General features: G+C 72.6%; 45 protein-coding genes. 20 read left to right on the top strand and 25 right to left on the bottom strand.

The genetic code is table 11. From position 1 onward, the window contains the following. The 4 genes from AB0H81_RS09610 to AB0H81_RS09595 all read left to right on the top strand — a co-directional run. On the top strand, positions 1-308 hold a 308-nt coding region (locus AB0H81_RS09610; RefSeq protein WP_358371635.1), incomplete at its 5' end, for a winged helix-turn-helix domain-containing protein. Next, a complete protein-coding gene (locus AB0H81_RS09605; RefSeq protein ID WP_358371632.1) occupies positions 305-1,549 on the top strand; it encodes a HAMP domain-containing sensor histidine kinase in 1,245 nt (414 codons plus the stop codon). The genes AB0H81_RS09610 and AB0H81_RS09605, both read left to right, overlap by 4 nt. 124 nt (positions 1,550-1,673) lie before the next feature. Then, positions 1,674-1,919 (top strand): hypothetical protein, encoded by a 246-nt coding sequence (locus AB0H81_RS09600; protein ID WP_358371630.1) that lies wholly within the window; start codon positions 1,674-1,676, stop codon positions 1,917-1,919. A gap of 111 nt (positions 1,920-2,030) precedes the next feature. Continuing rightward, the gene (locus tag AB0H81_RS09595; protein ID WP_358371627.1) at positions 2,031-2,408 is read left to right on the top strand and encodes a PepSY domain-containing protein; all 378 of its coding nucleotides are present in this window, start codon (positions 2,031-2,033) and stop codon (positions 2,406-2,408) included. A gap of 166 nt (positions 2,409-2,574) precedes the next feature. On the opposite strand, the gene AB0H81_RS09590 is transcribed toward AB0H81_RS09595, so the two are convergent. The 11 genes from AB0H81_RS09590 to miaA all read right to left on the bottom strand — a co-directional run bounded on the left by AB0H81_RS09590 (position 2,575) and on the right by miaA (position 12,306). Then, complete coding sequence (locus AB0H81_RS09590; RefSeq protein WP_358371624.1) at positions 2,575-3,261, bottom strand: HNH endonuclease family protein; 687 nt, start codon at positions 3,259-3,261, stop codon at positions 2,575-2,577. 175 nt (positions 3,262-3,436) lie between these two features. Beyond that, complete coding sequence (locus AB0H81_RS09585) at positions 3,437-3,607, bottom strand: hypothetical protein (protein ID WP_358371640.1); 171 nt, start codon at positions 3,605-3,607, stop codon at positions 3,437-3,439. A gap of 6 nt (positions 3,608-3,613) precedes the next feature. After that, complete coding sequence (locus tag AB0H81_RS09580) at positions 3,614-4,144, bottom strand: hypothetical protein (protein ID WP_358371621.1); 531 nt, start codon at positions 4,142-4,144, stop codon at positions 3,614-3,616. A 42-nt stretch (positions 4,145-4,186) separates the two neighbouring features. Next, the gene (locus tag AB0H81_RS09575) at positions 4,187-4,543 is read right to left on the bottom strand and encodes a hypothetical protein (RefSeq protein WP_358371618.1); all 357 of its coding nucleotides are present in this window, start codon (positions 4,541-4,543) and stop codon (positions 4,187-4,189) included. 111 nt (positions 4,544-4,654) lie between these two features. After that, positions 4,655-5,017 carry a phosphomannose isomerase type II C-terminal cupin domain gene (locus AB0H81_RS09570; RefSeq protein ID WP_358371617.1) on the bottom strand — a complete coding sequence of 121 codons (363 nt, stop codon included), beginning with the start codon at positions 5,015-5,017 and terminating at the stop codon, positions 4,655-4,657. Positions 5,018-5,361: 344 nt separating this feature from the next. Further along, positions 5,362-7,638, bottom strand: a complete 2,277-nt coding sequence (locus AB0H81_RS09565) for a tetratricopeptide repeat protein (protein WP_358371614.1) — start codon at positions 7,636-7,638, stop codon at positions 5,362-5,364. A gap of 19 nt (positions 7,639-7,657) precedes the next feature. Next, positions 7,658-8,413 carry a hypothetical protein gene (locus AB0H81_RS09560; protein WP_358371611.1) on the bottom strand — a complete coding sequence of 252 codons (756 nt, stop codon included), beginning with the start codon at positions 8,411-8,413 and terminating at the stop codon, positions 7,658-7,660. A 50-nt stretch (positions 8,414-8,463) separates the two neighbouring features. After that, entirely contained in the window at positions 8,464-9,276 is an 813-nt protein-coding gene (gene dapF, locus AB0H81_RS09555; protein WP_358371609.1) for a diaminopimelate epimerase, read from the bottom strand. A 46-nt stretch (positions 9,277-9,322) separates the two neighbouring features. Then, positions 9,323-9,994: a response regulator transcription factor gene (locus AB0H81_RS09550; protein WP_358371607.1), complete on the bottom strand. Its 672-nt coding sequence runs from the start codon at positions 9,992-9,994 to the stop codon at positions 9,323-9,325. A 48-nt stretch (positions 9,995-10,042) separates the two neighbouring features. Then, complete coding sequence (locus AB0H81_RS09545; protein WP_358371605.1) at positions 10,043-11,200, bottom strand: histidine kinase; 1,158 nt, start codon at positions 11,198-11,200, stop codon at positions 10,043-10,045. Between the two features lie 197 nt (positions 11,201-11,397). Beyond that, complete coding sequence (gene miaA / locus AB0H81_RS09540; RefSeq protein ID WP_358371602.1) at positions 11,398-12,306, bottom strand: tRNA (adenosine(37)-N6)-dimethylallyltransferase MiaA; 909 nt, start codon at positions 12,304-12,306, stop codon at positions 11,398-11,400. Positions 12,307-12,393: 87 nt separating this feature from the next. On the opposite strand from miaA, the gene AB0H81_RS09535 reads away from it, so the two are divergent. Beyond that, on the top strand, positions 12,394-12,588 hold the full coding sequence (locus tag AB0H81_RS09535; RefSeq protein ID WP_358371600.1) for a hypothetical protein: 195 nt from the start codon (positions 12,394-12,396) through the stop codon (positions 12,586-12,588). 4 nt (positions 12,589-12,592) lie between these two features. On the opposite strand, the gene AB0H81_RS09530 is transcribed toward AB0H81_RS09535, so the two are convergent. Continuing rightward, positions 12,593-13,108: a methylated-DNA--[protein]-cysteine S-methyltransferase gene (locus AB0H81_RS09530; protein WP_358371598.1), complete on the bottom strand. Its 516-nt coding sequence runs from the start codon at positions 13,106-13,108 to the stop codon at positions 12,593-12,595. A gap of 160 nt (positions 13,109-13,268) precedes the next feature. Between AB0H81_RS09530 and AB0H81_RS09525 the strand changes: the two genes are divergently transcribed. Both AB0H81_RS09525 and AB0H81_RS09520 read left to right on the top strand, forming a co-directional pair. Further along, positions 13,269-13,682, top strand: coding sequence for an SgcJ/EcaC family oxidoreductase (locus AB0H81_RS09525; RefSeq protein ID WP_358371594.1), 414 nt, complete (start codon positions 13,269-13,271; stop codon positions 13,680-13,682). Positions 13,683-13,759: 77 nt separating this feature from the next. Next, on the top strand, positions 13,760-14,674 hold the full coding sequence (locus AB0H81_RS09520) for a ribonuclease Z (protein ID WP_358371592.1): 915 nt from the start codon (positions 13,760-13,762) through the stop codon (positions 14,672-14,674). A 19-nt stretch (positions 14,675-14,693) separates the two neighbouring features. Here the strand turns inward: AB0H81_RS09520 and AB0H81_RS09515 are convergent, their stop codons facing one another. The 4 genes from AB0H81_RS09515 to AB0H81_RS09500 all read right to left on the bottom strand — a co-directional run bounded on the left by AB0H81_RS09515 (position 14,694) and on the right by AB0H81_RS09500 (position 17,370). Beyond that, the gene (locus AB0H81_RS09515; RefSeq protein ID WP_358371589.1) at positions 14,694-15,044 is read right to left on the bottom strand and encodes a hypothetical protein; all 351 of its coding nucleotides are present in this window, start codon (positions 15,042-15,044) and stop codon (positions 14,694-14,696) included. Positions 15,045-15,091: 47 nt separating this feature from the next. After that, the gene (locus AB0H81_RS09510) at positions 15,092-15,772 is read right to left on the bottom strand and encodes a hypothetical protein (RefSeq protein WP_358371586.1); all 681 of its coding nucleotides are present in this window, start codon (positions 15,770-15,772) and stop codon (positions 15,092-15,094) included. Positions 15,773-15,820: 48 nt separating this feature from the next. Beyond that, positions 15,821-16,693, bottom strand: coding sequence for an isocitrate lyase/phosphoenolpyruvate mutase family protein (locus AB0H81_RS09505; protein WP_358371584.1), 873 nt, complete (start codon positions 16,691-16,693; stop codon positions 15,821-15,823). A gap of 77 nt (positions 16,694-16,770) precedes the next feature. Then, the gene (locus AB0H81_RS09500; protein WP_358371581.1) at positions 16,771-17,370 is read right to left on the bottom strand and encodes a hypothetical protein; all 600 of its coding nucleotides are present in this window, start codon (positions 17,368-17,370) and stop codon (positions 16,771-16,773) included. 510 nt (positions 17,371-17,880) lie between these two features. Between AB0H81_RS09500 and AB0H81_RS09495 the strand changes: the two genes are divergently transcribed. Beyond that, complete coding sequence (locus tag AB0H81_RS09495; protein ID WP_358371578.1) at positions 17,881-18,258, top strand: hypothetical protein; 378 nt, start codon at positions 17,881-17,883, stop codon at positions 18,256-18,258. A gap of 68 nt (positions 18,259-18,326) precedes the next feature. Here the strand turns inward: AB0H81_RS09495 and miaB are convergent, their stop codons facing one another. Next, positions 18,327-19,823 carry a tRNA (N6-isopentenyl adenosine(37)-C2)-methylthiotransferase MiaB gene (miaB, locus tag AB0H81_RS09490; protein WP_358371575.1) on the bottom strand — a complete coding sequence of 499 codons (1,497 nt, stop codon included), beginning with the start codon at positions 19,821-19,823 and terminating at the stop codon, positions 18,327-18,329. 136 nt (positions 19,824-19,959) lie between these two features. On the opposite strand from miaB, the gene AB0H81_RS09485 reads away from it, so the two are divergent. The 5 genes from AB0H81_RS09485 (at position 19,960) to AB0H81_RS09465 (ending at position 25,134) form a co-directional block, all read left to right on the top strand. After that, a complete protein-coding gene (locus AB0H81_RS09485) occupies positions 19,960-20,715 on the top strand; it encodes an amino acid ABC transporter ATP-binding protein (RefSeq protein WP_358371573.1) in 756 nt (251 codons plus the stop codon). Between the two features lie 18 nt (positions 20,716-20,733). After that, complete coding sequence (locus tag AB0H81_RS09480; protein WP_358371572.1) at positions 20,734-21,594, top strand: glutamate ABC transporter substrate-binding protein; 861 nt, start codon at positions 20,734-20,736, stop codon at positions 21,592-21,594. 60 nt (positions 21,595-21,654) lie between these two features. Further along, positions 21,655-22,323, top strand: coding sequence for an amino acid ABC transporter permease (locus AB0H81_RS09475; protein WP_358371569.1), 669 nt, complete (start codon positions 21,655-21,657; stop codon positions 22,321-22,323). After that, on the top strand, positions 22,320-23,219 hold the full coding sequence (locus AB0H81_RS09470) for an amino acid ABC transporter permease (protein ID WP_358371566.1): 900 nt from the start codon (positions 22,320-22,322) through the stop codon (positions 23,217-23,219). The genes AB0H81_RS09475 and AB0H81_RS09470 overlap by 4 nt, the downstream gene beginning before the upstream one ends. Positions 23,220-23,307: 88 nt before the next feature. Next, positions 23,308-25,134, top strand: coding sequence for a prolyl oligopeptidase family serine peptidase (locus AB0H81_RS09465; protein ID WP_358371564.1), 1,827 nt, complete (start codon positions 23,308-23,310; stop codon positions 25,132-25,134). 38 nt (positions 25,135-25,172) lie between these two features. Here the strand turns inward: AB0H81_RS09465 and AB0H81_RS09460 are convergent, their stop codons facing one another. Next, positions 25,173-25,973: an SDR family oxidoreductase gene (locus AB0H81_RS09460; RefSeq protein ID WP_358371561.1), complete on the bottom strand. Its 801-nt coding sequence runs from the start codon at positions 25,971-25,973 to the stop codon at positions 25,173-25,175. A 167-nt stretch (positions 25,974-26,140) separates the two neighbouring features. Between AB0H81_RS09460 and AB0H81_RS09455 the strand changes: the two genes are divergently transcribed. Genes AB0H81_RS09455 through AB0H81_RS09445 form a run of 3 tightly spaced genes read left to right on the top strand, consistent with a single transcriptional unit; the run spans position 26,141 to position 29,420 of the window. Further along, on the top strand, positions 26,141-27,052 hold the full coding sequence (locus AB0H81_RS09455; protein ID WP_358371559.1) for an ATP-binding cassette domain-containing protein: 912 nt from the start codon (positions 26,141-26,143) through the stop codon (positions 27,050-27,052). Continuing rightward, positions 27,049-27,810, top strand: a complete 762-nt coding sequence (locus AB0H81_RS09450; protein WP_358371557.1) for an ABC transporter permease — start codon at positions 27,049-27,051, stop codon at positions 27,808-27,810. Before AB0H81_RS09455 ends, AB0H81_RS09450 begins: the two co-directional genes overlap by 4 nt. Then, positions 27,807-29,420, top strand: coding sequence for a CocE/NonD family hydrolase (locus tag AB0H81_RS09445; RefSeq protein WP_358371555.1), 1,614 nt, complete (start codon positions 27,807-27,809; stop codon positions 29,418-29,420). The genes AB0H81_RS09450 and AB0H81_RS09445 overlap by 4 nt, the downstream gene beginning before the upstream one ends. Here AB0H81_RS09445 and AB0H81_RS09440 read toward each other — a convergent pair. The 3 genes from AB0H81_RS09440 to AB0H81_RS09430 all read right to left on the bottom strand — a co-directional run bounded on the left by AB0H81_RS09440 (position 29,393) and on the right by AB0H81_RS09430 (position 40,047). Next, positions 29,393-32,437, bottom strand: a complete 3,045-nt coding sequence (locus AB0H81_RS09440) for a BTAD domain-containing putative transcriptional regulator (RefSeq protein ID WP_358371552.1) — start codon at positions 32,435-32,437, stop codon at positions 29,393-29,395. The genes AB0H81_RS09445 and AB0H81_RS09440 overlap by 28 nt on opposite strands. A gap of 151 nt (positions 32,438-32,588) precedes the next feature. Then, positions 32,589-34,205, bottom strand: a complete 1,617-nt coding sequence (rny, locus tag AB0H81_RS09435; RefSeq protein WP_358371550.1) for a ribonuclease Y — start codon at positions 34,203-34,205, stop codon at positions 32,589-32,591. A 928-nt stretch (positions 34,206-35,133) separates the two neighbouring features. Continuing rightward, entirely contained in the window at positions 35,134-40,047 is a 4,914-nt protein-coding gene (locus tag AB0H81_RS09430) for a DEAD/DEAH box helicase (protein WP_358371547.1), read from the bottom strand. Between the two features lie 88 nt (positions 40,048-40,135). Between AB0H81_RS09430 and AB0H81_RS09425 the strand changes: the two genes are divergently transcribed. Beyond that, the gene (locus tag AB0H81_RS09425; RefSeq protein ID WP_358371544.1) at positions 40,136-40,624 is read left to right on the top strand and encodes a VOC family protein; all 489 of its coding nucleotides are present in this window, start codon (positions 40,136-40,138) and stop codon (positions 40,622-40,624) included. Positions 40,625-40,731: 107 nt separating this feature from the next. Here the strand turns inward: AB0H81_RS09425 and AB0H81_RS09420 are convergent, their stop codons facing one another. Further along, positions 40,732-40,926, bottom strand: a complete 195-nt coding sequence (locus AB0H81_RS09420; RefSeq protein WP_358371541.1) for a hypothetical protein — start codon at positions 40,924-40,926, stop codon at positions 40,732-40,734. Positions 40,927-40,969: 43 nt separating this feature from the next. On the opposite strand from AB0H81_RS09420, the gene AB0H81_RS09415 reads away from it, so the two are divergent. After that, a complete protein-coding gene (locus tag AB0H81_RS09415; RefSeq protein ID WP_358371539.1) occupies positions 40,970-41,164 on the top strand; it encodes a DUF3046 domain-containing protein in 195 nt (64 codons plus the stop codon). Positions 41,165-41,373: 209 nt separating this feature from the next. Here AB0H81_RS09415 and AB0H81_RS09410 read toward each other — a convergent pair whose 3' ends face one another. From AB0H81_RS09410 to AB0H81_RS09400, 3 genes are all read right to left on the bottom strand, one after another. Continuing rightward, positions 41,374-41,649, bottom strand: coding sequence for a hypothetical protein (locus AB0H81_RS09410; RefSeq protein ID WP_358371536.1), 276 nt, complete (start codon positions 41,647-41,649; stop codon positions 41,374-41,376). Positions 41,650-42,229: 580 nt separating this feature from the next. Then, positions 42,230-42,820: a DinB family protein gene (locus tag AB0H81_RS09405; protein WP_358371534.1), complete on the bottom strand. Its 591-nt coding sequence runs from the start codon at positions 42,818-42,820 to the stop codon at positions 42,230-42,232. A gap of 297 nt (positions 42,821-43,117) precedes the next feature. Next, the gene (locus AB0H81_RS09400) at positions 43,118-43,330 is read right to left on the bottom strand and encodes a hypothetical protein (protein ID WP_358371531.1); all 213 of its coding nucleotides are present in this window, start codon (positions 43,328-43,330) and stop codon (positions 43,118-43,120) included. 256 nt (positions 43,331-43,586) lie between these two features. On the opposite strand from AB0H81_RS09400, the gene recA reads away from it, so the two are divergent. Together recA and AB0H81_RS09390 are read left to right on the top strand one after the other, a co-directional pair. After that, positions 43,587-44,684 carry a recombinase RecA gene (gene recA, locus AB0H81_RS09395; protein WP_358371528.1) on the top strand — a complete coding sequence of 366 codons (1,098 nt, stop codon included), beginning with the start codon at positions 43,587-43,589 and terminating at the stop codon, positions 44,682-44,684. Positions 44,685-46,641: 1,957 nt separating this feature from the next. Next, positions 46,642-47,118 carry a regulatory protein RecX gene (locus tag AB0H81_RS09390; RefSeq protein ID WP_312888050.1) on the top strand — a complete coding sequence of 159 codons (477 nt, stop codon included), beginning with the start codon at positions 46,642-46,644 and terminating at the stop codon, positions 47,116-47,118. Positions 47,119-47,162: the final 44 nt, after the last annotated feature.

Genomic DNA, 47,162 nt, shown 5'->3' with positions numbered 1-47,162 from the left:
CCGCCGCGCTGCGGGTCGGCGGTCTCAGCGTGGACCCGCGGGGGCGCGCCGCCACGCTCGACGGCGCGACGCTGGACCTGACGCCGCGCGAGTTCGACGTGCTGCACTACCTCGCCTCCCGGCCGGGCGAGGTGGTGACCAAGCGGCAACTCCTGACGGAGGTGTGGCAGCTGCCGTACGGCGGCGCCGACAAGACCGTGGACGTCCACCTGTCGTGGTTGCGCAGGAAGCTCGGCGAGACCGCCTCCGAGCCCCGCTACCTGCACACGGTGCGCGGGGTCGGGGTGAAGCTGGTCGATCCGTCGTGAGGCGCTGGCTCGCGCTGCTGGTGGCCGCCACCACGTCGGTGGTGCTCATCGCGTTGCTGGTGCCGATGGCGCTGCTCATCCGCGCCGTGGCCGAGAACGGCGCGATGAGCCGCGCCACGGGCGCGGCCGCGTCGGTCGGCGTCGCGGCCGGCACGGGCGACCTGCCGCTGGCGGTGGAGCGGGTGGAGCTGCCGGTCACGGTCTTCCTGCCGGACGGGCGCACCCTGGGCGCCCCCGCCCCGCGCTCCGACGCGGTACGGCTGGCGGCGACGGGCCGCAGCGTGACGGCCGAGGCGCCGGGCGGCAGGGAGGTGCTGGCCGCGGCCCAGTCGCCGCAGGGCACGGTCGTGACCCGGGTGTTCGTGAGCGAGGCCGAGCTGACGCGCGGGGTCCGCGAGGCGTGGGGCGCGCTCGCCGGCCTCGGCCTGGCGCTGGTGGTGCTCGGCATCCTGCTCGCCGACCGGCTCGCGCTCGCGGTGACCCGGCCGGTGGACGGGCTGGCCCGCGTCTCGCACCGGCTGGCGGGCGGCGACCTGGAGGCGCGGGCCGAGCCCGGCGGGCCGCCGGAGGTTCGTTCGGTGGCGCTGGCGCTCAACCACCTGGCCGGGCGGATCGGCGACCTCCTCGCGGCCGAGCGCGAGGCGGTGGCGGACCTGTCGCACCGGCTGCGGACGCCGCTGACGGCACTGCGGCTGGACGCCGAGTCGCTGCGCGACCCCGAGGAGGCGGCCCGGGTGGGTGCGCGCGTGGACGCGCTGGAGCGGGCCGTGAGCGCCGTCATCACCGGCGCGCGGCGCCGCTCGGCCGGGCGGGAGACGTGCGACGCGGCCGCGGTGGTACTGGAACGGGTGCGCTTCTGGTCGGTGCTGGCCGAGGACCAGGGGCGCGAGGTCGAGGTGTCCGTGCCCGGGACTGCCCTGCCGGTGGCGGTGGGCGCGCAGGACCTCGCGGCGTGCGTGGACGCGTTGCTGGGCAACGTCTTCGCCCACACCCCCGAGGGCGCGGCCCTGTCCGTGCGGCTCGGGCCGCGCCCGGAGAGTGTGGTGCTGGTCGTGGCCGATCGCGGGCCGGGGTTCGAGCCGGCGCTGCTCAGGCGGGGCGACAGCGGGGGCGGTTCGACCGGGCTCGGGCTCGACATCGCCCGCCGCACGGCGGAGGCGTCGGGCGGCTCCCTCGCGGTCTCGCGCGGCCCGGGTGGCGGCGCGGTGGTCGAGGTGGTCCTGGGCGCGCCCACGGGGTGAGCCCTGGCCTCGCCGGGGCCCACGGGTTGAGGCCGGCGCGTGAAGGGGGCCGTGTGGGCGTCCCCATGCCGAGGCCGGCGGGTGAGGCTGGCCTCGAAGGGCGCCCGCGCGGTACACCGGGGAGATGGCGGCGTACCTGATCGGGCCGGACGGGCTCCGGGTGGAGCCCGTCGAGCTGCGCGTGGACACGGTCCACTGGCTGTTCGCCCGCATGATCGAGCCCGCGGCCCGGCCCGGCGAGATCTGGTACCGGGTCACCCGGCACGGCCACGCCCTCGACATGGGCTACTACCAGCTCGACCAGCTTCAGGAGATCGTGGACCTGGCCGAGCTGCGCGCCCCGGCGGACGCCGGCGAGGAGACGGCCTGACCTCTCCCCCGGTTCAACCGCGTACGGCGCTAAAGACTCCATAACCGCGGCTTAGCGCCGGCTTACCGCTCTCCGCGCTTACCTGAGGACATGCAGCTCACGAAGAGATTCATGATCGTCGGTACCGGTGTCGTCCTGTCCATCGCGGGTGGGAGCTACGCGCTGGCGGCGGCTGCCACGTCCGAGGACGGGGCCCGGGATCGGGCCGTCGCCGTCGCGCCCGCCCCCGCGCCCAAGGTGCTCGCCGAACAGGCGCTCAAGATCGCGGAGAAGGAGGTGCCGGGCGGCTGGGTCGCGCACCTGTCGCTCGATCGGGAAAACGACGGCAAGGACGTCTGGGACGTCGACATCATCAAGGGCGACACGAGGAACGACCTCGACATCGACGCCGCCACCGGCAAGGTCCTGTCGAACCACGTCGACGACGACCAGCACGACGACGACAACGACGGCCGGGACGACCAGAACGATCAGGACGACGACAACTGAGCCGACGACTGACGGGAGGCCTCCGCGACTGCGGGGACCATCCGCTCCGGCGCCGCTCTTCCCGGCGCCGGAGCCCGTCACGATCGCGACGTCCCCGCCACGTCCTGGCGCGTCTGGCACGTCCCGCGACGCCCCTCCCGTAGCGCTACGTCTGCCGGAGCGGGCGTCAGCAGGAGGACAGGATGCCCTGCATGGCGTCCTTCTCCGCGCTCGTCACCCACACCCCGTACTTCGCCTTCACGTCGATCTGCCGGGCGATGTAGGCGCACCGGTACCCCTTGCGCGGCGGCAGCCAGGTGGCGGCGTCGGAGTCGCTCTTCTGGCCGTTCAGCGGGCCGTCGACCGCGAGCAGGTTGAGCGGGTCGTTCGCGAACTCCTTGCGCTTGGCGGCCGTCCACTGCTGGGCGCCCTTCTGCCAGGCGTCGGAGAGCGGCACCAGGTGGTCGATCTGCACCTCCGTGCTGGTGTCCTGGCCCCGCTTGAACGTGATGGTCTTCCCGCTGTAGGGGTCGTCCAGGACGCCGCTGAGCACGATGCAGTCGTGCGTGCCGGACTTGAACTTCTCGTCGCGCAGGTCGCGCTTCAGGATGTCGTTGCGGGTGTCGCAGCCGTTGCGGTCGACGTCCGCCCACGCGGGACCGAACTTGTCCCGCTCGAAGCCCGTCCGCGGGGCCCGGCCCTTGACGTCCAGCTTGCCGAGTTTCTTCCGCGCCTCCGCGACGTCGATCTTGACCGACTTCGACGACGAGGAGGACGAGGTGCCGGTGTCCTTTCCCGTCCGGGCCTCCAGGCCCCCGCACCCGGCAAGCGCTACTACCGCCGCTAATCCGGCCAGACCAGCCCGAACCCGCACGTCCACTCCCCAGACTTCAGAAACGTGTAAAGCCTAGGTAGAGAAATTACCCTTAATCGCCCAAGTATCCCGACACGGCATCATGACCAGCCGTATGGCCAGGTGAGCGGAGTGCGCGGCGGCCACGGCCCTGACGTGGCCGTGGTGCAGCGGGACCAGGAAGAGGGCTCCCGGCTCAGGACGGCGCGAAAGGCGGGGGGCGGTTCGCGGTGGCCGGAAAGCGTCCATACCCTGGGAGAAGGTGGAGGAGGTCGTAGACCTCGACAAGATTCCGCCGGCCGCGCTCCTCGACGAAGACCGGGGCAAGATGGACCGTCTCGAAGCGATTGAGCTCACACTCGTGCAGGTCGACTTAAGAGCGACCCGACACGACCGGCCCAGCCACGGGCTCGGCCATGTCTGCCGACCCGAGCAGCTCAGCCACGGGTTCGGCCACGCCTGCCGGACGGGCCTCCCACACCGCCTCCGCCGCTTGGACCCCGTCCAGCTGGAACTCGTCCACCTGGATCCCGTCCAGACCCCGGACCTCGCCCACCAGCGGATCGCGACCGACCGGCGGACCCCAGAACCCCGCCGCGCCGGCGACCACCCCGGCCGGGACGGCCCGGTGCCCCGGTTCTCCTGCGCACTCCGGCCTGACCCGCACGGCGACGCCGGCGCCCCGGCCGTCCTTCCGCTCGCCCCCGGCCACGGCGCGGCCCGCCGGGAACCATGCTCCGAACCCGGTCGCGCGCCGTGCTCGCGCCTCGCCGCATGTCACCGCCACCGCCGGCCCGCCGCCGGGGATGAGGAACTCGCCCAGCACCCGCGCAGAGCCGAGCCGCAGCCAGGCGCAACTCTCGAGGCCGACCAGCCACCACTGCGCGCACCGCTCCCGGCTCACCAGCCGTCACCGCGGTGTACAGGGCTCCAGGCCGACCAGCCGTCACCGCACGCGCCGCTCCAGGCCGGCCAGCCACCACTGCTCGCGCCGCTCCCGGCCGACCGGCTCAGCCCCGGTGTCCCGCGCCTCGGCCCAGCCGTGCCGGCGGAGCAGCCCGGTCCAGCGCTCGGGGATGGTGGCCTCCAGCCCGCCGCCCCGGTCGAAGCACGGCCGCCCGCCGTAGCGCTGACTGCCGTAGCGCTGACTGCCGTACGTGGCGGCCGTCTCGGTCGTCGCGTTCTGGAAGGCCATGCCGCGAGCGTGCCCGCCGGGGTGGAGCAGGCCCTGCTCGACGACGGTGACGTCGAACCCGCCGCGTCCGGTGAGTTGGTCAACCCAGGTGCGGCCGACGGCTCCCACGTCGACGAGGCGCGGCCGACCTGCTACACGTCTGGTTTCTTATTACGCACCCAACGCGACAACCGCGGATCGCCGGGCGGCGCCGAAGCACGCCGCCGGCCGCCGCGGGCGTCAGGAACGCCCGTAGACGTCCTCGAGCCGCTCGATGTCGTCCTCGTCGAAGTGGCCGAACGCGATCTCCAGGATGCGGGTGGCCGGGCCGGAGGAGCTCAGCCGGTGAGTCTGCCCGCGCCGGATCAGGATGCGCTCGCCCACCTCGGGCTCGACGCGCTGCCCGTCGACCTCGAACACGCAGCCCGGGTCGAGCGCCACCCACAGCTCGTCGCGGTGCTCGTGCCGCTGGAGGCTGAGCCGCTCCCCGGGCAGGACCTCGATGATCTTCACGGTGGACGGCTCGTTGAGCGTGAACCGCTCGAAGCCGCCCCAGGGCCGCTCGTCCCGGATGACCGCGGCCAGCCTGTCGATGTCCTGCATCGTCCCCTCCACGTGTGCCGCGCGTGCAGACGCGCCCGCGCGAGATGTACGGCGTCGGAGCGGGCCCGGGGCGCGTCCGGGCCTCTCCGATCCGGAGCGCAAGCTATCAGGTGATCCACCGGCGCCACCCGCCGGATCACACCACCACGCTCCACCGGCGCGACCCGGTGAATCACAGCATCGGGCTCCACCGGCGCCGCCCGGTGGAGCACTCCACCGTGCTCCAAGGCGACCCGGCGGAGCGCACTCCGCCGGGCGTGACGTCCGGGGCGGCCTCACTCAGAGGCCGTACCCCTGCGTCCGGGCCTCGGCCAGAAGCCGTACATCCTGCGTCCGGGCCTCGGTCAGAGGCCGTACTCCTTCACGATGCGCTCGTGCCGCTCGACCTCGACGTCGACCTCGCGCGCCAGGTCGAGCCAGGCCAGCGGGTGCGACCAGCGCTCGGTGGCGTCGTCGAGCAGGGCGTCGACCTCGACCGCCGACACGCCCGGCGGCACCGCCACCCAGCCGAAGACGCCGGGCAGCGCCTCGCCGGAGGTGGGGTGGGTGACGGTGTAGTTCTCGTCGCTGTAGACCCACATCGGCCAGCCGCGCTCGGCCATGGTCTCGGTGAAGTCGGCCCAGTCGTCCTCGGCCGGCGCGGCGCCGTCGAAGAAGTAGCTGGTGTAGCCGCCGGGCCGCAGGATGCGCACCGCGGCGAACGGCGGCACGAAGTTCTGCGCCTCCTGCGCGTCCTCCGGCACCGGCTCCAGCAGCTGCGGGTCGAACACGACGAGGTCGCCCGCGTTGTAGTCCATGCCGCGCGGCTGCGGCAGGGCGAGGCGGGCGGTGGCCGGGCCCGTGCGGATGGACAGCACCTGGCGCTGGCCGCCGTCGGGCGCCGGGAGGATGACCCGGATGAGGCCCATCTCCTCCTCGATCGGCCCCGACGCCGACTTGATCGGCATGCCGATCTTGGCCGCGCCCTTGCGCACGGTGTCCCAGTCCTCGGCGGAGGTCGCCATGACGATCATGCGCCAGGTGTCCTCCTCGGTGAGGTCGTCGAGGATGTCGAGCAGCGCCTTGGCGCCCTTGGCGTTGTCGTCGAGCTGCTGGGCCGCGGCGCCGACGATGCGGCGGGCCTCGATGCCGCCCCCGGCCGCGACGGCGTGCTCGGCCGCCTCCAGCGCCTGCTGCCAGCGCTCGCGCGCCATGTGCAGGCGGGCCAGCGTGAGCTGCTGCTGGTCGTGCGGGAGGAGCGCGGCCATCTGCTCCAGCCGCTCGTCCTGGCGGGCCTCGACGAGCAGGGTCGTCAGGTAGGCGATGTCGTCGGCGTCGGCGGAGGCGACGTCGCCCTCGTCGACGAGCAGCTTCCAGTAGATGTCGGCGCCCGTGGCGGGATAGCCGAGGTAGCCGAGCGTGGTGGTGTGCCGGCGGGTGGTCTCGAGGTCCTGGCCGGACAGCGGGGACAGCCAGCCGGCCCAGCGCTCGGGGTCGGCGTTGTGGCCGTCGGCGGCGTCGAAGTAGGCGACGCGCTCGGCGACCGGACCGGGCGCGGGCGGCTCGGTGGTGGAGTCGGCGGTGGCGCGCAGCGCCGCGACGCGCTCGGCCACGCCGGAGCTGTCGCGCAGCTCGCCCATGCCGGACTCGGCGAGGTCGGCCAGCAGCCGGGCCTGCCACACGCCCTGCCGGGCGATGGCCAGGTCGCCGGCGATCAGGGCCAGCTCGACGCGGGAGCGGTAGCCGCCCATCATGCCGAAGTAGTCGATCCACTGGCGGACCACGCGGCCGAGCTGCCAGGTGTTGGTGATCTGGGACGAGCCGGCCAGCAGGCTCACGGCCCGCGTCCACTCGACCCAGTCGCGCGGGTGCTCGCCCACCACGTCGAGGTCGGGCAGCGCGTCGACGGCCTCGGCGACACGGCCCAGCGTGGCCAGGATGAGCGCGCGGCGCACGCCGTCGCGGTGCCCCTTGGCCACCGGGTCGTCGGCCTGGAAGTCGGCCGCGGCCTGGAGGGCGCTGAGCGCGTCCTCGGCGCGCCCGGCGGCCAGCAGCGCGCGGGCGCTCTCGGCGCCCAGCTCCCAGCTCGCCTGGCGGCCTGCGGCGCGCAGCCGCTCGACGGCGGCCTCGGCGTAGGCGACGGCCTCGTCCTGCCGGCCGGCGTCGGTCAGGGCCGAGACGTACTGCGTGACCAGCCCGGTGTACACGGGGCCGGCCGGGTCGGCGGCCTCGATGGCCGGGCCGAGCTTCTCCAGGCGCAGGGCCGCGTAGCCGGGGCCGTCGGCGTTGGCCCATGCGAGCGCGAGCGCCTCGACCGCCGCCGGGGCGGCCGGGCAGTCGCTGACGTCTTCGCGCTGGGCGAACGCGAGAAGCTGCTCCGCGTCGCCGATCGCGACCGCGCCCTGGGCGCGGTCGCCGACACGGCCGATCAGATGCCAGTAGCGGGCGTAGAACTCCAGCCACGGCAGCTCGAGGGTCTCCGCCTGCTGCGCGATGGCCGGAGCCATGACGTCGAGCTGCGGGTAACGGCCCTCGTAGGCCTGTGCGGGGAGGTCTCCCAGCGCCATGGCGAGGCCCATGTTGCCCGCCTCGGAAAGCTGCTGCTGGGTGTCGCCGACCCAGGCCCAGATGTCCACGTCCATGGCATGCCAGTCTGCCAGGTCAATGACCCTGCCCAAAACGCAGAAGCCCGATGAGCTCGTCCGATTCATCCTCATTAAGCACCGAAAAAACCGGTGCCAGGAGTTCGTCCGTGGCGACTTCCACGGCCGCGCGACGGGCGACGAGCTCGGGTGTCGGCTTCGGATACGGCTCGGGCCACTGGAAGAACTTAGCCATGGCCTCGCCGGTCACGTGCCCGAACGGGGATCCGTCGTGCGCGGAGGCGAGCATCGCCTCAAGCGGGCTCATGCCCGCCGCGATCACCGCGTTGGCGTGCAGGCCGCCGCGCAGCTCGCGTACGACGTGCATGAGCTGCGCGGCCCGCGCGGGCGGGTCCCCGGGCAGGGGGACGGCCCGCCACCCCGCGAACAGCGGCGCCCCGGGCGACGGGGCGTGCGCGACGACCCGTTCGAGCAGCTCGGCGAGCCGGGCGCACCCGTCGTGACCGCCGAGTTTGCGCCGTCCCCACGCGTGGCAGGCCCCGGCGTAGAGCTCGACCGCCTCCTCGGCGGGCAGCTTGCGCCCGCCGTTCCAGCTCTCCTCGACGTGGGCCGGCGGGAAGAAGACCGCGACCGAGGTGACGACGTCGGCCTCGCACTCGCCGAGCACGCCGCAGCGCCCCCGGAAGTACAGCTCGCGGGCGCCGAGGCCGACCTCGTCGCACAGGGCCTTGGCCTCGCGCGAGAGCATGAAACCCCCGCCGTACTGCCCGATGGGCGCCTTCACCCGCTGTGCGGTGGTGCGTGGGTCGGCCATGGGTCCACCTCTCGGTTCAGGAAGTGGACCCAGCATCGCTCAAGAGAACATTATTCTGCAAGCATCAGCTCGCCGGCCGCGACGATCACCGCGGGGCCGGCCAGGTAGCTCGTGTCCGCTGTGAGCGTGACGGTCAGCGTGCCCCCCTGCACCTCGATGGTCCAGGAGCCGGTCGTCTCGCCGCTGAGCGCCGCCGCCGCGACGGCCGTGGCGACCGCGCCGGTGCCGCACGCGCGGGTCTCGGCCGAGCCGCGCTCGTACACGCGCATGACCGCGCGCGCCGGGCCCACCGCGTTGAACAGCTCGACGTTGACGCCGCTCGGGAAGACCGACGGGTCGAAGCCCGGCTGGTGCGTGAGGTCGAGCTGGACCACGGGATCCCCGATGGCGCAGGCCAGATGGGGGTTGCCCATGTCGACGTGCAGCCCCTCGTACTCCTGGCCCGCGACGGTGGTGACGCTGCGGCCGTGCACGACGGGCAGGCCCATGTCGACGGTCACGTCGCCGGTGACGTCCAGGCTCACCCGCCGGATGCCGCCCCGGGTCGCGACGGCGAACTCGCCCGGCTGGGCCAGGCCCGCGTCGACCAGGTGGCGGGCGAAGACCCGCGTGCCGTTGCCGCACATCTCGGCGATGCCGCCGTCGGCGTTGCGGTAGTCCATGAACCACTCGGCCTCGCCCGCGAGGTCGGACACCTCCGGGCAGAGCTTCGTGCGCACCACGCGGAGCACGCCGTCGGCGCCGATGCCGGCGCGCCTGTCACAGATCGCGGCCACGAACGAGGCGGACAGCTCCAGCTCGCCGTCGTGATCGGGCAGGATGACGAAGTCGTTCTCGGTGCCGTGCCCCTTGAGAAAGCGCATCAACCGATTTTATACGGGCCCTCGCACCCGGCCGCGGAAGGGGCCTTCAGGCCGTGGCGCCGCGGGGCTTGACGAGCCCGCAGTCGTAGGCGACGACCACGGCCTGCGCGCGGCTGTTCAGGTTGAGCTTGGCCATGAGCCGGTTGAGGTGGGTCTTGACCGTGGCCTCGCTCACGTGCAGCCGGTCCGCGATCTCCCTGTTCGACAGCGCCCGCCCGACGGCGCGCAGGACCTCGGTCTCGCGCGTGGTGAGCTGGGCGAGGTCGGGAACGTCGCGCGGGGCCGCGGCAGGAGCGTCGGTGAACGCCTCCACGAGCCTCTTGACGGCCCCGGGGACGAGCAGCACGTCACCGGCGGCCACGGTGTGGATCGCGGCGATCAGCCGCTCGGGCGGGGTGTCCTTGAGCAGGAAGCCGCTCGCGCCCAGGCGCAGCGCGTTGTAGACGTACTCGTCGATGTCGAAGGTGGTGAGGATCAGCACCTTCGGCGCCTGGTCGCCCGCCGCGGCCAGGATGCGCTCGGTCGCGGCCAGCCCGTTCATGCCGGGCATCCGGACGTCCATCAGCACCACGTCGGGCCGGACGGACGCGGCCAGCTCCACGGCCTCCTCGCCTGAGGCGGCCTCTCCCACGACGTCCAGCCCGGGCGCGGCGCGGACGAGGGCGGCCAGGCCCGCGCGGATCAGGACCTGATCATCGACCACCAGTACGGTGACCATGCGTGTCCTCACGGATAGAAGGGGCGTCCGGTGGGCGGGCGCCCGGCGTCACCCACGTCCTTCGGGCACCGGCAGCGGGAAGGTGGCCCGCACGTCGAATCCGCCCTCCGGACGTGGGCCTGCGGTGATCGTTCCACCGTAGAGCCTGACACGTTCGGTCATGCCCATCAACCCGTGCCCGGTCGAGCCCGACACGGCCTGCGGCGCGGCGCCGTCGTCGGTCACGCGGATCGTCAGATCCTCCGGTCCGTACGCCAGGATCACCTCGACGCGGGCCGCCCTGGCGTGTTTGAGCACGTTGGTGAGCGACTCCTGGATGATCCGGTAGGCGCACAGGTCGAGCCCCGGAGGCAGGGGCCGGGCGGTTCCCTCGACACGCGTCTCGACCGCCGGGCCGGCCATGCGGATCCGGTCGACGAGCGGCGCGAGCCGGCCCAGGCCGGGAGTGGCGGCGTACAGGTCCGTGCCCTCGTCCTTGTCCTCGTTGTCGCGCGGAGAGCCCTCCGTGCGGAGGATGGCCAGGATCCGCCGCATCTCGGTCAGCGCCTCGTGGCTGGTGTCGGCGATGACCCCCAGTGTGGAGTGCGCGGTGGCCGGGTCCGACAGGGCCACGTAGCGGCCCATGCCCGCCTGCACCGAGATCACCGACATGTGGTGCGCGACGACGTCGTGCAGCTCCCGCGCGATGCGCACGCGCTCCTGCGTGGCCGCGTGCGCCGCGGCGGTGGCCTGCTCGCGGTGGAGCTCCACCGCGAGGTCGGTGAGCTGCCTGGTGCGCAGGGCGAGCAACCGCATGCTCGTGCCGATGCACACGGCGATCGCGGTGACCACGAGAGCCTGTCCGAGCGCGGACCACCACGCGATACCGGGATGCAGGGTGCCGGCGTGCGTCCACTCCACCGTGACCAGCACGGCGCCGGCGACGGTGAGGGCGGTCGAGCGGTGCAGGGTCACCGTGTAGAGGGCCAGCAGGGGCGCCATGCTGTTCAGGCCGTAGTTGTAGCCGAGCGCGTGGTAGGCCATCGCGGCCGCCGACGACACCACGAGCACGGCGAACGGGGCCCGCCGGCGCAGCGCCAGCGGCAGGCCGACCACCGCCGTCAGCACCACCGCCACCGCGTCCACCGGCCGCGTCCCCCTGCCCGGCTCGTACACGGCCCACAGCCAGCTGCCACCGAACAGCAGCAGTGCCAGGCTGACGTCCACCAGGAGGGGATCGACGGCGGGAAGCCGCCGGAGCAATGAAGCGGCACCACCGCGCATTGTTGGATGCTAATCCCGCGCCACTACACCGCACATCCAACCTTCGATTGACGTGGGACTACCGCGGAAGGTTGAGGCACGGCCTCCGCCACCCGTGCGGGCCGCGAGCGCGACCGCGACCGCGGTCGCGATCGTGGGCTTCAGGCCACGCCGCCGCCGGCGCCGGCCAGAGCGAGCGAGCGTTCGAGCAGGTCGGGCGCGTCGTACGGCAGCCAGCGCACCCGCGGGTCGCGGCGGAACCACGACTCCTGGCGGCGGGCGAAGCGCTTGGTCGCCCGCACCGTCTCCTCGAACGCCTGCTCCTCGGTCCACTCCCCCTCCAGGAAGCGCAGCACCTGGGCGTACCCGAGGGCGCGGCTCGCCGTGCGGCCCCGCGCGAGCCCCTGCCCGAGCAGCCCGCGAACCTCGTCCACCAGGCCGGCCGCCCACATGCGTTCCACCCGCAACGCGATCCGCTCGTCCAGCTCCGGCCTCGGCACCTCCAGCCCGATCTGGACGCACGGGTAGACGCCGTCGTAGGAGGGCATGGTCGCCGAGAACGGCCGGCCGGAGTGCTCGATCACCTCCAGCGCGCGCACGATGCGGCGGCCGTTGCTCGGCAGGATCGCCGCGGCGGCGGCCGGGTCCTGCCGGGTCAGCCGCTCGTACAGCGGCGCGGGGCCGGTCTCGGCCAGTTCCGCCTCCAGGCGGGCCCTGATCTCCGGGTCGGTGCCGGGGAACTCCAGGTCGTCGACGGCGGCCCGTACGTACAGGCCGCTGCCGCCGACCAGCACGGGCACCGGGAGCGTGTCGAGCAGCGCCCGGGCGAGCTTCTGGTACTCGGCGACGCTGGCCGTGACGGTGACGTCCCAGATGTCCAGCAGGTGGTGCGGCACGCCGCGCCACTCCTCCTGGCTCAGCTTGGCCGTGCCGATGTCCATGCCCCGGTAGAGCTGCATGGAGTCGGCGTTGACGCATTCACCCCCCAACCTGAGGGCGATGTCAACGGCGAGGTCGGACTTCCCGGCCGCCGTGGGACCCACGACGGCGATGACTGACTGCTGGCGCACACCGATAAGTGTGTCAACTGTCGGGGTATGGGGTGACGGACGGCACCCCCGGGAGCCGTCCGGGGGGATCACTGATCGGGGGATCAGATGTCCATCGTCGAGAAGATCAAGGACATGTTCACCGCTCACGGCAAGCACCACCAGGTGCCCGGCCAGGCCGGGGAAGAGGGGCGGCCGGCCGCGCAGCACGGGGATCCGCTGGAGGGCAGGCGCGACACCGGACAGGGCCCGGGCCGGGACATGAGCGACGAGGGCGGCCCGGCGGAGGGCACCGAGGGCTGAGGCGCTACAGGTCGAGCAGGGTCGGCTGCAGATAACCCTCGTGGGTCAGCAGCCAGCGCTTGGTCTCCACGCCCTCGCCGCCGCTGAACCCGCCGAGCCCGTTGCCCGCGATCACGCGGTGGCAGGGCACCACGATCGGGATCGGGTTGGAGCCCATGATGGAGCCGATCCCGCGGGCCGGCACGGCCGATCCGCTGCGCGCGGCCAGCTCCCCGTACGTCACCGCGCTGCCGTACGGCACCCGGTGGAGGGTCTGGAGGACCACGCGCCGCGAGCCCGACGTCAGCCGCCAGTCGACCGGCGTCTCGAACGCCCGCAGCTCGCCGGCGAAGTACGCCTCCAGCTCGGCGACCACCTGCGCCGTGCGATCCGGGTCGCGCACCTCGGTGATGCCCGGCCCGAGGCGCTCGCGCGCCACCACCATGCCGCCCCAGCCGAGGGCGACGAGCCCCTCCTCGGTGACGGCGGGCACCAGAGTCCCCACCGGGCTCGGCACCTCGGCGAACGCCACTGTGGTCATCGTGTCCTCGCGTGAACTCGTGCGGCGCCTCCTGCGCGGCGCCTCCCTGTCACCGTAACTCCTACGGCTGGAAAATCCTTTCGAGGAAGGAACACCACACGGACCCCCGCGGATGCACGGGTTTGACCTCAAGCTTCATTGAGGTTCTACGGTGATCCCCATGAGCACGACAGACACCGCAGAACTGACCCCGCAGGCCGAGATCGAGGCGATCAGGCAGGTGGTCGCCCGCGTGGAGCACGCGCAGAACAACGAACTCCCCGACGCGTTCGTCGCCCTGTTCCGGGACGACGCGATCTGGACGACGGGCCACGGCAAGCGCCTCTTCGGCCGGGACGCGATCTCGGCCTTCACCCACCAGGTCCTGCCCGGCGGCATGGGAGGCGCCACGGTCTCGTTCGAGGTGGAGCACGTGCTGTTCATCCGTCCCGACGTCGCCGCCGTGAAGGTGCGCCAGGTCTACCAGGGGTCCGAGGGGTCCTCGACGGGCACGCCGATGTTCGTCATGGCGAAGGAGGACGGCGAGTGGCGGCTCACCGCCTGCCAGAACACCACCGTGGTCGACGAAGGGTAGGGCGGCGGAAAACGGGGCGAGGGCCGGCGGGCGAAGGCCGTACCATCCGGGGATGGAACTCTGCCGCCGAGGCCGCCATGTCGTCGCGTGAGCTGGTGGTGCTGGGCACCTCCAGCGCCGTCCCCACCCGGCACCGCAACCACAACGGCTACTTCCTGCGCTGGGACGGCCAGGGATTCCTGTTCGACCCCGGCGAGGGCACGCAGCGGCAGATGGCGTACGCCGGGCTGAGCGCCAACGACGTGCACTGGCTGTGCCTGACGCACTTCCACGGCGACCACTGCCTGGGCGTCCCCGGCGTCGTCCAGCGCATCGCGCGCGACAAGGTGCGTCACCCGGTGCGCGCGGTGTTCCCCGCCTCCGGCCTGACCTACTGGCAGCGCCTGCGCCACGCCGCGGCCTTCGCCGACACCGACGTCATCGGCGAGCATCCCCTCAGCGGCGACCACGCGGTGCTCGGGCAGCTCTCGGCCCGCCGCCTGTCGCATCCGGTCGAGTCCTACGGCTACCGCCTCCAGGAGCCGGCCGGCCGCCGCATGCTCCCCGACCGGCTGGCGGCCCACGGCATCCACGGCTCGGAGATCGGCGAGCTCCAGCGCACCGGGTCGGTCAGGGGCGTCACGCTCGACCAGTGCAGCGTCCCGCGGCCCGGCCAGAGCGTCGCTTTCATCATGGACACCCGCCTCTGCGACGCGGTCTTCGAACTGGCCGAGCGCACCGACCTGCTCGTCATCGAGTCCACGTTCCTGTCGGCCGAGGAGGCTCTCGCGCAGGAGTACGGGCACCTCACCGCCGAGCAGGCCGGCCTCGTCGCCTCACGGACCGGCGCCCGCCGCCTCGTCCTGACGCACTTCTCGGAGCGGTACGGCTTCGCCGACGAGCCCGCCTTCCTGGCCGAGGCGCGCCGCCACTACGACGGCGACGTCGTCCTGGCCCGCGACCTGACGACCGTCCCCGTCCCCCGCCGTCCCCAGCACCTGACCATCGGTTGACGGTCGGCCGGTGCGCCGGTCAGTCGCCCTGCGACCAGGCGGCCACGGGAAGCGAGAGGTAGACGCCGAAGTCGTCCAGCCCGGTCGCGGCGGCGATCCCCTCGTGCAGCAGGTCCACGCGTTCCTGCCGGTTCGCGGCCCTGCTCTCGAACCACTTGGACCGCACCTCGACCACGACGTCCAGGCCGCCGCTGTCCAGCGGGCCGTACGGCCGGAACCGCAGGTCCACGTCCCCGGGCTGCAGGTCGCCGTCATAGGGCTCCTCGGGGCACTCCACGGCCGTGGAGACCAGGTGGGGCAGCGCCGACGCGAGCTCGCGCAGCGCGGCTTCGGGGACGTGCGGGGCGTAGGTGATCTCGACGAGCGGCACCGCACCAACCTAGCGCCACGCGCGCGTGCGCGGCGTCGCGGCCGGGGTCAGGTCCAGGCGGCCACGAAGTAGCCGACGCCATAGGGGGCGACGTCGGCCAGCAGCCGCCCCTTGAGCCCGCCGGGGCCGCCCCGGCCCGCGGCGCCCGCGAGGACCTGCAGGGCCGCGCGCCCGGCCACCCACAGCTCCTCCGCCCGCTCCGGGTCGAGCCGCGCGAGCGCCGCAGCGTCGGCGTCGCCCACCGCCCGCACGAGCATCTCGTCGTACGGCTCGGCGGCCGGGTGGTGGTAGCCCGGCGACTTGGCGGTCAGCCGGGCGGAGCCGTCGGCCATGACCAGCAACGCCACCCGGCCGTCCCGCGCCAGCGACTCCCCCAGCGCCAGGCAGGCGGCCGGCTCCGCGTCGAACGCCACGGCCTCGAACCCGTCCACCGGCCGATCCCCCAGTAGCAGGCGGCCGACGGTCAGCGACAGCGGCAGCACCGGCTCGCCCTCGCCGACGACGATGTCCGCGCCCCACGGGCGCAGGGTGCCCGCCGACCGGCCGCCGTACGAGCCCGCGGACTCGGCGCCGCCCACCACGACGAGCCGGTCCGGCGCGGCGGCGTCGAGCTCGGCGAGCGCGTCACGGCAGGCCGCGCGCAGGCCGTCCAGCTCGTGGGCGGCGGCGCCGGCCAGCTCGGGAACCAGGAGGGGCGGATGCGGGCAGACCGCCGCGGCGACAAGCACACGATCAGCGTATGCCCACCCGGATGCCCCGACGAGCAGCGAGCCCGTCTACGCGTACGGGTCGCGGCCGGCGGCGATGGCCTGGAGGAGGCGCTTGGTGTGGGCGTGGACCGCCTGGTGGAGGCCGTGGCCGAAGCTGACCCGGGCCACCCCCAGCTCAGCCAGCCGCGCCAGAGGAGGCGTCCCCGGCCGGAAGAGGACGTTGACCGGCGCCCCGATCTCCGCGACCAGGCGCTCGATCTCCTTCTCGCCGTCCGCCCCGATCGGGTACACGCAGTCGGCGCCCGCGTCCAGGTATCGCCGCGCCCGGTCCACGGCCGCCGCGCGGCTCCCGTCGCCGCCGATGTGCGTGTCCACCCGGGCGTTGATCACCAGCCGGGACCCGGCGGCGGCCCGTACCCCGGCCAGGAACTCCGCCTGCCTCTCCGGGTCGACGAGCTCGCCGGTACGGGGATCGGAGTCCTCCAGGTTGCAGCCCACGGCCCCGGCCGCCAGCAGCCGCTCGGCCAACTCGGCGGGGTCGAGGCCGTAGCCGCGCTCGACGTCGGCGGTGACCGGCACCGGGACGGCCCTGGCGATGCGGCCGATGGCGGCCATCATCTCGGCGGCGGGCGTCCGTTCACCGTCCTCGTACCCGAGGACCGGCGCCACCGCCGCGCTGCCCGTGGCCACCACGGGGAACCCCGCCTCCACCACGGCCCGCGCCGAGGCGGCGTCCCAGGCGTTCGGCAGGATCAAGGGGTCGCCCGGCACGTGCAGCCGCCGCAGGGACGCGGCGGCGTCCTCCGCGTCCCTGCGCTCGACCGTCTCGGCGGCGCCCGCCGTGGCGGCCTCGCCGGCCGCTGCCCGGCCGCCGCGCTCCTCGTCTCTCCTCGTACCGCTCATGCCGCTCATGCCGCTCATGCCGCTCATGCCGCTCATGCAGCGACCCTAGGCGCGCGGTGAGCCGGACCCCAGGTCCACTGCGCGGATGAAGGGGCGAACCACTTGGGGACGCCTCAGCAGCCGCTCGTGGCGCACTGGCCGGCGACCTGACCGGCCGGGCCGTCGGCGGCGCCGTCGGACGGGTCGCCCTGCTGGTCCTGCGGCGGCTTGGCGGGCGAGGCCGTGGGCTTCTTCGCCGTGCCCGTGCCCGTCGTGCTGTCCTTGCCCGCCGAGCCCGTGTCGGACCGCGTGGTCGTGCCGGAGTCGGAGGGATTCTTCGCGGTGCCGGTGTCGGCCGTGCCCTCGTCGGCGGGGTCGTCCGTGATGGCGTCGCCCATGGCGGCCTCTTCGTCGTCCGCCAGCCCGTCGTCCGCCTCCGGGGAGCCCTGCCGGTCGCCGCCGCCCTGGTCGACGGGCCCGTCCTGCTGGTCGGCGCCGTCCTGGTGGGCGTTTCCGTTCGGCTGCGCGGACCCGTTCTGCTGCGCGCCCGGCAGGCCGCCTCCCGCCACGACGAACCCGACACCACCCGCGGCGAGCACCGCCACGAGCACCGACGCGGCGATGAGGAGGGTCTTGCGGCTCTTGGGGCTGGTACGAGCGGACCTGGGCGGTCTGCGATCGTCGCCCGGTCCTGTCAGGATCTCCTGGCGATCCGGCTCGTTCGGATCATGCATGGTGACACAACTCCCTGCGGTCGTATCGGGAAAGCTCGCCGGCTTCCGCGGGTGATGGACCACACTAGCCGCATCAGTGGAATGCTCGCCCACCCATCACGAGGGAATCACGAATTGTCGCGTTTCAAGGGCATTCGCGCAGGTAGTCAGGACCGCATGGCGCCGGCGGCGAGCGTGGCCGGCGTGCTCATGATCGCCGGAATGGGCGTCGTGCTGGCGTTCGTCGGCACCCCTCGAACCGCCCAGAAAAGCACGCCGGCGAATGATCGGATAAGCCGGCTTACCGGTGATGCGAGCATTCCCGCGCCACCCCACGCGCGCCGGCGGGGACGGGCGGAGTGGCCTGCCGACTGGGCGGGCACCTGGCCGGGGCCCACGTCACAGCCCGCGCCGGCCCTCGCGGGCGACCCCGCCCCGCCCGGCCCGGACAGGCGGCTCGAACGCGTCAGCCCACCGGCCCGCGAGCGCGGCAAGAAGCGGCGTCCGCCCACGCTCGGAGAGCCTCCGGTGATGTCCCCGTGGGTCGCGCCGCCGCTGGGACGAGAAGAAGCCGGGCCGGTCGTCGAAGGCACGCCCCGGGAGAGCGTGATGCCGGAAGCGGCCGGCGAGCCGGCGCCCGCCGCGCGGGTGGCCGCTTCGCCGTCTCCCGCCCCGGCCGCGCCCCCGCATCCTCGTGCGACCCCCGTACCGGACGTGGAGCCCGAGACCGTGGCGCCACCCGAGCCCGCCGAGCGCCGCCGCCAGGAACCCGAGGACACCGAGCGCCGCCGGGAACCGGAGGACGCGGGACGCGCCGGGACCGCCGACCGGCTTCCCGCGCCCGACCCGTGCGCGACGTTCCCCGACGTCCGGCGGGACTACTGCTACCGCCTCCTCGGCGGCCGGTGAGGCCCTCGCGCAGGCTCAGGTGCCGGCAGCCGGCCGGGAAGGCCGCACAGCCCGGGAGGGACCCCGGCTCAGGCCGGGCAGCCGCCCACGGACGCGGCGGGCGCGGCGGCCGGGCGGCCGATGGACGGCATGCCCAGCATGACGCCCTTGGCGTCCGGCGAGGAGGCGCCCTGACGGGCCTCCCAGGCGTCGCCGGCCCGGGTGCGGCGCAGCCCGAGGACCGCGCCGTCGGCCACCAGGTGGTGCGGCGCCGCGTAGGTGACCTCGACGGTCACCATGTCGCCGGGCCGCGGCGTCTCCTGGCCAGCGGCGAAGTGGACCAGGCGGTTGTCGGGGGCGCGGCCGGACAGCCGCCGCGTGGCGTCGTCCTTGCGGCCCTCGCCCTCGGCGACCAGCACCTCCAGCGTGCGGCCGACCTGCTTCTTGTTCTCCTCCCAGGAGATCTCCTCCTGGAGCGCGACGAGCCGCTCGTAGCGCTCCTGGACGACCTCCTTGGGGATCTGGTCGTCCATGGTGGCCGCCGGGGTGCCGGGGCGGATGGAGTACTGGAAGGTGAAGGCGTTGGCGAAGCGGCTCTGCCGGACGACGTCGAGGGTGGCCTGGAAGTCCTCCTCGGTCTCGCCGGGGAAGCCGACGATGATGTCGGTGGAGATGGCCGCGTCGGGCATGGCCGCGCGGACCCGCTCGATGATCCCGAGGTAGCGCTCGGCGCGGTAGGAGCGGCGCATGGCCTTGAGGATCCGGTCGGAGCCCGACTGGAGCGGCATGTGGAGCTGGTGCATGACGTTGGGCGTCTCGGCCATGGCGGCGATCACGTCGTCGGTGAACGCGGCCGGGTGCGGGGAGGTGAAGCGGACCCGCTCCAGCCCCTCGATGCCGCCGCAGGCCCGCAGCAGCTTGCCGAACGCCAGCCGGTCGCCGAACTCGACGCCGTAGGTGTTGACGTTCTGGCCGAGCAGGGTGACCTCCAGCACGCCCTGGCCGACCAGGGTCTCGACCTCGGCGAGGACGTCGCCGGGACGCCGGTCCTTCTCCTTGCCGCGCAGCGACGGCACGATGCAGAACGTGCACGTGTTGTTGCAGCCGACGGAGATGGCCACCCAGGCGGCGTAGGCCGACTCACGCTTGGTGGGCAGCGTCGAGGGGAAGACCTCGAGCGACTCCTTCAGCTCCACCTGCGCCTCGCCGGCGACGCGGGCCCGCTCCAGCAGCACCGGCAGCGAACCGATGTTGTGGGTGCCGAAGACGACGTCCACCCAGGGGGCCCTGCGGACGATCTCGCCCTGGTCCTTCTGCGCCAGGCAGCCGCCCACGGCGATCTGCATGCGCGGATTGCCGACCTTGGCGGGACGCAGATGGCCGAGGTTGCCGTAGAGGCGGTTGTCGGCGTTCTCGCGCACGGCGCACGTGTTGAACACGACCACGTCGGCGGTCTCGCCGTCGGCCGCGCGCACGTAGCCGGCGTCCTCCAGCAGGCCAGACAGGCGCTCGGAGTCGTGCACGTTCATCTGGCACCCGTACGTGCGGACCTCGTACGTGCGGGGGCTCTCCTGGGTCACATTCATGGCGCGTTCTAGGGTAGTCCTTGCAGGGAGATGAGAGACCGTGTGGGCCCAAAAGTCCAGCTCGGTGGCATGATGTGATCGGATCGGTACCACCTGGTTAGTGCGCAGCGTCCTAACGCACCCTAGGTTTTGACCCATGACGGAGAACGGGGACGTGACTCCACTGGTCAAGCTGGAGCACGTCGACAAGCACTTCGGGGCGTTGCACGTCCTGAGGGACATCAACCTGACCGTCTCCCGTGGCGAGGTCCTCGTCGTGATCGGCCCTTCGGGTAGCGGTAAGTCGACGCTCTGCCGGGCGATGAACCGGCTGGAGACGATAGACAGCGGGCAGATCATCTTCGACGGACAGCCCCTGCCGGCCGAGGGCAAGGCGCTGGCGCGCCTGCGCTCCGAGGTCGGCATGGTGTTCCAGTCGTTCAACCTCTTCGCGCACAAGACCATCCGCGAGAACGTCACCCTGGGGCCGCTCAAGGTCCGCAAGGTGGCCAAGGACGCGGCGGACAAGCGCGCGATGGAGCTGCTGGAGCGCGTCGGGATCGCGGCCCAGGCGGACAAGTATCCCGCGCAGCTGTCCGGCGGACAGCAGCAACGGGTGGCGATCGCCAGGGCGCTCGCCATGGACCCGAAGATGATCCTGTTCGACGAGCCGACCTCCGCTCTGGACCCGGAAATGGTCCAGGAGGTGCTCGACGTCATGGTCGGGCTGGCACGTGACGGGATGACGATGGTGGTCGTCACGCATGAGATGGGGTTCGCCCGCAGGGCCGCCAACCGGGTGGTGTTCATGGCCGACGGGCAGATCGTGGAGGAGAACACCCCGGACGAGTTCTTCACCAACGCGCAGACCGACCGGGCGCGTGACTTCCTGTCGAAGATTCTCACGCACTGACTATTAAGGTGGGTACACATGCACATGCGTCGAACCGGAGCAGTGCTCTCCATTGCGGCGATGGTGGGCGGTCTGGCCGCGTGCGGAGGCGGTGACAAGACTTACGCCAACGTGGTGGACAAGATCAAAGATGGCGGGAACCTGGTCGTCGGCACCAAGTGGGATCAGCCGAGCCTGGGCCTGAAGAAGGGCGCCGAGCCGGAGGGCTTCGACGTCGACGTGGCCAAGGCCGTGGTGAAGGAGCTGGCGGGCGGCAAGGACGTCAAGATCACGTGGAAGGAGTCGGCGTCGTCCAACCGCGAGCCGTTCCTGGCCAACGGCACCGTTGACCTCGTCGTCGCCACGTACTCCATCACGGAGGACCGCAAGAAGAAGGTCACCTTCGGCGGGCCCTATGTCATCGCCCACCAGGACGTGATGACGCGCAAGGATGACACCTCGATCAACTCGCCGCAGGACCTCAAGGGCAAGAAGATCTGCAAGGCCGCGGGCTCCAACTCCTACAAGCGGATCACCGACCCGCCGCCGGACGGCCAGCTCGACCTCGACGCGACCACGGTCGACGCCGCCAACTACTCCGAGTGCGTGCAGAAGCTGGGCGGCAGCAACCTCGACGCGGTCACCACCGACGACCTGATCCTGGCGGGCTTCGCCAAGCAGGCGGGCGGCAACTTCAAGGTGCTGGGCCAGGGCTTCACGGACGAGAAGTACGGCATCGGCCTGAAGAAGGGCGACACCAAGACCTGTGAGGCCGTCAACACCGCGGTGAAGAAGCTGTGGGACGACGGCACCATGAAGCAGCTGCTGGAGAAGTGGTTCGGTGGCATCCAGGGTCTGAAGCTGTCCGAGACCGCGCCGCCGGCCGAGGGCTGCGCCTAGTCACACGTCCGAGGCGGCGGCCGGTGACCCGGTCGCCGCCGTCCTATGCGGTGGAGCACGATGGACGAACTTATTTCCTATGCGCCCGAGCTCGCACAGGGGTTCCTGGAGAACGTCAAGCTCGCCCTGGTGGCACTGGTCGTCTCCGTCATCCTCGGCACGGTTCTGGTGGCGATGCGCGTCTCGCCGACCCCGGTCCTGCGCGTGGCGGGCACGGTGTACGTCAACGTGGTGCGCAACACCCCTCTGACGCTGGTGCTGGCCTTCTCGGCGCTCGGCCTGAGCGACCAGCTCGGACTGGTCTTCTCGGACGTACCGCGGACCAACTCCTTCTGGATCGTGGCGTTGGGTCTGTCGGCCTACACCGCGGCCTTCGTCTGCGAGGCGCTGCGCGCCGGCATCAACACAGTGCCGATGGGGCAGGCCGAGGCGGCCCGGGCGGTCGGGCTGACCTTCTTCCAGACCCTGACCATGATCATCCTGCCGCAGGCGTTCCGGGCGGTCATCGCCCCGCTGGGCAGCGTGATCATCGCCATGATCAAGAACACGACGGTCGCGACCGCGGGCGGTTACCTCGCCGATGTCGCGGCGACGATGAAGGAGGTCTTCGACACGACCGGCGCCTCCATCCCGATCTTCCTCGGCGTGGTCGCGGCCTTCATGCTGCTGGTCCTGCCGATCGGATACTTCACCGGGTGGCTGTCCCGGAGGCTGGCGGTGGTCCGATGAGCACGGCCGTCCTGTTCGACACCCCCGGGCCGCGCGCCCGGGTGCGCAACCACCTGCTCACGGTCGTCAGCGTCATCCTGGTGGCCGCCGCCCTGTACGGCGTCTACCGCGGCTTCGACGCCAAGGGGCAGTGGGAAGGCAAGATCTGGGAGCCGTTCCTCCAGGCCACGACCTGGCAGGAGTTCATCATCCCGGGTCTGATCGGCACGCTGAAGGCCGCGGCGGCCGCCGCGGTGCTGGCGCTGCTCTTCGGCGCGGTCTTCGGCCTGGCCAGGCTGTCCGACCATGCCTGGATCCGCGTCCCGGCGGGCCTGGTGGTGGAGGTCTTCCGCGCCATCCCGCTGCTGCTGCTGATCTTCTTCATCTTCTACCTGGCGCCCAGCGTGATGGGCGGCGGCGACTACGCCTTCTTCGCCGTGGTGCTCGGCCTGACCCTGTACAACGGCTCGGTACTGGCCGAGGTGGTGCGGGCAGGCGTGCTCTCGGTGGCCAAGGGGCAGTCGGAGGCGGCCTACGCCATCGGCATGCGCAAGAACCAGGTGATGCGGCTGGTGCTGCTCCCGCAGGCCGTCACGGCGATGATGCCGGCGATCGTCAGCCAGCTCGTGGTACTGCTCAAGGACACCGCGCTCGGCTACATCATCGCGTACGTCGACCTGCTCAACACCGGCTTCAAGATCCTGCCCGCGGTGTTCTTCGGTTCGCTGATCCCGGCTGCCATCGTCATCGGGATCATCTACGTGGCGCTCAACATGTCGCTGAGCTACCTGGCGACCTGGCTGGAGCGGCGCACACGGCGCAGCCGCAAGCTGACCACCGGCCCGGTCGAGCCGCCCAGCGCCATGGCGGCGGTGGGAACCGGCCAGCCGACCGGCGGCGGCCCCATCATCGACTGAAGCCCTCCGGGGCACGGGTTCACGAGGGGCGGTCACCTGCTGGGGTGACCGCCTCTCACTGTTCCCGATCTTCCGGCAGGATGCCCCTATGCCCTTCTGGCCCTCCCCCATCTCCACGACCGACGTCGCCCGGTCCGGGCTCCGTCCGTCCTGGCCCATCGCCCGTGACGGGCAGGTGTGGTGGACCGAGGACCGGCCCGACGAGGGCGGGCGCACGACGATCGTGCGCCGCGCCGCCGACGGCACCCGCCGCGAGCTGCTGGCCGCGCCGTGGTGCGCGCGCACCCGGGTCCACGAGTACGGCGGGCGCCCCTACGCGGTGACGCCCGCCGGCGAGGTGGTCTTCTGCAACCTCGCCGACCAGCGGCTCTACCTCGGCCACGACGACCCCGTGCCCCTCACCCCGCTGGGCGACGGGTCCCGCTACGCCGACCTGCTCGTCCGCGACGGCCGGGTGTGGTGCGTGCGCGAACGCCACCACGACGGCAAGGTGACCCGCTCCGTCGTCTCGTTCGCCCTCGACGCCCCGGGCGATTTGCGCGAGCACGTCACCGGCGCCGACTTCTACGCCTTCCCCACCCTCTCCCCCGACGGGCGCCACCTGGCCTTCGTCTGCTGGGACCACCCCCTCATGCCGTGGGACGGCACCGAGCTGCGCGTCACCCGCCTGTCCGACGGCGCCACGTGGACGGTCGCGGGCAGCCCGTCCGAGTCGGTCCTCGCGCCCCAGTGGAAGGACGACGGCCACCTCTACCTGGTCTCCGACCGCTCCGGCTGGTGGAACCTGCACGAGGCGCCGGTGCACGGCGGCCCCTCCCGGGCCCTGCACCCGGCCGAGGAGGAGTTCGCGGGGCCGCTGTGGCGGCTGGGCGGCCTGCCGTACACCGTGCTCGGCGACGGGCGGCTCGCGGTGCTGCACGGGCGCGGCGACCTGCGGCTCGGCGTGCTCGACCCGCGGACGGGGGCGCTGCGCGACCTCGACGCGCCCTGCGAGGGGTGGGACCCGGCGCTGGCCGCGGACGGCGGGGCGCTGGTCGGAGTCGGGTACGGTCCCACGGCGCCGCGGACCGTCCTGCGGGTGGACACGGCGACGGGACGGGCCGAGACGCTGGCGTGCGACGCCGAGCGGCTGCCCGATCCGGCCTGGCTGCCGTCACCGCGGGCGGTGGAGCTGCCCGGCCGCGAGGGCCGCCGCGTCCACGCCCACCTCTACCCGCCGACCGGCGGCGAGCCCGGCGTAGCTCCCCCGTACGTGGTCTTCGTGCACGGCGGCCCGACCGCGCACGCGGGCATCGCGCTCGACCTGGAGAAGGCCCTGCTCACCTCCCGCGGCATCGGCGTCCTCGACGTGGACTACGGCGGTTCCACCGGCTACGGCCGGGCCTACCGCGAGCTGCTGCGGGGCCGGTGGGGCGTCGTCGACGTCGAGGACGTCGTCGCGGCGGCCGAATGGCTGTCCACCGAGGGCCTGGCCGACCCCGCCCGGGTCGCCGTGCGCGGCGGCAGCGCGGGCGGCTGGACCGTGATGGCCGCCTGCTGCCGGTCGGGCGCGTTCGCGGGCGGCGTCTCCTACTACGGCGTCAGCGCCCTGGCTCCGCTCATCAGCCACACCCACGACTTCGAGTCGCGTTACGTCGAGTGGCTGGTCGGCCCGGAGGACGCCGGTCTGTACGCCGCGCGCGAGCCGCTCGCCCTGGTCGGCGGGGTGACCTGCCCCATGCTGCTCCTCCAGGGGCTCGACGACCCGATCGTGCCGCCCGAGCAGTCGGCGGCCTTCGCCGACGCGCTGGCGGAGCGCGGGGTGCCGTGCACGTATCTCGCGTTCGAGGGCGAGTCGCACGGGTTCCGCCGCGCGGAGACCCGCGCCACCGCCCTCGCCGCCGAGCTGGCCTTCTACCAGCAGATCTTCAGCTAGACCCCGGGGAAAGGCATCAGCCCTCGCGGTGGGGGGCGTCAGCCCTTGCGCCACTCCCCCGATCCGAGCGCGCCGGCCGCCTGCGGCCCCATCAGGCCGAGCCCGCCGTCCACGAACACCGTCGACCCGGTCACGTACGACGCCGCCGGGCTCGCCAGGAACGCCACCACGGCGGCCACCTCGTGGGCGTCGCCCGGCCGGTTGATCGGGTAGCCGGGTCTGGTGCCGACCTGCGGCGGCAGGTCGTCCTGGCCCGTCATGGGCGTGGCGATCTCGCCCGGGGCCACGGTGTTGACGGTGATCCCGTACTCGGACAGCTCCAGCGCGAGGACACGGCTGAGCATCCGCAGCCCGCCCTTGGCCGCGCAGTACGGGCCCGCCCCCACCCGGGGGTACTCCTCGTGGACGCTGGTCACGCTCACGATGCGGCCGCCGCGGCCCGTCCGGGCCATCCGCCGGGCGGCCCGCTGCGCGCACAGGAACGGCCCGTCGAGGTCCACCGCGAGAACCGACCGCCAGCGTTCGTAGTCCATGTCGAGCAGCGGCTCGGCGCTGCCGGTGCCCGCGTTGTTGACCAGCACGCCGAGGCCGCCGAGCTCCTCGGCGAGGTCGTCCACGATCTGCGCGGCGCTCTCGGGGTCGGTCAGGTCGTGTTGGCGCACGGTGGCGGCCTTGCCCAGGTCGCGCACCTGCTTGGCGGTGTCCTCGGCTCCGTCGCTGTCGGAGTGGAAGGTGATCCCGATGTCGAACCCCTGCTCGGCCAGCGTCACGGCGGTGGCCTTGCCGATGCCGGAGTCGGCTCCCGTGATGATCGCGACCCGGTCGTAGCCCTCGGTCATGACTCTCCCCTCGTCGAAAGCGGGCCCGTGCCGGAGCCCCCGTCCTCTGGCGCGGCGCGCGCCCTCCGGCCTCCTGCCCGCGACGGGTCCGTCCACCCCTCAAGTCACCATCCCCCTGACAGGTCGCTGCCAGGGGGATGCCAGCGGGCCCGGACACCGTTGACGACATGAAGTACGCGATCGAAGCCGAAGGGCTCGTCAAGAGATACGGCGACAAGGCCGCGCTCGACGGCGTCGACCTGAGGGCCAGGACGGGCGCCGTGCTCGGCGTCCTGGGCCCGAACGGCGCGGGCAAGACCACGGCGGTCCGCATCCTCGCCACCCTGGCCGCCCCCGACGCGGGCCACGCCCTGGTCGGCGGGTACGACGTGACCCGCCAGGCCGGCAAGGTACGCGAGCTGATCGGCCTGACCGGCCAGTACGCCTCGGTCGACGAGAAGCTGACCGGCACCCAGAACCTGCTGCTGATGGGCCGCCTGCTCGGCCTGTCCAGGTCGGAGGCCCGGGCCAGGGCGGCGGAGCTGCTGGCCCGCTTCGGCCTGGAGGAGGCGGCCGGCCGCGCGGCGAGCGGCTACTCGGGCGGCATGCGCCGCCGCCTCGACCTGGCGGTCAGCCTGGTGAGCCGCCCGCGCATCCTGTTCCTCGACGAGCCGACCACGGGGCTCGACCCCCACGCCCGCGGCGAGCTGTGGGACGTGGTCAGGGAGCTGACCGCCGACGGCGTGACCGTGCTGCTGACCACCCAGTACCTGGAGGAGGCCGACCAGCTCGCCGACGACCTGCTGGTCATCGACCGGGGCCGGGTCGCCGCCGCCGGGACGCCCGACGAGCTCAAGGCGCTGGCGGGCGGGCACCGGCTCGACGTCAAGCCGTTGCGCGCCGCCGACCTGGAGAAGGCCGAGACGATCCTCGGCGCGAAGGCCGTGGGCGGGGTGGTGAGCATCCCGGTGCACGACCTGGCCGAGCCGCCGGCCACGCTGCGGGCGCTCGACGACGCGGGCATCGTGCTCGCCGGGCACGCCCTGCGCCTGCCCTCACTGGACGACGTCTTCCTCACCCTGACCGGAGACCCCCGATGACCACCGCGCTTTCTCAAGGGCTGACGCTGGCCTGGCGCAGCCTGATCCCGCTCAGGAACAGTCCCGGCCAGCTTCTGGGCATGCTGTTCCAGCCCGTCTTCATGATCGTCATCTTCGTGTACCTGTTCGGCGGCGCCGCTGGGGGCGACCGCGCGGGCGCGGTGGCGTACATGCTGCCCGGCGTGCTCGTCCAGGTGGCGCTGATGTCGACGATCACCACCGGCATGAACCTGGCCACCGACATCGGCAACGGTGTGTTCGACAGGTTCAGGACCATGCCGATCGCCAGGTCGGCGCCGCTCGCGGGACGCGTCATGGCGGACCTGCTCACGCTGCTGATCACGATCGCGATGTCCATGATCGTGGGGTACGCCGTCGGCTTCCGCGTCACGACGGACCCGATCGGCGCGCTGGCGGGGCTCGGCCTGGTCCTGCTGCTGGCCATGGCGTTGAGCTGGGGCTCGGCCTGGATCGGGCTGGTGGCCAAGTCCGTCACGTCGATGCAGGGCATCTCGACGGCCGTCCTGCTGCCCCTCACGTTCGGCAGCAGCGCCTTCGTGCCCGCCACCGACATGCCCGGCTGGCTGACCTGGTGGATGTCCGTCAACCCCGTCTCCCATCTGGCCGGCGCCCTGCGCGGGTTCCTGACCGGCGGCCTGCACGGCTCGGACGTGTGGATCACGCTCGGCTGGACCGCCGCGCTGCTCGCCCTCTTCGTCCCTCTCGCCCTTCGCGCTTACAACAGGAGAGTCCGATGATCGAGACCACCGAGACCATGACCGCCCGCGACGGCGTCGAGCTCGTGTCGACGCTGTGGCGGCCCGCCGCTGATCGTCGCGGACCCGGCGACAGTGGGCACGGGCGCTTCCCCGTGCTGCTCTCACGCACCCCGTACGGCCGGGCCGTCGAGGGCCCCGGATTCCATCTCGACGTGCCCCGCCTCGTGGCCGCCGGGTACGCGGTCGTCCTGCAGGACGTGCGCGGCACAGGCGCCTCGCAGGGCGAGTTCCGGTTCATCGGTGGGGAGGCGGCCGACGGCTACGACACGGTCCGGTGGGCGGCGACCGCGCCATGGTCCGACGGAAATGTCGGAATGTATGGGGATTCGTACCTGGGCATCACCCAGCTGCTCGCGGCCCAGGAGCGGCCGGAGGGCCTCAGGGCCATCGCGCCGCACGTCTCCCCCGCCGGCCTGTACGAATGCGTCTACCAGCCGGGCGGCGTCCCCAACCTCAACATCATCCTCACCGTCAGCGCGATGGTGCTCGCCGTGGACGAGCTGGACCGCCGGATCTCCCGGGGCACGGCCACGCAGGAGGACAAGGACAGGTACATGGCGGCCATCGGCCTGCCCGACCGGATCGACGAGCGCCTGCTGGAGCTCTCCGGGCGGCTGCCGCTCAGCGACCAGCCGCTGCTGGCGGACCTGGTGCCCTTCTACGCCTCGTGGATGGAGCACCCCGACCCGCTGGACCCGCTCTGGCGGGGCGGGGTCGTCGACCACTCCAGGATCGAGGTACCCGCGCTGGTCAGCACCGGCTGGTACGACTACTTCCGCGACGGCTCCATCGAGCACTACGAGCGGCTGCGCGGTGAGTCCCGGCTGATCGTGGGCCCGTGGACGCACTTCTCCCACGAGCGGGACATCTGCGGGCGCGACTACGGCGACCAGGCGAGCCAGGAGGCCGTCGACTGGACCGGGGCGCACCTCGACTGGTTCGACCACTGGCTGCGCGGGGCCCCCATGCGCGACCAGGCTCGCGTGAAGATCTTCGTGATGGGCGACGACGCCTGGCGCGAGGAGGACGACTGGCCGATCTCGCGGGCCCGGCGCGTCCTGTACCACCTGGGCTTCGACGGGACGCTGAGCACGAGGCCGGTGGAGGGCGGCTCCGCCGAGTTCGTCAGCGACCCCGGTGACCCGGTGCCGACGCTCGGCGGGGCGGTCATGACGTTCGCCGCGTTCGGCCCGCTCGACCAGCGGCCCCTCGACGAGCGCGGCGACGTGCTGCGCCACCGGACCGAGCCGCTCGGCGTGCGGGTGGAGGTGAGCGGCGAGGTCGAGCTGGTCGCGCGCGTCTCCTCCACCGCCACGAGCGCGGACCTCACGGCCAAGCTGATCGACGTCCACCCCGACGGGCGGGCCGAGCTGCTGACCGACGGCGTCGCGAGGGTGGACGGCCTCGTGCCCGGCGAGGTGCGCGAGGTCACGGTGCGGCTCGGCGCGATCTCCAACGCGTTCCGGCCAGGCCACCGGATCAGGATCGACGTGGCGGGCTCGAACTTCCCCAGGTTCGGCCGGAACCCGGAGAAGGGCACCACCACGCTGCACGGCCCCTCCTACGTCGTGCTGCCCACCATCCCGTAGACCTCCTCCCTCGACATGGCCGCGCCCTTGGCGAAGCACTCCTCGAAGTGCTCGCCGCCGAGCGCGGCCCTGGCCGATTCCAGGCCCTCCAACGTGTCGAGCGAGGTGTCGCGCGGCTCGATCGCCGACGACGCGCCGAACAGCACGGCGGCCCGCTCCTGATCGCCCGCGACCTGCGCGGCCAGCGCGAACCCGGCCAGCACCAGCGACAGCATCGGCCGGTCGGGGTTGCCCGCGCCAAGTGTTCCAAGGGCCAGCCGGTGCTGCTCGATCGCGGCGTCCAGCTCGCCGCTCCGTGCCAGCGCCCGGCCGTACGCGGTCCTGAGCCCGGCGGCGAGCTGCACCACGGGCGGAGCCTGCGAGAGCACGTCGAACAGGCCGCGGTAGATCTCCAACCCGCGGTCCAGCTCGCCGCGCCGGCAGGCGTGGGCGGCCTCGCCCATCCCGAGCAGCAGCAGCGAGTGCGGCGTGGTCTCCTCGTCCACGCCGGCCCTGGCCCTCGCCAGGTCCTCGCCCGCGCCGTCCAGGTCGCCGCCGCGCATGCGCAGCTCCGCCAGCCTGATCAGGGTCGAGATCGCCTCGTCGGCGCCGACCCAGCGGCTGGTCATGCCCCAGACCTCGGCGATGATGTCGTCGGTCGGGGCGCCCCTGGCGGCCCGCAGCTCGGCCAGGCCGAGGAGCGCCTCGGTCAGCCCCCATCGGTCGCCGAGCTTCCTGAACCCGGCCACCGCCTGCTCGAGGTTCTCCTCGGTGCGGGGGCCCGGGCCGCCGATCATGAGGGCGGAGCTGGACAGCCAGGGATCGTCGCTCTTGACGTACCCTTCGAGGAGCTCGGCGGCCACCTCGTCACGGCCCGCGACGGCGGCCATGACGACCCTGCTGAGCTTGAGCATCGGGTGCAGCGGCCCCTCCCGCTCGGCCCGCTCGATCAGCAGGTCCATCCGGTGCGACAGCGCCAGCACGGCGGGCCGGTCGTTGGCGATCGTGCCGATCATGGAGACGCCGTACGCGAACATGCAGGCCGTGTAGGCCGCGGCCAGCCCGGGCGGCGGCTCGTCCCCCACCAGTTCGAGCACCTGAACGGCCCAGGCCGTGCTCTCCCGCCGGTAGCCGCACATCCACCAGTACCAGTTGAGCGCCCCGCACAGCCGCAGCGCGGTCTCGACGTCCCGCTCGTCGATCGCCCAGCGCAGCGCGGCGGCGAAGTCGTCGCGCTCGGGCGCCATCCGCTCGAGCCAGACGGTCTGCGCGGCGGTGCGCAGCTCGGGCACCGCCCGTTCGGCCAGGTCCAGCAGATACGCCGCGTGCCGCCGCCGGTACTCGCCGGCCTCCCCCGCCTCGGCCAGCCGTTCGAGGGCGTAGGCACGGATGGTCTCCAGCATGGAGTAGCGGCCCTCGGGCGAGAGCTGGACCAGCGACTTGTCGGCGAGCGCGCCCAGCACGTCCGCCGTCCCCCCGCAGACCGCCTCGACCGCCTCCAGCGTCGCGCCGCCCGCGAACACGCCGAGCCGCCTGGCCAGCACCCGCTCCTCCGCGTCCAGCAGGTCCCAGCTCCACTCCACCACCGCTCTGAGCGTCTGCTGGCGCGGCAGCGCGGTCCTGCTGCCGCCGGTGAGGAGCTTGAACCGGTCGTCGATGCGGTCGGCGAGCTGCTGCGGCGTCATGGTGCGCAGGCGGGCCGCGGCCAGCTCGATGGCCAGCGGCATGCCGTCCAGCCGGCGGCAGAGCGCCACCACGGCGGCCACGTTCCCGTCGTCGATCGCGAACCCCGGCCGGGCGGCGGTGGCCCGGTCCAGCAGCAGCCGGACCGACGGATACGCCTCCGCCCGCGCGGGGTCCGCGCCGACGGGCGGCGGCGCGAGCGGCGGGATGGGCGCCAGGTGCTCGCCCGGCAGGTTGAGCGGCTCCCTGCTGGTGGCCAGCACCCGCAGGTCGGGGCATTCGGTCAGCAGCCGCTCGGCCAGCTCGGCGGCCGCGTCGACGAGGTGCTCGCAGTTGTCCAGGACGAGCAGCGCGGCTCGGCCCGCGACGGCCTCGGCCACCTGCGCCACCGGGTCGCCGCTGTCCGCGGGCATACGGTACGGCGGGCGGTCGTCCCGCAGCCCCAGCGCGTCGAGCACGGTGCCCATGACCTCTTTCGGGTCACTCACCGGGGCCAGCTCGACCATCCAGGCCGCATCGGCGGATCGCAGCGCCACCTCGGTGGCCAGCCTGGTCTTGCCCGCGCCGCCGGGGCCGACCAGCGTGACGACCCTGGCCCGGCCGAGCAGGGCGGCGAGCTGGTCCAGCTCGGCCTCGCGGCCGATGAAGCTGGTCCTCGGGGCCCGTACGTTGCCCCGCTGCCGGGCCTGGACCGGTGGCGCCTGCGCGCGTACCTCTCCTGAGATGACGGCCAGATGGGCGGCACGCAGCTCCGGTCCGGGATCCACGCCCAGCTCGTCGGCGAGCGTGCGGCGGGTGCGTTCGAACAGCTCCAGCGCCTCGGCCTGCCGCCCCTCGGCGGCCAGCGCCCGCATGGCCAGGGCGGCCAGCCGCTCGCGCAGCGGGTGCGCGGCGGCCTCCGCGGTCAGCTCCACCGGCGCCCCGGCCGCCAGCCGCGCCTCGGCGCGGGCCTCGACGGCGGTGAGGCGGTCCTGTTCCAGGGCGGCGGCCGCGTTCCCCAGGAGCGGCACCGTGGTGAGGTCCGCCAGCGCCGGTCCCCGCCAGAGCTCCAGGCCATCCCCGGTCCTGGCGGTTCTCCTGAACCGGAGGGCGTCCACGTCGTCCGGTTCCACGGCCAGCGCGTAGCCGCCCGGTCTGCTCTCCACCACCTCGTACGGGCGCAGCGCCACCCGCAGCCGCTTGACCAGCGTCTGGAGGGCGTTGGCCGCGTTGGCGGGGGGCTCGTCCGGCCACAGAGCGTCGATCAGCCGCTCCGCGGTGACGGTACGACCGGCTTCCAGGGCCAGGACGGCCAGCAGCGCCCGCAACCTGAACCCGCCGACCGCGACCGGTCCCTCGTCGCCCTCGACCTCCAACGGCCCAAGGATGGATATCCGCACATGTCACATCCTGCCCTGCCGAGGCGTCGCGGTCGGCCGCCGGCGGGCACCCCCTTCGGCCGCCGCACAGGCGCTCCACCACCCGCGCCGCCCACCGCTTCTGTGCCGGGCCGGCGCCCGCGGCGGGTCAGCGGGCGAACTCGGTGGCGCGCGACTCGCGGACGACCGTGATGCGGATCTGCCCCGGGTAGGTCAGCTCCTCCTCGACCTGCTTGGCGACGTCCCGGGCGATCACCTGCGCCTGGATGTCGTCGATCGCGTCCGGCTTGACCATGACCCGGATCTCCCGGCCGGCCTGCATGGCGAAGACCTTCTCCACGCCGTCGTACGACTGCGCGATCTCCTCCAGCCGCTCCAGCCGCTTGACGTACGCCTCCAGCGACTCGCGGCGCGCACCGGGACGGCTGCCGCTGATCGCGTCGGCCGCCTGCGTGAGAACCGCTTCGACGGTGCGGACCTCGACCTCGTTGTGGTGCGCCTCGATGGCGTGGACCACGTCCTCCGACTCGCCGTACCGGCGGGCGATCTCCGCGCCGATCAGCGCGTGGCTGCCCTCCACCTCGTGCGTGAGGGCCTTGCCGATGTCGTGCAGCAGGGCGCAGCGCTTCATCAGCCGCTGGTCGAGCTTGAGCTCGGCGGCCATGATGCCGGCGATGTGCGCCGACTCGATGAGGTGCTTCAGCACGTTCTGCCCGTACGAGGTGCGGTAGCGGAGCTGGCCGAGCAGCAGCGTCAGCTCCGGGTGCATGTCGGTGATGCCGAGCTCGACCAGCGCGTCCTCGCCGGCGCGGGCGCACAGGTCCTGGACCTCGGCCCGGCTGCGCTCGTGGGCCTCCTCGATGCGCTGCGGGTGGATGCGGCCGTCGAGCACGAGCTTCTCCAGGGTCAGCCTGGCGGTCTCGCGGCGTACCGGGTCGAAGCAGGACAGCAGCACGGCCTCGGGGGTGTCGTCGATGATGAGGTTGACGCCGGTCGTCGACTCGAACGCGCGGATGTTGCGGCCCTCGCGGCCGATGATGCGGCCCTTCATCTCGTCGCCCGGCAGGTGCAGCACGCTCACCACGGACTCGGCGGTCTGCTCGGCCGCCACCCGCTGCACCGCCAGCGTCACGATCTTGGCGGCGCGCTTCTCGCCCTCCTTGCGGGCCTGCCCCTCGATCTCCCGGATGATCAGCACGGCCTCGCGCTTGGCCTGGTTCTCGATCTCCCTGACCAGCTCCGCCTTGGCCTGGGCGGCGGTCAGCCCGGCCACCCGCTCCAGCAGCGCCCGCCGCTCGTCCTCCACCTGGAGCAGCTCGGCCTTCCGGTCGGCGAGGCGGGCCTCGTCCTCGCCCAGCTTGCGCTGGTGCTCGGCCTGCCGCCGGGCCTCCTCGTCCAGGCGCTCCTCGCGCTCGGCGAGGCGGGTCTCGCGGCGTTCGAGGTCGGCGCGCAGCTCCTTGAGCTCGGACTTGAGGATCCGGCCCTCCTCCTCGACCTCGCGCCGCATCCGCGCGGCGCTCTCGGCCGCCGCTTCGGAGCGGCGCAGGATCTCCTCGGCGTCGGACTCCGCCTTGCCGCGGATCTCGCCGGCCTCCTGGCGGGCCTGCTCCAGCTCCTCGTGGACGGCCTGGAGCTGCTCGGTGGACGGCTTGGCAGGCTGCGGCGTGAGACCCGAGGTGCGGCGGACCACGACGAAGAGCGTGGCGATCATGCCGAACGTGAGCAGGAGCACCGCCACAGACAACACCACGACAAGCGGCCCCATGCGCTCCCGCCCTCCTCGCGTCGTCAACACCCGTAAATGCGGCCACAGAACGCGAGGGGTCACACGCGCGGCGCGGAACGCCCGATCGGCGTCATCACGACGCGGATATCAGCCAAGGCGGAAGCCAGGCCGGAGCCCGGCCGGACGCCGGCCGCGACAGCCGGGGTCTCGCCCGCCTCGATCAGTCAAGCTCGCTCGTTCGTACGTCACCGGTATGGCAATCCGCGCAGCGCGGAGTAACTCCTCACTGCCGTCGAGGTTATGCGTCGAACAAGTCACGAGCAAGCAAACGCGTTATCAAGCGTGTCTTACGGGATGGCTTCTCGTCATTCGCCCGGATATCGCGCGATCCTGGGAAATGGCACGTGTACGGCAAGCGGCGGCCTCGAGCGGCGCGGCGCGCACGTCCGGACATTACCCGCGGGCGCCACCACGTCGGGCCTTGCCTGGGTGAGTACAGCACGGCGGGGGTCGCCCTGGGCGCCCGGCTGAGCGTCGCCCTCGGGGATGCACGCCTGGAGCGCGGCGCGGCAGGCGCCGCGCGATCTCACGACAGGCCCCTTTCCCCCATATATCGCCACATAAACCCCGGCAGCCTCACTTTCCCCAGATTTCCAGTAACCGGGGGCCCAAAGGAACTGGCCACGCCGTAAGAAGACCCGCCGAGAAAGGACGGCACACACCCGACAGGATGCAACCCCGAGACGACGCAACGCAGACAGGCCGCAACCCCGAAGCGACGCGACCCCGAGGTGGCGCAACCCCGAGACGACGCGACCCCGAAGCGACGCAACCCCGAGACGACGCGACCCCGAGGTGCCCGCCCGTCAGACCACCCCGTCAAACCAGACCGTCACCCCGCCCCCTCGAGCCGTCCCCGCAAGCCACCCCGTCGCCGCTCCGATGTGCCGCTCGGGCGAACCGTCCGTCAAGCCCGCAGGCGCAGGCCCCGTGGCGTCGGGTGGAAGCCCGCCGCCTCAAGCGCCTCGGCCAGGGGCGACTCGGTGATGGAGGCGCCGTCGGCCCGCTCGACGGTCAGCTTGCCGAGCGCCCCGTCGCGCACGGCGAGGGCCAGCGCGTCCACTGCCGGGCGCAGCCGTTCGTCATCCGTGAACGACAGCAGCGTCTTGCCGCCCCGCTCGACGTACAGCACGAGGAATCCGTCGACCAGCACCACCAGCGCGCCGGCCTTGCGCCCGGGCTTGTGCGCGACATCCCCGGGATGCGCCGGCCACGACAGGGCCGCACCGTAGGGGTTGGCCGGGTCGGCCGCCGCGAGCACCACCGCCCGTCGCGTAGCCCCGCGCTCGCCCGGCGGCTCGCCGGTGGTCGCGAGGGACGGCGCCATGGCCCGCATCCGGTCGACCGCCCCCGGCAGCGCGAACTGGGCGCCCCCGAGCCCCTCGACGAAGTAGCCGCGCCGGCACCGGCCGCTCTCCTCGTACGCGCGCAGCACCTGGTAGACCGGCGAGAACCCGCCGGGCAGCCGCTCGGACGTCACCGCGCCGCGAGTCAGCACCCCGTGGCGTTCGAGAAGGACCTCGGCCTGGGCCTGCGCCCGCTGGGTCGCGTCACCGGCGGGGGCGGGCAGCAGCCACCACCGCCCGCCCACGGTCGGCGGCCCGCTCCGGGTGGGCAGCACGGCTCGGCGCCGCCGCGTCGTGGCAGGGCGATGCGCGGGACGCCCGGACCCCAGCGTCGCTCGCAGCGGCGCCAGCGTGTCACCCGACACGCGGCCGGACCACACGAGGTCCCACAGGGCCGTGGCGAGCGTCGTGTCGTCGAGCGACCCGAGCCGGTCGGACAACCCCCGGAAGAACAGCGCCCCTCCGCCGCCGAGCGCCTCCAGCACCTGCTCGTGGACCGGCGTCATGGTGATCTCGGCGGGTTCGGGCATCAGCACGGGCGCTGTGTCGGCGAAGTAGAGCGACACCCACCCGTCGCCGCCCGGCAGCGATCCCTGGCCGGCCCAGATCACCTCGCCGGACGAGGTCAGCTCGTCGAGCAGCGCCGGATGGTAGCCGGGCACCCGCGACGGCAGGACCAGGGACTCCAGCACCGAGGCGGGCACGGCCGCGCCCTGGAGCTGCTCGACGGCGTGGACCAGCGCGTCCATCGCCCGCGCGGCCCCAGCGGCCCCCGTCGCCGCGCCATAGCCCGTCGCCCCTCCGGCCCCGGTCGCCCCGGCATGGCCCGTCGCCCCTCCGGCGCCCGCCGGCCCCCTCGCTCCTGACACTCCGGGCCCTGACGCCGCTCCGGGCCCGGTCGAGCCGGTGATGCCGTGCCAGGCCGGCAGGAACAGGGCCAGCGTCTCCGGGGCGACCGGCTCGACCTCCTTGCGCAGCCGGGCGAGCGACCTGCGCCGCAGCATGCGCAGCACGCCCGCGTCGCACCACTCCTCACCCCTGCCGCCCGGCCTGAACTCGCCGTTGACCACCCGCCCGGACGCGGCCAGGCGGTGCAACGCGTCGCGTACCACGGCCACGCCCAGCCCGAACCGGGCCGCCGCCGTTCCCGCGTGGAAGGGCCCGCGCGTGCGGGCGTGGCGCGCCACCAGGTCCGCCAGCGGGTCGGCGACCGGTTCCAGGAACGCGTGGGGCACCCCGACCGGCAGCGGCACGCCCAGCGCGTCGCGCATCCGCGCCGCGTCCTCGATGGCCGTCCACTGCTCCTCGCCCGCGACGCGCACCCGGATCGCCCGCCGCGCGCGTTCGAGCTCCTCCAGCCAGACCGGGTCGCCGCCGCGCACGCTCACGTCGGGCGCGAGCAGCGGCCCGTGCGAGCGCAGCAGGTCGGCCAGGTCCTCGGCGTCGCGCAGCGGCCGGTCGAGCCTGGCCAGCTCCCGCTCGGCGTCGGAGATCACGTCGGGGTCGAGCAGTTCGCGCAGGTCGGCCTGGCCCAGCAGCTCGGCCAGCAGCGAGGTGTCCAGCGCCAGCGCCTGCGCCCGCCGTTCGGCCAGCGGCGCGTCGCCCTCGTACATGAAGGCGCCCACGTAGTGGAACAGCAGCGACGCCGCGAACGGCGACGCCTGCGACGTCTCCACCTCGACCACGCGCACCCGGCGCGCGGCGATGTCGCGCATCAGCCGGACCAGCCCCGGCACGTCGAACACGTCCTGCAGGCACTCACGCATCGTCTCCAGCACGATCGGGAACGACGCGTACTTCGAGGCCACTCCCAGCAGGTGGGCCGCCCGCTGCCGCTGCTGCCACAGCGGGCTGCGCCGGCCGGGGGTGCGGCGCGGCAGCAGCAGCGCCCGCCCCGCGCACTCCCTGAACCGCGAGGCGAACATCGCCGACCCGCCCAGCTCCTCGGTGACGATCTGCTCGATCTCCTCCGGGTCGAACGCGGCCACGTCGGAGGGCGGTTCGGCCAGGGTGTCGGGGATGCGCAGCACGATGCCGTCGTCGGAGTGGACCGCCTGCACGTCGAGGCCGTAGCGCTCGTGCAGCCGCCGGTTGATCGCCAGCGCCCAGGGCGCGTGGACGCGGGCGCCGTACGGGGAGTGGATGACCACCCGCCAGTCGCCCAGCTCGTCGTGGAACCGCTCGACCACGAGGGTGCGGTCGTCGGGGACGTAGCCGGTCGCCTCGCGCTGCTCGGCCAGGTAGGACTTGAGGTTGGCGGCGGCGTACTCGTCGAGCCCGGCGGCCCGCGCGCGCTCGACCGAGCCGTCGGCGGCCTGCTCGCGCAGGAACGCGCCGATGGCCGCGCCCAGCTCCGCCGGCCGGCCCGGGGCGTCGCCGTGCCAGAACGGCAGCTTGCCCGGCTGGCCGGGAGCCGGGGAGACGAGGACGCGGTCGGCCGTGATGTCCTCGATGCGCCACGACGTCGCGCCGAGGACGAACACGTCGCCGACCCGCGACTCGTACACCATCTCCTCGTCCAGCTCCCCGACCCGCGACGCCTTCTCGCCCACCAGGAACACGCCGAACAGGCCGCGGTCGGGGATGGTGCCGCCGTTGGTGACGGCCAGCCGCTGGGCGCCCGGACGCCCGCGCAGGATGCCCGTCACCCGGTCCCACACGACGCGCGGGCGCAGCTCGGCGAACTCCTCGCTCGGGTAGCGGCCGGCCAGCATGTCGAGCGTGGCCTCCAGCGCGCTGCGCGGCAGCGTGGCGTAGGGGGCGGCGCGTTTGACGACGGCCTCCAGCTCGTCGACCGTCCACTCGTCGAGTGCGGTCATCGCCACGATCTGCTGGGCGAGGACGTCGAGGGGGTTGCGGGGGTAGCGCAGCTCCTCGATCTCGCCGTTCTTCATGCGCTCGGCGACCACCGCGGTCTGGACGAGGTCGCCGCGGTACTTGGGGAAGATCACGCCCCTGGAGACGGCGCCCACCTGGTGACCGGCCCGGCCGATGCGCTGCAGGCCGCTCGCCACGCTGGGCGGCGCCTCGACGCAGGCGACCAGGTCGACGGCGCCCATGTCGATGCCCAGCTCCAGGCTGGAGGTGGCGACCACGGCGGGCAGCCGGCCCGACTTGAGCGCCTCCTCGATCTGCGCCCGCTCCTCCTTGGAGACGGACCCGTGGTGAGCGCGGACGATCTCGGTCGTCACGCCCTTGCTGGCGCCGGCCTGGGCCATCATCTCGGCGGGTGTCCGCCGGACCGGCCCGCCACGACCCGTCTGGCGCCCGCTCTCCTGACGACCGCTCTCCTGACGACTGTCCACGTAGCCGCCGTCCTGTTGCTCGCCGTCCTGTTGCTCGCCGTCCTGTAGCTCGCCGTCCTGTAGCTCGCCGTCCAGTTGACGGGCGTCCGGCCGCTCGTGACGGGGCGGTGGGGCGTCGCCGTCCGGGGCCGGGCCGGTCTCCCAGATCGACAGGTCGACGGTGTCGGGGCCGTACGCGCGCTCGTACGCCAGCTCGTTGAGCCGCGTGCACAGGCGCTCGGCCAGCCGCCGGGAGTTGGCGAACACGATCGTGGAGCTGTGGGACCCGATGAGGTCGAACAGCCGGTCCTCGACGTGCGGCCAGATGGAACGGCTCGCCGGGTCGGGCACCAGGTCGTCGCCGTCGTCGCGACGCGGCGCGCCCTCCATCTCCGTCATGTCCTCGACCGGGACGACGACATCGACCTCGATGCGCTTGTCGGAGGGCGGCTGCACCACCGTCGCCGGCCGGGATCCGCCCAGGAACGCCGCCACCTCGCTGACCGGCCGGACCGTCGCCGACAGGCCGATCCGCTGGGCGGGCCGGTCGAGCAGCGCGTCGAGCCGTTCGAGGCTGAGCGCGAGGTGGGCGCCGCGCTTGGTCGCCGCGACGGCGTGCACCTCGTCGATGATCACCGTGCGCACGTCGCGCAGCGCCTCGCGCGCCTGGCTGGTGAGCAGCAGGAACAGCGACTCGGGGGTCGTTATGAGAATGTCGGCCGGCCGGGCGGCGAACCGCCTGCGGTCCTCGGCAGGGGTGTCGCCGGACCGGATGGCCACCGAGATCTCCGGCACGGGCAGACCGAGCCGCCTGGCCGTCTGCTTGAGCCCGATCAGGGGGGCGCGGAGGTTACGCTCGACGTCGACGGCCAGCGCCTTGAGCGGCGAGACGTACAGCACCTTCGTGCCGCCTTGACGGTGCGCGTCCTCCTTGCCTCTCCGGCGGGACGCGCCGGTGCCGCCCTGGGCCGGCGCGGCGGGCTGGGCCGGCTCGGCACGCTCGGCGGCCAGCCGGTCGAGCGACCACAGGAACGCGGCCAGCGTCTTGCCGGAGCCCGTCGGCGCGACGACCAGCGTGTTGTCACCCCGGGCGATGGACTGCCACGCGCCCTCCTGAGCCGTCGTGGGCGCGACGAAGGCCCCGGAGAACCACTCCCTGGTCACCTGGCTGAAATGGTCGAGCGAGCTCACCTGCCCATAGTGCCTCGCCGTACCGACAGAAAACGCATTGTGGCCGCCCCGGGTGGTTGAGCGGCACGCAGGCGGACATAGAGCGACCGTGAGCATCGACAACGCAGCCATGGACGCGCGCCGTGACGAGATCAGGGAGCGCTACCTCTTACCGCGCCGGCCTCCCAGCAGCGCCCGCGGCCTGCACCACTTCGCTCTGGTGTCGTCGGACGTGGAGCGGACGGTCCGGTTCTACCAGGAGCTTCTGGAGTTCCCGCTCACGGAGATCTTCGAGAACCGCGACTACAAGGGCTCCAGCCACTTCTTCTTCGACATCGGCAACGGCAACCTGCTGGCCTTCTTCGACTTCCCGGGACTCGACCTCGGCCCGTACCAGGAGGTGCTCGGCGGGCTGCACCACATCGCGATCTCCGTCGACCCGGCCACGTGGGAGCGCCTGCGCGGGAAGCTGGAGATGGCCGGCGTGCCGCACCAGATCGAGAGCGGCGCCTCCATCTACTTCCGCGACCCCGACGGCGCCCGCCTGGAGCTGCTCGCCGACCATCTCGGCGAGATGTACGGCTCACGCGTGCTCTGACCTCACGCGACGCCGCGCCGGTCCCACTGGCCGCCGCCGATCACCGCTCGCGCGGACCCGCGTCGCCGGCCGGACGGACACCGGTTGGTTCTGTGACCGGGTCCGGCCTATCGCCGCGACGCCCGGCGCGTCCTGGGCAGGCCCGCGCGCGGTTCGCGCTTGATGCCGGCGTGCCGCTCGGACCTCTCCGCCTTGTCCTTCTGCACGGCCAACCGTTGCACGAGCCGTAAAACGCGGCGCCTGGCGCGGTTCGCCTTGATCTTGGCGGTCTTCGGGGGCGAGGGTTTGTGAGTCTTGGCCATGGGTCTGTCGTACCCATGCCACCGGTGGTCCCATACTTGAGTGATGCGGTTGACCGAGTTCTGGAGACGGATGCGCGCCCATTTCGGCGACGCCTATGCCGACTCCTGGGCCCGCGACTACGTGCTGGCGCCGCTGGACGGCCGCACGGTCACGCAGGCGCTGGCGGAGGGCGAGAGCGCCAAGACCGTCTGGCGGGCTGTCTGCCAGGTGGAGGACGTGTCGCCGCAGCTGCGGTGACCTGAGACCGTCACCCTCGAGTGGGCTCCGCTCCCCTACGTCACCGGGGCGGCATGTCGCTTGGCATGGGGCGTCTCCGGCCTCACCCGGACCTCTCGCCTCGCCTGGGACCTGGTACGTCGCACGAGGGCGTGTTTCTTCGTCGGGGCCTGTCACCTCAAGCGGGATGTGTTACCTCAGGCGGGGTGTATCACCTCAGGCGGAGCGTGTTATCTCGCGGGCGGCGTGTCGAGTGTCTGCCGCAACGCGCCGGCCGTACGCGCCAGCTCGTCCACGCGTCCCTGCCCTCCGGGTGCCCACAGGAAGATCCATCCGCCGCGCGAGGGAGTGGCGAAGATGATCGTCTGCCGCCCGGTCTGCGGATGCCACACCCAGAGCATCGGATCGTCGCCGCCGATCATGCGGCTCACCAACCCCTGCTCGGGCAGCAGCTCGGCGAGAGCCTCCAGATGGGCGCGCCGCTCTCCGGTGTACGTGCCTGACACGTCGCCGCCTCCAACCCTCTACCCTTGAGTCTCCCCAGCTCATGACGCCTGGCAACCCGCAGATCGCAAACCACTGCACACGCGAGCGAACCCGGACGTACCGTCGCGACGCACTCACACAGCGCCCCGATCGAAGCCGCCGAACCAGGCGGAAACAGGCGCGAACGCGACACGATCGGGCAGGGGGCGAGAAGACGGGCGAGCGGGGGAAGACCGCGAGCGGACGGGGGAAGACCGGCGGGCGGCGCGTGACGAGCACGCTCCGGCCGGTGTCCGTCAGTCCTGTGACAGCGAAGGCTGAGCGTGTGCCATCGAAGTTCGAGTGTCGGAGCGAGCGCGATGGTTATCCAGGTTGGAGAACCCTTCCAGCAGGTCAGAGGACGATGATCTCTTCCTTCACGTAGGCCAAGTCGACCGAACGCGGCCCGGACCCAAGAAGAACCGAGCGTGCGGAGAGCGCCTCGAGGTCGTCAAGAGCGCGTCGCAGCAGTCCGACATGTGGCGTTCAAGTGATCTTGCTGGTGGGGGCGGCGGTGAACCGTGGCCCGCCCTTGACGGGGCCACGGCGGCTGGATTGCGGTCAGGCCTCGATTGGTGCTGCCGCCCTGGCGGCCTGCTCGATCTTCGCGCAGTAGGCTGCACGGGCTTCCTCGTCGATCTGCTTCTCGTGTTCGGCGCGCAACCCGGTCCGGCCGTCGAGGCCCTCGCGCAGGATATCGGCGTGCCCGGCATGCCGGGTGGACTCGCCGAGGACATGGACCATGATGGCGAACAGGTTCGTGTGCCAGGCCGGCGTTGACTCCGGCCACCACGGCACGTGGCCGGGGGCGTCGAGGGGAAGCTCGTTGATCGTCGCGTCCGAGTGTTCCCACGTGCGCCGGTAGAACCCGATGATCTGATCGCGGGTCTCGTCCTCGGTCGCCCACAGATCGCTGCCGTTGGAGTCCTGCCACCGGGGCAGCGGCTCCGGGGAAGGGCGGTCGAAGACCTCGCCGAAGTACCTGGCCTCGACGGTGGCCACGTGTTTGACCAGGCCGAGGAGGTTGGTCCCGGTCGCTGTCAAAGGTCGGCGAACGTCGTATTCGGACAAGCCGTCGAGTTTCCAGAGCAGCGCCTTGCGGTCCCGCCGCAGTCTCCCGTGCAGGTTGTCTTTCGCGAGATCGTCGATCATGGGTCACCATCCTGTCAGTCTGCGCCGGTGGGCCCAGGTTGCGAGCTGCCTGGCGTCGGCTCCGCCAACTATCGCTCACAGCCGCACTGGCCGCCGCTTTCATAGCGGCGGCGACAGTTCGCCACCGTGCTCGCGCTCACCCGGTGCCCGGCGGCCGTCAACTCGGCCGCCTTGACCTCTCCCGGGACGTCAGCGACCGGGTCGGCGCATACTCCGGTTTCGGCTCGGCAGCCTCGGGTGCATCCGGTGGCAGTCCGTGCAAGACCTCCAGGACGTGGTTCTCCCACCACAGTCCCTTCAGCACCGGTGCGGCAGCGTCTCCACCAAGGACACCGCAGGCAGCGGCCCCCGTTCTGCGCCGTCGATGATCTCGAACTCGTCATCGGCGAAGAGCAGGGCCGGCGGCACCGACCGGGGCCGGCCACCGAGCTGAGACAGCGTCACCGCGTGGCCCGAAACCACCAGTACGACGCGGACCTGGCCATCGAAGCGCACCCGCTCGCCGACCATCAGATGGGCCGGACGCGCCAGGTGTCACGAAACTAGTGGCATCAACCTCCGGCGACAATGATCAGCATTCGCCGTCACAGGACACCCGCCCCCGGACGCTCCCGGGCCGCGTGTTACCGGTGTGATCGAACAGCCGTTCGGCTACCATGGAAAACGCCGGGGACCCCGCCTCCCCGACACCCCGCAGAAAATGTCGGTGGCAGGCCGTAGCTTTCACTCGACTGAATCGGACCACGACCCTTCAGGGGGAGCTCCCATGGCTATCAACGACCGCGAGAAGGCCCTCGAGACCGCCCTCGCCCAGATCGAGCGGCAGTTCGGCAAGGGCTCCGTCATGCGCCTCGGCGATGACGCCAGGGCTCCCATCGAGGTGATCCCCACCGGCTCGATCTCCCTCGACGTGGCGCTGGGCATCGGGGGTCTGCCCCGTGGCCGCATCGTCGAGATCTATGGTCCCGAGTCGTCCGGTAAGACCACGATCGCCCTGCACGCGGTGGCCAACGCGCAGCGGGCGGGCGGCATCGCGGCGTTCATCGACGCCGAGCACGCGCTCGACCCGGAGTACGCCAAGAAGCTCGGCGTCGACACCGACGCCCTGCTCGTCTCCCAGCCCGACACCGGTGAGCAGGCGCTCGAGATCGCCGACATGCTGATCCGGTCCGGCGCCGTCGACATCATCGTCATCGACTCGGTGGCCGCGCTGGTGCCCAAGGCCGAGATCGAGGGCGAGATGGGCGACAGCCACGTGGGTCTGCAGGCCCGCCTCATGTCCCAGGCGCTGCGCAAGGTCGCCGGCGCCCTCAACAGCACCGGCACCACCGCCATCTTCATCAACCAGCTGCGCGAGAAGATCGGCGTCATGTTCGGCTCGCCCGAGACCACGACCGGTGGTAAGGCGCTCAAGTTCTACGCCTCGGTCCGCATGGACATCCGCCGCATCGAGACCCTCAAGGACGGCACGGAGGCGGTCGGCAACCGCACCCGCGTCAAGGTCGTGAAGAACAAGATGGCCCCGCCCTTCCGGGTGGCCGACTTCGACATCCTCTACGGCGTGGGCATCTCCCGCGAGGGCGGCCTGATCGACATGGGCGTCGAGCACGGCTTCGTCCGCAAGTCCGGCGCCTGGTACACCTACGAGGGCGACCAGCTCGGCCAGGGCAAGGAGAACGCGCGCAACTTCCTGAAGAACCACCCCGACATGGCCAACGAGATCGAGAAGAAGATCAAGGACAAGCTGGGTGTGGGTCCGCGCCTCGACGCCCCCGCCGAGGCCGCCCCGCCGGCGCCGGCCGCGCCCGCTCCCACGGGCCGCGGCTCGAAGGCCGCCGCCACGCCGAAGCCCGGTGACGTCTGATCGGTCCGCCCATGACTGAACACCGGCCATCGGCCGCGCCATGAGCGGCAACGACCCGGCGCCCCACGATCGCGACTGGGGCGCCCGGCCAGACCTCCCGCCGTCCACCGCCGGCCGCAAGGGCAGACGCGGTCAGCGGGACTCGTCGGCCGGGTCCGGGGCGGGCTCGACGTCCGACTCCTCCCGGTCCGGCCTGACGTCCGGCTTCTCCGAGGCCGGTTCGACGTCCGGCTTCCGTTCCGGTGCTTCGGCCGGGTCCCGTTCGGGCTCGGCGAGGTCCCGTTCCGGCTCGGCGGGGTCCCGCTCCGGTTCATCGTCGGGCTCCCGTTCCGGCCGCCGTTCGGGCGCCGACCGGGACCGGAACCAGGAGGGGACGAGCGGTCGGAGGCGAGGCGACTCGTCCGGCGACGGCTCGAGTGCTTCGCGAGGCCAGGCGTGGGGTGACGTACGCGATCAGGGGCGGAACGCTTCGCCGTCCGTGGACGGCTGGCCTTCCCTGGACGAGTGGCAGGAACAACGCGCCCAACGCGCGGCCGCCGCCACCCCGTCCGACTCCGCCCCCCACCACGAAGATCACGAGCAGCCCCTTCACGAGGGCGACCCCCACCCCCAGCCCAGCACCACACACCACCAGACCGAACCCTCAGGCCCACTCGCCGACCCCGCCCCCGCCCACAGCAGCGGCGTCGATCCCGCGGCCCCGGCCTGGGAAGCCCAGCCATCACCGAACATCGCCCCTTCGCCGGAGACTGTCCCCTCGGAGCCCTGGCGGGGCACGGAGCCGCAGGACACTCAGCCGTCCTGGGTGGCCGACCCGTCGTGGGCGACCGACCCCTCGCGGCCGTCATGGGGGCCGCAGGACACTCACCCCTCTTGGGGAAGCGGGCCGTCATGGGCAACCGACCCCTCGGAGGGTCCGCGGGGTGCGGAACCGCAGGACACACAACCTTCTCGGGGAAGCGGGGCGTCGTGGACGACCGACCCCTCGGAAGGTCCGCGGGACACGGAGCCGCAGGGCATTCACCCCTTTTGGGGAAGCGGGCCGTCGTGGACGCCTGAGCCCTCGAAGCCTCGGTGGGGTACGGAGCCGGGCGACGCTCAGCCCTGCCGGGAAAGCGAGGCGTCGCGGGCGGCTGAGCCCTCGGGGCCTTCCTGGAGTACGGAGTCGCAGGACGCTCAGCCCACGTGGAGGGCGGAGCCGTCGTGGGGCGCGGAGTCTTCCTCGGCCCTTGGGAGCGCCTGGGGATCCACGACTTCGTCGGACGCGGAGCCGCCCCTCGACACTCGTCACTCTTCCACTCCCGGGGTAACCGCGAGCAGCGACCACCCCGCGAACAGGGAATCCTCTTCGGGCAGCGGGCCCACCGTGAGTCGCGAGCCCATTGCCGGTGCGGAGCCCACCGTGAGTCGCGAGCCCACGACGAGTGCGGAGCCCGCCGCTGACTCTGCCAGTTGGGAAGGGTCCTCCAGCAACTCCGACAGCTCGGAAGAATTCTCCGCCGACTCCAGCGGCTCGGAAGAAGCCTCTCGCTTCGGCCGCCAGGAAGGGGCCACGGCCAACTCCGACAGCTCAGAAGGGGACCTGGCCGACTCCAGCAGCTCGGAAGGGGGGCCGGCCGGCTCCAGCGGCTTGGAAGGGGCAGCCTCCGCCAACTCCGGCCATCCAGAAGGGGCCTCTGCTGACTGGTCGCCGTGGTTCGCGCGCTCGGAGCCGGATGGCGGAACAGCGGCGGCGAGCACCGAATCGCCTCAGGACGATTGGGCCGGCGACAGCGGGGACGACAACGCATCGGGACCCCGCGCGAAGGGGCGAGGGCGTCGGTCCGGAAAGGGACGCACCCGAGATGGCCGTGGAGGGCGCGGAAAGCGGGCAGCGGGGGCGGACCGGGGCTGGTTGCCGGACGGACCCGACGAGGGCTCGCCTGCGGCAACCGCGCCACAGGCCGACCCCGAGGCGGTGGCGCGAGCCATCTGCCTGCGGCTGCTCACGATGGCGCCCAAGACGCGCGCCCAGCTCGCGGAGGCACTTCGCAAGCGTGACGTACCAGACGAAGCGGCACAGGCGGTGCTCGACCGGTTCTCCGAGCTGGGCCTGATCAACGACGAGGCGTTCGCTGAAGCCTGGGTCGACTCGCGCCACCACGGCCGCGGCCTCGCCAAGCGCGCCCTGGCCGCTGAGCTGCGCCACCGCGGCGTCGACTCCGAGACGGTGAACGAGGCCGTGGAGCGGCTCGACCCCGACCAGGAAGCCGAGACGGCCCGCCGCCTCGTGGACCGCAAGCTCGCCTCCACCCGCAACCTCGACCCGCAAACCCGCACCCGCCGCCTCGCCGGCATGCTGGCCCGCAAGGGTTACCCCTCCGGCCTCGCCTTCCGCGTCATCAAGGAGGCGTTGGAGCAAGAGGGCGTGGAGGTGGAGGACGACTACCCCTAGAGGGGACGGCGCTCCCTGGAGGAACGGCTAACCCTAGAAGGATG

The organism is Nonomuraea sp. NPDC050691, assembly GCF_040654455.1.
GTDB lineage: Bacteria > Actinomycetota > Actinomycetes > Streptosporangiales > Streptosporangiaceae > Nonomuraea.
The sequence above is the reverse complement of the archived record's forward strand: the minus strand, read 5'-3'. Positions and strand labels throughout refer to the sequence as shown.

What these genes read in the sequence shown, in the direction of transcription:
- AB0H81_RS09600 (WP_358371630.1), top strand. Translation starts at nt 1,674, where the DNA reads ATGGCGGCGTACCTGATCGGGCCGGACGGGCTCCGGGTGGAGCCCGTC.
- AB0H81_RS09595 (WP_358371627.1), top strand. Translation starts at nt 2,031, where the DNA reads ATGATCGTCGGTACCGGTGTCGTCCTGTCCATCGCGGGTGGGAGCTAC.
- AB0H81_RS09570 (WP_358371617.1), bottom strand. Translation starts at nt 5,017, where the DNA reads ATGCAGGACATCGACAGGCTGGCCGCGGTCATCCGGGACGAGCGGCCC.
- AB0H81_RS09565 (WP_358371614.1), bottom strand. Translation starts at nt 7,638, where the DNA reads ATGGACGTGGACATCTGGGCCTGGGTCGGCGACACCCAGCAGCAGCTT.
- AB0H81_RS09560 (WP_358371611.1), bottom strand. Translation starts at nt 8,413, where the DNA reads ATGGCCGACCCACGCACCACCGCACAGCGGGTGAAGGCGCCCATCGGG.
- dapF (WP_358371609.1), bottom strand. Translation starts at nt 9,276, where the DNA reads ATGCGCTTTCTCAAGGGGCACGGCACCGAGAACGACTTCGTCATCCTG.
- AB0H81_RS09550 (WP_358371607.1), bottom strand. Translation starts at nt 9,994, where the DNA reads ATGGTCACCGTACTGGTGGTCGATGATCAGGTCCTGATCCGCGCGGGC.
- AB0H81_RS09535 (WP_358371600.1), top strand. Translation starts at nt 12,394, where the DNA reads ATGTCCATCGTCGAGAAGATCAAGGACATGTTCACCGCTCACGGCAAG.
- AB0H81_RS09530 (WP_358371598.1), bottom strand. Translation starts at nt 13,108, where the DNA reads ATGACCACAGTGGCGTTCGCCGAGGTGCCGAGCCCGGTGGGGACTCTG.
- AB0H81_RS09525 (WP_358371594.1), top strand. Translation starts at nt 13,269, where the DNA reads ATGAGCACGACAGACACCGCAGAACTGACCCCGCAGGCCGAGATCGAG.
- AB0H81_RS09520 (WP_358371592.1), top strand. Translation starts at nt 13,760, where the DNA reads ATGTCGTCGCGTGAGCTGGTGGTGCTGGGCACCTCCAGCGCCGTCCCC.
- AB0H81_RS09505 (WP_358371584.1), bottom strand. Translation starts at nt 16,693, where the DNA reads ATGAGCGGCATGAGCGGCATGAGCGGCATGAGCGGCATGAGCGGTACG.
- AB0H81_RS09500 (WP_358371581.1), bottom strand. Translation starts at nt 17,370, where the DNA reads ATGCATGATCCGAACGAGCCGGATCGCCAGGAGATCCTGACAGGACCG.
- AB0H81_RS09495 (WP_358371578.1), top strand. Translation starts at nt 17,881, where the DNA reads ATGTCCCCGTGGGTCGCGCCGCCGCTGGGACGAGAAGAAGCCGGGCCG.
- miaB (WP_358371575.1), bottom strand. Translation starts at nt 19,823, where the DNA reads ATGAATGTGACCCAGGAGAGCCCCCGCACGTACGAGGTCCGCACGTAC.
- AB0H81_RS09485 (WP_358371573.1), top strand. Translation starts at nt 19,960, where the DNA reads ATGACGGAGAACGGGGACGTGACTCCACTGGTCAAGCTGGAGCACGTC.
- AB0H81_RS09480 (WP_358371572.1), top strand. Translation starts at nt 20,734, where the DNA reads ATGCACATGCGTCGAACCGGAGCAGTGCTCTCCATTGCGGCGATGGTG.
- AB0H81_RS09475 (WP_358371569.1), top strand. Translation starts at nt 21,655, where the DNA reads ATGGACGAACTTATTTCCTATGCGCCCGAGCTCGCACAGGGGTTCCTG.
- AB0H81_RS09470 (WP_358371566.1), top strand. Translation starts at nt 22,320, where the DNA reads ATGAGCACGGCCGTCCTGTTCGACACCCCCGGGCCGCGCGCCCGGGTG.
- AB0H81_RS09465 (WP_358371564.1), top strand. Translation starts at nt 23,308, where the DNA reads ATGCCCTTCTGGCCCTCCCCCATCTCCACGACCGACGTCGCCCGGTCC.
- AB0H81_RS09460 (WP_358371561.1), bottom strand. Translation starts at nt 25,973, where the DNA reads ATGACCGAGGGCTACGACCGGGTCGCGATCATCACGGGAGCCGACTCC.
- AB0H81_RS09455 (WP_358371559.1), top strand. Translation starts at nt 26,141, where the DNA reads ATGAAGTACGCGATCGAAGCCGAAGGGCTCGTCAAGAGATACGGCGAC.
- AB0H81_RS09450 (WP_358371557.1), top strand. Translation starts at nt 27,049, where the DNA reads ATGACCACCGCGCTTTCTCAAGGGCTGACGCTGGCCTGGCGCAGCCTG.
- AB0H81_RS09445 (WP_358371555.1), top strand. Translation starts at nt 27,807, where the DNA reads ATGATCGAGACCACCGAGACCATGACCGCCCGCGACGGCGTCGAGCTC.
- rny (WP_358371550.1), bottom strand. Translation starts at nt 34,205, where the DNA reads ATGGGGCCGCTTGTCGTGGTGTTGTCTGTGGCGGTGCTCCTGCTCACG.
- AB0H81_RS09420 (WP_358371541.1), bottom strand. Translation starts at nt 40,926, where the DNA reads ATGGCCAAGACTCACAAACCCTCGCCCCCGAAGACCGCCAAGATCAAG.
- AB0H81_RS09415 (WP_358371539.1), top strand. Translation starts at nt 40,970, where the DNA reads ATGCGGTTGACCGAGTTCTGGAGACGGATGCGCGCCCATTTCGGCGAC.
- AB0H81_RS09405 (WP_358371534.1), bottom strand. Translation starts at nt 42,820, where the DNA reads ATGATCGACGATCTCGCGAAAGACAACCTGCACGGGAGACTGCGGCGG.
- AB0H81_RS09400 (WP_358371531.1), bottom strand. Translation starts at nt 43,330, where the DNA reads ATGGTCGGCGAGCGGGTGCGCTTCGATGGCCAGGTCCGCGTCGTACTG.
- recA (WP_358371528.1), top strand. Translation starts at nt 43,587, where the DNA reads ATGGCTATCAACGACCGCGAGAAGGCCCTCGAGACCGCCCTCGCCCAG.